At 70.9% G+C, this 57671-nt stretch carries 43 protein-coding genes, 1 tRNA gene and 1 pseudogene (1 of these 45 running past the window's edge); 34 read left to right on the top strand and 11 right to left on the bottom strand.

Annotated elements, in window-relative coordinates; genetic code table 11:
• Positions 1-1170, bottom strand: the 5' portion of a protein-coding gene (locus ACFWVC_RS24605) for a glycosyltransferase (protein WP_384290032.1). The gene continues 1152 nt to the left of window position 1, outside the view; 1170 of the gene's 2322 nt are visible here — the first part of the coding sequence; its start codon is at positions 1168-1170; its stop codon lies off the left edge, out of view.
• The gene (locus ACFWVC_RS24600) at positions 1167-2525 is read right to left on the bottom strand and encodes a hypothetical protein (RefSeq protein ID WP_384290029.1); all 1359 of its coding nucleotides are present in this window, start codon (positions 2523-2525) and stop codon (positions 1167-1169) included. Before ACFWVC_RS24600 ends, ACFWVC_RS24605 begins: the two co-directional genes overlap by 4 nt.
• A gap of 536 nt (positions 2526-3061) precedes the next feature.
• Between ACFWVC_RS24600 and ACFWVC_RS24595 the strand changes: the two genes are divergently transcribed.
• The 22 genes and pseudogenes from ACFWVC_RS24595 to ACFWVC_RS24490 all read left to right on the top strand — a co-directional run bounded on the left by ACFWVC_RS24595 (position 3062) and on the right by ACFWVC_RS24490 (position 34321).
• Positions 3062-4030 carry a glycosyltransferase family 2 protein gene (locus ACFWVC_RS24595; RefSeq protein WP_384290026.1) on the top strand — a complete coding sequence of 323 codons (969 nt, stop codon included), beginning with the start codon at positions 3062-3064 and terminating at the stop codon, positions 4028-4030.
• 2 nt (positions 4031-4032) lie between these two features.
• Entirely contained in the window at positions 4033-5406 is a 1374-nt protein-coding gene (locus tag ACFWVC_RS24590) for a polysialyltransferase family glycosyltransferase (RefSeq protein ID WP_384290023.1), read from the top strand.
• A gap of 432 nt (positions 5407-5838) precedes the next feature.
• Positions 5839-16629: a LamG-like jellyroll fold domain-containing protein gene (locus tag ACFWVC_RS24585; protein ID WP_384290021.1), complete on the top strand. Its 10791-nt coding sequence runs from the start codon at positions 5839-5841 to the stop codon at positions 16627-16629.
• A 140-nt stretch (positions 16630-16769) separates the two neighbouring features.
• Positions 16770-17267, top strand: coding sequence for a hypothetical protein (locus ACFWVC_RS24580; RefSeq protein ID WP_384290018.1), 498 nt, complete (start codon positions 16770-16772; stop codon positions 17265-17267).
• Positions 17268-17456: 189 nt separating this feature from the next.
• The gene (locus ACFWVC_RS24575) at positions 17457-18575 is read left to right on the top strand and encodes a hypothetical protein (protein ID WP_384290015.1); all 1119 of its coding nucleotides are present in this window, start codon (positions 17457-17459) and stop codon (positions 18573-18575) included.
• A gap of 215 nt (positions 18576-18790) precedes the next feature.
• Positions 18791-19624, top strand: a complete 834-nt coding sequence (locus tag ACFWVC_RS24570) for a glycoside hydrolase domain-containing protein (protein WP_384290138.1) — start codon at positions 18791-18793, stop codon at positions 19622-19624.
• Between the two features lie 13 nt (positions 19625-19637).
• Complete coding sequence (locus ACFWVC_RS24565) at positions 19638-19994, top strand: hypothetical protein (RefSeq protein WP_384290012.1); 357 nt, start codon at positions 19638-19640, stop codon at positions 19992-19994.
• Between the two features lie 28 nt (positions 19995-20022).
• On the top strand, positions 20023-20658 hold the full coding sequence (locus tag ACFWVC_RS24560) for a hypothetical protein (protein WP_384290009.1): 636 nt from the start codon (positions 20023-20025) through the stop codon (positions 20656-20658).
• A gap of 45 nt (positions 20659-20703) precedes the next feature.
• A pseudogene (locus tag ACFWVC_RS24555) lies at positions 20704-21405 on the top strand (HNH endonuclease family protein); the annotation flags it as partial.
• Positions 21406-21408: 3 nt separating this feature from the next.
• Complete coding sequence (locus ACFWVC_RS24550) at positions 21409-21618, top strand: excalibur calcium-binding domain-containing protein (protein ID WP_384290136.1); 210 nt, start codon at positions 21409-21411, stop codon at positions 21616-21618.
• 116 nt (positions 21619-21734) lie between these two features.
• Entirely contained in the window at positions 21735-22376 is a 642-nt protein-coding gene (locus tag ACFWVC_RS24545; protein ID WP_384290006.1) for a SurA N-terminal domain-containing protein, read from the top strand.
• 29 nt (positions 22377-22405) lie between these two features.
• Positions 22406-23386 carry a nucleoside triphosphate pyrophosphohydrolase gene (locus ACFWVC_RS24540; RefSeq protein ID WP_384290004.1) on the top strand — a complete coding sequence of 327 codons (981 nt, stop codon included), beginning with the start codon at positions 22406-22408 and terminating at the stop codon, positions 23384-23386.
• Between the two features lie 385 nt (positions 23387-23771).
• Positions 23772-24242 carry a DUF6479 family protein gene (locus ACFWVC_RS24535; RefSeq protein WP_384290002.1) on the top strand — a complete coding sequence of 157 codons (471 nt, stop codon included), beginning with the start codon at positions 23772-23774 and terminating at the stop codon, positions 24240-24242.
• Positions 24243-24275: 33 nt separating this feature from the next.
• Positions 24276-24977 carry an endonuclease V gene (locus ACFWVC_RS24530; protein ID WP_384289999.1) on the top strand — a complete coding sequence of 234 codons (702 nt, stop codon included), beginning with the start codon at positions 24276-24278 and terminating at the stop codon, positions 24975-24977.
• The gene (locus tag ACFWVC_RS24525) at positions 24970-26220 is read left to right on the top strand and encodes a cytochrome P450 (protein ID WP_384289996.1); all 1251 of its coding nucleotides are present in this window, start codon (positions 24970-24972) and stop codon (positions 26218-26220) included. Before ACFWVC_RS24530 ends, ACFWVC_RS24525 begins: the two co-directional genes overlap by 8 nt.
• Positions 26221-26336: 116 nt before the next feature.
• Positions 26337-27347 carry a transglycosylase family protein gene (locus ACFWVC_RS24520; RefSeq protein ID WP_384289993.1) on the top strand — a complete coding sequence of 337 codons (1011 nt, stop codon included), beginning with the start codon at positions 26337-26339 and terminating at the stop codon, positions 27345-27347.
• A 221-nt stretch (positions 27348-27568) separates the two neighbouring features.
• Positions 27569-28849: a phosphopyruvate hydratase gene (eno, locus tag ACFWVC_RS24515; protein ID WP_384289991.1), complete on the top strand. Its 1281-nt coding sequence runs from the start codon at positions 27569-27571 to the stop codon at positions 28847-28849.
• A gap of 123 nt (positions 28850-28972) precedes the next feature.
• On the top strand, positions 28973-29488 hold the full coding sequence (locus ACFWVC_RS24510) for a septum formation initiator family protein (RefSeq protein ID WP_384289989.1): 516 nt from the start codon (positions 28973-28975) through the stop codon (positions 29486-29488).
• Positions 29489-29505: 17 nt separating this feature from the next.
• Positions 29506-30051, top strand: a complete 546-nt coding sequence (locus ACFWVC_RS24505) for a DUF501 domain-containing protein (protein ID WP_384289985.1) — start codon at positions 29506-29508, stop codon at positions 30049-30051.
• On the top strand, positions 30048-30989 hold the full coding sequence (locus tag ACFWVC_RS24500; RefSeq protein ID WP_384289982.1) for an exopolyphosphatase: 942 nt from the start codon (positions 30048-30050) through the stop codon (positions 30987-30989). Before ACFWVC_RS24505 ends, ACFWVC_RS24500 begins: the two co-directional genes overlap by 4 nt.
• Positions 30990-31353: 364 nt before the next feature.
• Positions 31354-32727 carry an NAD(P)/FAD-dependent oxidoreductase gene (locus tag ACFWVC_RS24495; protein ID WP_384289980.1) on the top strand — a complete coding sequence of 458 codons (1374 nt, stop codon included), beginning with the start codon at positions 31354-31356 and terminating at the stop codon, positions 32725-32727.
• Between the two features lie 217 nt (positions 32728-32944).
• The gene (locus ACFWVC_RS24490; RefSeq protein WP_384289977.1) at positions 32945-34321 is read left to right on the top strand and encodes a class I SAM-dependent methyltransferase; all 1377 of its coding nucleotides are present in this window, start codon (positions 32945-32947) and stop codon (positions 34319-34321) included.
• An 82-nt stretch (positions 34322-34403) separates the two neighbouring features.
• On the opposite strand, the gene ACFWVC_RS24485 is transcribed toward ACFWVC_RS24490, so the two are convergent.
• Both ACFWVC_RS24485 and ACFWVC_RS24480 read right to left on the bottom strand, forming a co-directional pair.
• On the bottom strand, positions 34404-36905 hold the full coding sequence (locus ACFWVC_RS24485) for an ABC transporter permease (RefSeq protein WP_384289972.1): 2502 nt from the start codon (positions 36903-36905) through the stop codon (positions 34404-34406).
• A 41-nt stretch (positions 36906-36946) separates the two neighbouring features.
• Positions 36947-37744, bottom strand: a complete 798-nt coding sequence (locus tag ACFWVC_RS24480; protein ID WP_384289968.1) for an ABC transporter ATP-binding protein — start codon at positions 37742-37744, stop codon at positions 36947-36949.
• A gap of 367 nt (positions 37745-38111) precedes the next feature.
• Here ACFWVC_RS24480 and ACFWVC_RS24475 point away from each other — a divergent pair.
• Positions 38112-38197, top strand: a tRNA-Leu gene (locus ACFWVC_RS24475).
• Between the two features lie 53 nt (positions 38198-38250).
• On the opposite strand, the gene ACFWVC_RS24470 is transcribed toward ACFWVC_RS24475, so the two are convergent.
• Both ACFWVC_RS24470 and ACFWVC_RS24465 read right to left on the bottom strand, forming a co-directional pair.
• Positions 38251-39588 (bottom strand): hypothetical protein, encoded by a 1338-nt coding sequence (locus ACFWVC_RS24470; protein ID WP_384289965.1) that lies wholly within the window; start codon positions 39586-39588, stop codon positions 38251-38253.
• Positions 39589-39737: 149 nt separating this feature from the next.
• Positions 39738-40484, bottom strand: a complete 747-nt coding sequence (locus ACFWVC_RS24465) for a TetR/AcrR family transcriptional regulator (RefSeq protein WP_384289962.1) — start codon at positions 40482-40484, stop codon at positions 39738-39740.
• Positions 40485-40749: 265 nt separating this feature from the next.
• On the opposite strand from ACFWVC_RS24465, the gene ACFWVC_RS24460 reads away from it, so the two are divergent.
• The 7 genes from ACFWVC_RS24460 to ACFWVC_RS24430 all read left to right on the top strand — a co-directional run bounded on the left by ACFWVC_RS24460 (position 40750) and on the right by ACFWVC_RS24430 (position 49511).
• Positions 40750-41376: an ester cyclase gene (locus ACFWVC_RS24460; RefSeq protein WP_384289957.1), complete on the top strand. Its 627-nt coding sequence runs from the start codon at positions 40750-40752 to the stop codon at positions 41374-41376.
• A 102-nt stretch (positions 41377-41478) separates the two neighbouring features.
• Entirely contained in the window at positions 41479-42243 is a 765-nt protein-coding gene (locus tag ACFWVC_RS24455; protein WP_384289955.1) for an SDR family NAD(P)-dependent oxidoreductase, read from the top strand.
• 235 nt (positions 42244-42478) lie between these two features.
• Positions 42479-44179, top strand: coding sequence for an LCP family protein (locus ACFWVC_RS24450; protein WP_384289953.1), 1701 nt, complete (start codon positions 42479-42481; stop codon positions 44177-44179).
• Between the two features lie 139 nt (positions 44180-44318).
• The gene (locus tag ACFWVC_RS24445) at positions 44319-45746 is read left to right on the top strand and encodes a cytochrome ubiquinol oxidase subunit I (protein ID WP_384289951.1); all 1428 of its coding nucleotides are present in this window, start codon (positions 44319-44321) and stop codon (positions 45744-45746) included.
• Positions 45746-46771 carry a cytochrome d ubiquinol oxidase subunit II gene (locus ACFWVC_RS24440; protein WP_384289948.1) on the top strand — a complete coding sequence of 342 codons (1026 nt, stop codon included), beginning with the start codon at positions 45746-45748 and terminating at the stop codon, positions 46769-46771. The genes ACFWVC_RS24445 and ACFWVC_RS24440 overlap by 1 nt, the downstream gene beginning before the upstream one ends.
• 419 nt (positions 46772-47190) lie before the next feature.
• Positions 47191-48405 (top strand): alkaline phosphatase, encoded by a 1215-nt coding sequence (locus ACFWVC_RS24435; protein ID WP_384290134.1) that lies wholly within the window; start codon positions 47191-47193, stop codon positions 48403-48405.
• Positions 48406-48659: 254 nt separating this feature from the next.
• Entirely contained in the window at positions 48660-49511 is an 852-nt protein-coding gene (locus tag ACFWVC_RS24430; protein ID WP_384289946.1) for a Bax inhibitor-1/YccA family protein, read from the top strand.
• Positions 49512-49581: 70 nt separating this feature from the next.
• On the opposite strand, the gene ACFWVC_RS24425 is transcribed toward ACFWVC_RS24430, so the two are convergent.
• Entirely contained in the window at positions 49582-49812 is a 231-nt protein-coding gene (locus ACFWVC_RS24425; protein WP_384289941.1) for a DUF4287 domain-containing protein, read from the bottom strand.
• A gap of 129 nt (positions 49813-49941) precedes the next feature.
• Here ACFWVC_RS24425 and ACFWVC_RS24420 point away from each other — a divergent pair, with 129 nt between their 5' ends.
• The gene (locus ACFWVC_RS24420) at positions 49942-50265 is read left to right on the top strand and encodes a hypothetical protein (RefSeq protein ID WP_384289936.1); all 324 of its coding nucleotides are present in this window, start codon (positions 49942-49944) and stop codon (positions 50263-50265) included.
• Between the two features lie 64 nt (positions 50266-50329).
• Here ACFWVC_RS24420 and ACFWVC_RS24415 read toward each other — a convergent pair whose 3' ends face one another.
• Entirely contained in the window at positions 50330-51139 is an 810-nt protein-coding gene (locus ACFWVC_RS24415; protein ID WP_384290132.1) for a hypothetical protein, read from the bottom strand.
• 229 nt (positions 51140-51368) lie between these two features.
• Positions 51369-52589, bottom strand: a complete 1221-nt coding sequence (locus ACFWVC_RS24410) for an acetyl-CoA C-acetyltransferase (protein WP_384289931.1) — start codon at positions 52587-52589, stop codon at positions 51369-51371.
• Between the two features lie 149 nt (positions 52590-52738).
• Here ACFWVC_RS24410 and ACFWVC_RS24405 point away from each other — a divergent pair, with 149 nt between their 5' ends.
• Both ACFWVC_RS24405 and ACFWVC_RS24400 read left to right on the top strand, forming a co-directional pair.
• A complete protein-coding gene (locus ACFWVC_RS24405) occupies positions 52739-53158 on the top strand; it encodes a helix-turn-helix domain-containing protein (protein WP_384289926.1) in 420 nt (139 codons plus the stop codon).
• 10 nt (positions 53159-53168) lie between these two features.
• Positions 53169-53579, top strand: coding sequence for a VOC family protein (locus ACFWVC_RS24400; protein WP_384289921.1), 411 nt, complete (start codon positions 53169-53171; stop codon positions 53577-53579).
• 34 nt (positions 53580-53613) lie between these two features.
• On the opposite strand, the gene ACFWVC_RS24395 is transcribed toward ACFWVC_RS24400, so the two are convergent.
• Positions 53614-54660: an SGNH/GDSL hydrolase family protein gene (locus ACFWVC_RS24395; RefSeq protein ID WP_384290130.1), complete on the bottom strand. Its 1047-nt coding sequence runs from the start codon at positions 54658-54660 to the stop codon at positions 53614-53616.
• A 106-nt stretch (positions 54661-54766) separates the two neighbouring features.
• Positions 54767-55600, bottom strand: coding sequence for a LuxR C-terminal-related transcriptional regulator (locus ACFWVC_RS24390; RefSeq protein WP_384289917.1), 834 nt, complete (start codon positions 55598-55600; stop codon positions 54767-54769).
• Between the two features lie 201 nt (positions 55601-55801).
• Between ACFWVC_RS24390 and ACFWVC_RS24385 the strand changes: the two genes are divergently transcribed.
• A complete protein-coding gene (locus ACFWVC_RS24385; protein ID WP_384290127.1) occupies positions 55802-57187 on the top strand; it encodes a cystathionine beta-synthase in 1386 nt (461 codons plus the stop codon).
• The last annotated feature ends 484 nt before the right edge of the window (positions 57188-57671 follow it).

Here is a 57671-nt window from a genome sequence, read left to right as displayed (position 1 = left end):
GACGACGTCGGCGTTGAGGCCGGTGAGGGCGTACTGCAGGGAGCTGTCCTCGTCGCCGAGGATCCACGACATGTTCGCCAGCCGGCCGAAGACACGGGCGGAGGCGGGGGCGTGGGCACCGGCGAGCAGCAGGTGGGCCTCGGCCTCGGCGTAGCGCGAGGTGGCCATCAGGGCCGTGCCGAGCAGCTCGTGCAGGCGGGACTCCTGCGCCGGGATGCGGCTGCGGCTGAGGAGTTCCACCGTCTCCTCGTACCGGCTCTTGGCGAGGTACGCCTCGGCGACCTGGCGCAGCGGCTCGTAGTCGCCGCCCTCGTTGACGACCACGCCACGGCCGAAGTGGATCAGCAGGTCCGGGTGCTTCTCGCCGCGCAGGGCGAGGAACTCGCGGACGAAGTCGGCGTGGTTGAGCTCGTAGGCCTCCCATGCCTCCTGCGCCGTGGTGTAACCGGCCTCGCCGCCGTTCCACGGCTTGTGCCGGCCCGTGAAGTGCAGGATCGCGACGTCGTCGTCCACGGCGCGGTTGCCGGACAGGCGGCGCTTGACGAAGTTGTACTTGGCGTCGAGCTGGATGAACTTGCCGACCAGCAGCGCGTTGAGGATGCCCTGGTCGTGCTTGTCGAGCTCGTACGTGCCGGCGCGGCCGACCTCGTCGATCTGCGCGCAGAACTCGTCCGACAGGTATTCCTTCTGGATGACCAGCAGACCGCTGTTGAGCTTCGACTGGTCCAGCAGGAACTGCGGGACCGCGCCGACGCCGTGGCGCATCCGGAGCAGTTCGCTCAGGTCGCCCAGGACCACCATGTCGGTGTCGAGGGTGATGATCGTGTCGTAGTCGCGGATGCGGAAGACATCGAGAATGAAGTAGGCCTTGCGGACCAGGTAGTTCTCGGGGTCGCCCTTGACGAAGTCGTCGTACCGCTCGGGGACCACACGGCGCATGACGATGCGCGGGTGCAGCTTGCGGATCGCGGTGATCGAGGCCGGCTGCAGGTCGTCGTAGAGGACGATGAAGTCCTCGCAGATCGTCTGGTTGGTCAGGGCGAGGCTGCGCAGCAGGGTCAGGAAGCCCGGCAGGTAGTTCTCGTCGACATAGCTGGCGAAGGCGATGCGGCGCTTGCCGGTCAGCGTCTCGCTCCGCACTGCCGAAACCGGGAGAGGGGCGGCGGTCATCGGAGCGATATCCTCATTTCGGTCACTTCCTGGGCGCGGGCCATGACCCACTCCTTCTCCTCTGAATAGCCGTGCACCTTGGCGATCGGCAGCTTCATCGCTTCCTGCAGCCGGTAGGCACCGCTGTCGTAGAAGTCGAACCCGATGAGGTCGATCTTCGGGTTGACGTCCAGGAAGTCCAGCAGCCACAGCATGTTGAAACCGCTGGTGGGGATGGCCTTCCACTGGTCCTCGCCGACCTGGCCGATGTCGCGCAGCGGCCAGCGCAGCGTGCGGTCGCCGACGTAGCGCTGGGCGCCGGGGACGAGACGGCGGCGGACCGAGTTGCGCCACTGGTGGTGGCTGCCGCTGAAGATCAGCCGCGTCTCGACCTTCTTGTCCCAGTTGAAGTCGTGCATGTGGATCGTCGCGTGGATGTCGGTCTTGGTACCGGTGGCCGGCGCGTCGATCTTGAAGGAGTTGAAGCGGACGACGAGATCGTAGGAGTCGATCTCCTTGCCCATGGTGCTGTCGCCGACCCGCTGCGAGTTCGCGATCAGGCAGATGGTCTTGCCGGCGATCAGGTTGCGGAAGTCGCTGAGGCCGACGACCTGGGTGCCGGTCATCGCGGGGTCCGCGATCGGGTCGAGGTCCCGCAGGCGGCGGTCGTCGGCGTAGAGCTTGAACAGCTCGCGGGACTCGCCCGCGCGGCCCTTCTCCTGCTCCAGCCGGAAGTTGACGAGGTCGGCGACCGCGGCGCGCACCTGCGGGCCGGGGCGGTCCTGCTCGTCCATCGCGACGAGCGCGGCCACCAGGCGGGACTCCGCGCGCTCCCAGTCGCCGGCGTCCTTGAGGGCCAGGCCCTCGGACCACAGCTCGGTGTCGGCGCCGCGCAGACCCTGGGCGCCCGGGGTCTCCTTCTGCAGCAGGCGGATCGTGTCGCCCAGCCGCTCGCCGCTGTCCTTGAGCTTGCTGATCCGGCCGGCGACACCGAGGTCGTCCTTGGCGGTCAGCGCCAGGTAGCGCTCGTACGCCTCGACGGTGGCGGCGTCGTCGCCGATCGCCTCCATCGTGCGCGCGCGCAGCCGCCAGCCCGCCCGGGACTGCTTGCGGATGCCGAGCACGCAGTCCGTGATGCGCAGCGCGAGCCGCAGTTCGTCACCGCCGCGGACGTCGATGGCCTTGTGACCGACCTCCAGCAGCGCGTCGAAGAGCTCCGGGTTCGACTTGGGCCACGTGCTCTTGGAGCCCGCGATCGCCGCCGCGTTCCCCGCGTCGGTCATCGCCGCGGCGTAGACGGACAGCAGTTCCCGGATGGTCTCGCCGAGCTGGATCTTCTTGTAGTCCAGGTTCTTGACGAGCTTGCCCCCGTGCACGGCACAGGACCGGACGCATTCCGCGACGGAAACGGATGCGATCGGACCGTCCGCCCCCGCGGCACCGTCCAATCTTTTCTCGAGCCATCCAGCCCGGATCTTGACCATGCTGCTCCCAACAATGACACGGCCGCTGGGGGAGAACTGGATGGCTTTCCCGCGCGGATCTACTGGCAGCCGCCTGCGCGGACGCATGGTGAACACACGAGCGGCACGCGAGCGGAGCTGATCACGATAGGGACCGGATGTGACGTCCAAGTGAACACGGCTCTACATGGACGCGAACGGGGCTTCCCGGGCATGCATCGAACGGGACCCGGCCGCCGGTCCGGCCGGGGGTCCGGCCGCAGGTCGGGACGGGTGCCGGGGGGCGGGCAGGTCCGGATGGTGTGAGTTTGGCACCCGTATGCCGTCCGTTAACCTCTCCGCAGGGACCCCGATGCCTCGAGTGGATCTAGTCCGATAAGCTTGCCTTCCGGCGGGAAACCGGAGGGCCGGATTTCCGTGCATGGCCTCGAGATCGTCTGGATTCCCAGGTGCCCAAACTGTCGGTAATCGTACCGTTCCGCAATATTCAGGCATTCGCGCACGACATGTTGTGCGGCCTTGCCAACAACGCGGGAGCGGACACCGAGTTCCTTCTCGTCGACGATCAATCGACGGACGGGACGCCGGAGATCCTCGACCACTGGAAGCGGCGGCTGCCGCGCATGACGGTGATCCGGCACGAGCAGAACAAGGGCATCGCCCAGGCCCGCAACACCGGCATCGACGCCGCCACCGGGGACTACCTGACCTTCCTCGACGGCGACGACTGGTACGACCGCGGCTACCTGGACAAGCTGGTCGCCGGCATCGAGGGCCTCGGCTGCGACTTCGTGCGCACCGGCCACATCAAGGCCACCGGCCGCGAGCGCGTCGTCCACCGCCCCCCGGCGAAGGTCTGGGACACCGTGCTGCACCCGCGCGACGCGATCGCGCCGCCGCACGTGGAGACCATGGTCGACTACCCCTTCGTATGGGCCGGGATCTACCACCGCCGGCTCTTCGCGGACGGCGCGATGCGCTACAGCACCAGCCTGCGCACCGCCGAGGACCGCGAGTGGGTCTGGCGGCTGCACCTGACGGCCGAGTCCTTCGCCGTCATCCGCCCGATCGGCGTCTTCTACCGGCGCGGGGTGAGCAATTCGCTCACGCAGATCAGCGACGGCCGCCAGCTGGACTTCATACCCGCGCACGACGCGATCATGGACGACGTGCTGGGCGACCGGGAGGCCGAGCGCTTCCTGCCGAAGATCGTCCGCACGTACTGCGCGCTCATCGCGTTCCACATGTCCAACGCCCGCCGCTACGACTCCGAGACCAGCCGCGAGCTGAAGCGCCGCTCCGCCGCCGTCCTGGGCCGTATGCCCCAGGAGGTGCTGGACCGCACCCTCACGGAGATGGACGAGCAGCGCGCCGACCTGCTGCGCCGGCTGCGCGCCGACGCGCGGAAGGCGGCCTGACGATGGACGGCGAGCGCATGAACCACGACCGGAACCACGACCGGGTCCAGATCTTCGAGGCCTCCACCCTCTACGGCGCCGCGACGCTGGCCGCCGCGCTGGACGCCGGCCTCTTCGGCCCGCACGCCGGCACCCGCCGCATCCTGCTGGTCAGCAACAACGCCTCGGTGCCCGAGTCGGCCGTCCAGCTCTCCGAGATGTACGGCTACGAGCGCATCGCCTCCCGCTTCGACGAGGTCATCTCCTGGAACGCGGTGATCCACCCGCACCACCCGAGCGAGTGGGCGCCCGAGGAGGACGAGAGTCCCATCTGGCAGCGGCTGTTCCGGCACGCCTGGGGCCTGGGCGACGCCCCGGTCGAGCTCGCGGTGGAGTCGATCCAGGTCAACCCGGCGCAGGCGCTGGTCACGATCTTCGCCGAGAGCGTCATCCACGTGTACGCGGACGGCCTGATGAGCTACGGCCCCACCCGCGAGAAGCTGGCCGGGCCGCTCGGCAGCCGCGTCCAGCGCGTCCTGCACCTCGACCTGGTCCCCGGACTGCGCCCGCTGCTGCTCACCGAGACCGGCGCCGAGCCCGAACTCGTCCCGGACGACGCCTTCACCGCCGTGCTCAAGGAGATCGCCGTCGAGGCCGCGGACGACCCCCGGCTCACCGCGCTCGCCGACGAGCCGCCCACCGCGGTGCTCCTGGGCCAGTACCTCGCCGCCCTGCGCATCCTCTCCGCGCAGGAGGAAGAGGAACTGCACGTCACCATGTTGCGCGGCGCCATCGCCGCCGGGCACCGCTCGATCGTCTTCAAGCCGCACCCCACCGCCCCTGCCAGCTACTCGCGGGCGCTGGACGAGGTGGCCGCGGCCGAGGGCGTGCGGCTGCGCGTCCTGGACGGTCCGCTGCTCGCCGAGACGCTCTACGAGAGCTGCCGGCCGAGCCTGGTCGTCGGCTGCTTCTCCACGGCGATGCTGACCGCGCGCGCCTACTTCGGCGTGGCGATCGCCCGTACCGGCACCCGCCTGGTGCTGGACCGGCTGACGCCGTACCAGAACAGCAACCGCATGCCGCTCACCATCGTCGACCACCTCGTGCCCGACGTCGCCGTCCCCGGCGCGAAGGGCGGCGACGCCGCGGAACTGCCCGCGCTGGTGCGGACGGTGGGCTTCTGCATGCAGCCCAAGATGCACCCCGGGATGCGCGCGGAGGCGGCCGCGTGGCTGCGGGCGAACATCGGCCCGGACACCGAGTACTACTTCCGGCGCCGCCGGCTCACCTCCCTGCGCCTGCCCGGCGGGGACCCGCTCAGCACCGCCCAGCGACTGAAGGGCAACGCCACGGTGCGCCGCGTGGTGCGCGCGGCGCGACGGCGGCTGCGGGCCTGACCCGGCGGCCGGTCGCGGGCGGCCCGCCGCCGTGAACGCCCGTCAGGGCCGGTGTCCTCCCCGGTGAGGACACCGGCCCTTTTTCTTCTTCTCCCGTCCTTCACAGGTGAGTCGGCGCTGCTGGGCCGGTCCCGCGAAGCCTGATTGCGACGTCAAAATCTGTCCAAGACGGGCAAAGAATTGGACAAGGAAATAAGTGTGTACCGGTAAGCAATCGGTCAGGTTCGGTAACGGGAAGTCAAGGTCGATTCAAGATCGTTCTGCGGCTCTGTCCACAGGATGTTCACAGCGGGCAGGGTCAACCCGTTTGTGTCCCCTGACTCATGGAGTCGAGCCGTGCGCATCCGGCCTGTTCGCCGCTTCCGCTCATCACGTCGCACCTACCGGGCTCGCCGCCCCGTGGCGCTGCTCGTCCTGACGGCTCTTGCGCTCGTGCTGACGACCCAACAGGCAGTGGCCGACGGCGTGGAGTTGGGTGCCGTCTCGATGCCGAACTTCGCCTCGGTGCTGTCCTGGTTCAAGGACCCGCACTGGGGCAGGCTGCCCCAGCAGCGGTCCGGTACCGCGGCGGGGCACAAGCACCGCGTTCCGGCATCGGCCACCGCCGCGCACCGCGGCGCCGGGCACGCACCGGGCAAGGGTCGCGGCGAACTCGCCGCCTACCACCCCCATGCGAAGACGGTGAAGTCCGGCCTGAGCCGTACGGTGACGGGCTTCTCGGCCAAGACGAGCCGGCGGGACGCCGCGAAGTCCAACGAGACCTCCACCGTGTACGACAACGCGGACGGCTCGTTCACCCGCTCCGTCTCCCAGGGGCGGATCAACTACCGGGACTCCTTCGGCACCTGGCGCCCCATCGACACGGGGCTGCGCGCCGGGTCGGACGGGCGCTGGCACGAGAAGGCCAACTCCCTCACGGTGGACTTCGCACCCAGCGCCGCGGATCCCGCGCTGGCCTCCTTCGACGTGGACGGCAAGCACGGTCTGTCCTACGAACTGCGCGGCGCCGCAAAGGTTCCCGCCACGGTGAACGGTTCGAGGACGACCTACAAGAACATCCTGCCAGACACGGATGTGACACTGGCGCCGCTGACCACGGGGCTGAAGGAAGCCATCGTGCTGCACTCGGCGAAGGCCGCCAACTCCTGGGTGTTCCCCCTGAAGCTGAAGGGGCTGCGCCCGGTCGCCGCCGACGGCGGCGGGATCGACCTGGTGAACTCCGCCGGGAAGACGGTCGAGACGATCCCCCCGGCCTACGCCTACGACTCCAAGGTGGACCCCCGCTCGGGTGATCCGGCCACCACCCACGCGGTGACCTACCGCCTGTCCAAGGCCGCCGACAGGTCCGAGCTGACCGTGACGCTGGATCCGGCCTGGCTGCACTCCCCGGCCCGCGTCTTCCCGGTGACCGTGGACCCCACGATCTACCAGTGGTCGAACACCACCTACGCCGAGTCCAACAACGCGGGAGACCACTCGACCGAGCAGACGATCAAGGTCGGCTCCTACGACTCGGGCACGCACTCGGCGAACGGCTTCGAGGCCACCTGGTACAAGCCGTTCGACGGCTCCAATGTCACAGTGACCGCGGCCTCCATGTCGCTGTTCGACACCTGGGCCTCCACCTGCACCGCGGAACGATTCGATGTCGCCCAGATCACCCAGTCCTGGTCGGCCTCCGCGGTGACCACCTACCCTGGCCCGAGCTACGGGGCGTCGATCGGCAACCTGACGCCGAACGTCCCCCACGCCTGCGCCAACACCGTTGCGGACCGCACCGTCGGCGACTGGGTGACCGTGCCGCTGAGCGCGAGCGCGATCCAGAAGTGGGCCAACGGCACCCAGGCGGACTACGGCGTCGCCCTGTACGCCTCGACCACGGACAACCTGCACTGGAAGCAGTTCGGCTCGGCCAACGACTCCGGGTACGAACCATCCCTCAGTTACACCTACACCGGCAACGCCGCGCCGGAGATGATCACGCAGTACCCGAGCAACAACGCCACCGCCTCGACCCTGACCCCCGAGCTGGAGGCGGCGGCCCTCGACGACGGTGCCCCCAACGCCGCCCTGAAGTACGACTTCAAGGTCTACGACACGGCGGGGACCCTGGTCAGCGACTCGGGCCTGGTCACCTCCGCCGACTGGACGGTTCCGGCCGGCAAGCTCAAGTGGGGCCAGACCTACGAGTGGGCGGTCCAGGCCTACGACGGCGCGCTCTACTCGGACGTCGACTCCTGGTCCGCGCTCACCGTGCAGGTGCCCCAGCCCCTCATCACCTCGTCGCTGTCGCAGAACAGCAGTGACCACGGCTTCGACGCCTCGATCGGGAACTACACCACGTCGGACACCGACGCCAGCATCTCGACTGTCGGCCCGAGCCTGGACGTCGAGCGCGACTACAACTCCCGCGACCCGCGCTGGACGGGTGCCTTCGGCGCCGGCTGGTCCTCCATATTCGACGCCCGCGCGACCGAGGTGACGACCGGCTCCGCCGTGACCAGTGTCAACGTCACCTACCCGGACGGCTCCCAGGTCGGTTACGGCAAGAACAGCGACGGCACCTTCTCACCGCCGTCGGGGCGCTTCGCCACCTTCAAGACCGTCACCGGCGGCGGGTACACGCTGACGGACAAGGACGACACCACCTACACCTTCACGCAGCCCCTGGGCTCCGGCGCCTACGGCATCAACTCCGTTACCGACGCCAACGGCAGGGCGGTCACCTTCGCCTGGTCCGGCGGCCATGTCACCACGATGACCTCGGCCGTCTCCACCCGCGCCCTGCACCTGAACTGGTCCACCCCCAGCGGGGCGAGCGCCGCCCACGTGTCGACCGTCTTCACCGACCCGGTCAAGGGCACCGACCAGAACACCGACCTGACCTGGAAGTACGGCTACACCGGCGACCAGCTCATGTCGGTGTGCGCGCCGAACTCCTACACCGCCTGCACCACGTACGGCTACACCGCCGGATCGCAGTTCCAGAACGCCGCCATGGACCTGGACCCGCACTCGCTGTGGCCGCTGTCCGAGGCGTCCGGCACCACCGCGAAGGACGCGGTACTGGCCAACCGGGGCACGACGAACGCCACCTACAGCAACATCACCTACGGTCAGCCGGGTCCGCTGGCCGGCGGTTCCGCCACCGCGGCCGGGTTCAACGGCACATCCTCGTCGGTGCAGCTGCCCAGCGACCTGGCGTCCGCCGCCACCTCGGTCTCCGTCTCCCTGTGGTTCAAGACCGCGACCGCACCGGGCGTGCTGTACTCCTACTCCGACTCGTCGATGGACAACGCGACCACCTCGGGGCAGTACACGCCCTCGATGTACATCGGCTCCGACGGCAAGCTCAACGCGGAGTTCTGGTACGCGGGCGGCGTCGCCCCGATCGTCACGACGGCCTCGGTGGCCGACGGCAAGTGGCACCACGCGGTGCTCTCCGGCGCGGGCAACTCCCAGACCCTGTACCTCGACGGAGCGGCCGTCGGCAGCAAGAGCGGTTCCATCTCGGTGGGCGGCGGCTTCTCCACCTTCCTGCAGTCCCACGACTACCTGGGCGCGGGATTCCTGGGCGGCGGCTGGCCTGACGAGCCGCACGCCAGCACGACCAGCAACACCGGCTACGCGACATACCTCAACGGTTCGATCGCCGACGCCGCGGTGTACGACCAGGCGCTGGGCCTGTCGGACGTGAACGCCCTCTACAAGGCCGGCACGCGCTCCGCGAGCCTGCTCAGCTCCATCACCCGCCCGTCGGGCAAGGCGTACGCGGCCATGACGTACGACCCCGGCACCACCACCCTCACCCAGCTCACCGACGAGAACGGCGGTGTGTGGAAGCTCGGCGCCCCGACCGTCACCGGTTCGAGCCAGACCTACCGCGGTGCGGTCCTCGGTGCGGCGCCCTCCGGCTACTTCCGGCTGGGCGAGGCCGCGGGCGCCGCCACCGCCTTCGACGAGGTCCGCGGCGGCAACGGCACCTACAACGCGGTCACCCTCGGTGCCGCCGGCCCCTTCACCGACCAGAAGGCCGCCACGTTCAACGGCACCACCTCCTATGTCGAGGTGCCCGCCGGCACACTGCACGCCACCAGCAACCGCAGCATCGAACTGTGGTTCAAGACCCAGAACCAGGGCGTCCTGATCGGCGACCAGTCCGTGCCCGTAGCCGGCGCCACCGTCGCGTCAGGCAGCTGGACGCCGCTGCTGTACATCGGCACCGACAACAAGCTGCACGGCCACTTCTACGCCGGCAGCGGCTCGGGAGGCGCCGCCTTCGGTTCGACCGGAACGGTCACCAACAACGCCTGGCACCACGTCGCGCTCACCGTGTCCGGCAGTACCCAGACGCTGTACCTGGACGGCACCCAGCAGGCCACGTACACCGGCGCCCCCAACGACCAGTCCAACAGCCACCTCTACATCGGCGCCGGCTTCGCCAAGAGCTGGATCAACGCGCCCGCGGAGGTCAGCCACTTCACCGGCTCCATCGCCGACGTCGCCTTCTACCACTCCGCGCTCACCGCGCAGGACGTCAACGCCCACATGGAGGCCGCGAAGAACTCGACCGGCCTGCTGCCGGTGGAGACGGTCAAGGTGACGTCCCCGACGAAGTCGACGCTCACCTACACCTACGACGTCACCAATGGCAACCGCGCCCTCACCGAGACCGACGGGCTCGGACACAAGACCAGTTTCGGTTACGACACCAGCGGGTTCGAGCACACCGTCACCGACGCCAACGGTGTGCAAACGGTCACCGGTCACGACGTGCGCGGCAATGTGGTCTCCTCCACCACCTGCCAGGACCAGGCGGCCAACCACTGCTCGACCGAGTACTACTCCTACTACCCGGACGACACCACGGCGCAGCTGACCACCGCCGACCCGCGCAACGACCAGCTGCTCACCGAGCGGGACGGCCGCTCCTCCTCCGCCACCGACACCAGGTACCTCACGTCCTACGGGTACGACACGGCCGGCAACCAGACCACCATCACCGGCCCCGCCGTGCCCGGATTCCCCGACGGCCGCACCACCCAGACCGTCTTCAGCGACGGCACCGCCACCTACCCGTCCGCCGACGGGGGTGTGGTGCCCAAGGGCCTGCCGGTCAGGACGGTCAGCCCCGGCGGCGCGATCAACTCGGTCTCCTACTCCAAGAACGGCGACGTCGCCTCCACCACCGATGCCGCCGGCCTGGTGACCTCGTACACCTACGACGGAGTCGGCCAGGTACTCAGCCAGAAGGTCGTCTCCGACACCTACCCCGCGGGTCTGACCACCACCTACAAGTACGACGGTGACGGGCAGGTCGTGGAGGAGCACGACCCGCAGCTCACCGACCGGGTCACCGGGGCCACGCACTCCGCGGTCTCCACCACCGTCTACGACGACGACGGCAACGTCACCTCGCAGACCGTCGCCGACGGAAGCGGCGGCGACCACGCCAGGACCGAGACGCAGACCTACGACGCGTTCAACCGCGTCCTGACCCAGTCGGACGCCAACGCCGCCGAGGGCGCGCCGAACGGCAACACCACGACCTACTCGTACGACACCTCCGGCAACAAGACCAAGGAGGTGACGTCGGCGGGGATCGAGACCGACTACACGTACGACGACAACGGCAACCTGCTGACGCAGGGCGTGATGTACACCGGTGACCCGGTGAACCCGCAGACGCCCACCCTGCTCACCGAGTCCTCGCGCGCCTACGACCCGTCCGACCGGCTCGCGTCGGTGACCGACGCCATGGGCAACACGACCTCCTACACCTACACGGACGACGGTCTGACCGCCTCGGTGAAGCGCACGAGCGACGACGGCACGAGCACCTACGTCCTGGAGTCGGACTCCTACGACGCGGCCGGGAACCTGCTGTCGTCCACCACCGACAACGGCGAGACGGTCAGCAACTACGCGGTGGACGCGGCGTCCCGGACCACCTCCACCACGGTCGACCCGACCGGTGTCGACCGGGTCACCACGGTCTCGTACACCCCGGACGACGAGATCGCCTCGGAGAACGACCACGACTCCTCGGGCTGGGACCGCACCACCACCACGACCTATGACGGCATGGGCAATGTCCTCAGCGAGACGCTCTACGGGGACGCCTCGGGGCACCCGGCCGGCTGGTGGAAGCTGAACCAGACCACCGGCACCCGGATCACCGACGCCTCCGGCACCGGGAACACGGCGACCGCGGGAACGGGCGTGACCTGGTCCGACGACGCCGCCAAGTTCTCCGGCACCGGCGGGATCATCGCCACCAACGGCCCGGTCCTGGACACGACCGCCTCGTACACCGTGTCCGCCTGGGTCAACCTCACGGACACCTCCACCTTCCGGACCTTCGTCGGCCAGGGCGGCACCAACCGGGCCTCCTTCTACCTGCAGTACGACAAGACCTCGAACGTCTACCGCTTCCACGTCGCCAGTGAGGACGCCGCCTCGCCGGCCGCCTTTCACGACGCCGCCGCGACCGCGGCCCCGACGCTCAACACCTGGACGCACCTGGTCGGCGTGTTCGACGCCACCACCGGGGCGATGCGGCTGTACGTGAACGGCGCCCTCGCGGGCTCGGACACCAACCCCACGCCGTGGACGGGGAACGGCCCGCTGTCGATCGGCGGTACGAAGACCGCCGGCGGCACGATCAACGACATCGTGGCCGGCTCGGTCGGCGACGTGCAGACCTACCAGCGCGCCCTGTCCGCCACCGAGATCAACTCCCTGTACGGCAAGGGGCGCACCGGCGGCACGGTCGGCTCCTCCGACGAGCAGACCACCACCTACGCGTACGACAAGCGCGGCCTGCCGACGTCCATGACCGACGCGGAGCACCACACGACCACCTACGCCTACGACGAGGCGGGCAACCTCGCGGTCACCACCATGCCCGCCGTCCAGGCGGAGACGGCCGGCACCGAACCGGTCACCGTGCACCCGGTCACCACCAGCGGCTTCAACACCTTCGGTGAGGGCGTCGAGGAGCAGGACCCCAACGGCCTGACCACGACCACGGCGTACGACGCCGACGGCAACAAGGTCTCCGAGACCCTGCCGCCGTACACCCCGGCGGGCGCCTCCACGCCCAACGCGGGCACCACGGTGTGGACGTACGACAGCGAGGGCAACCAGACCTCTGTCGTCACCCCCGGTTTGAAGAAGACCTCGTACCTGTACGACCAGCTGGGCGACGTCGCTCAGATCACGGAGCCCGACGGCACCAGGACGCACGCCATCTACTGGCCCAACGGCGAGCAGCGCTCGGTCACCGACGGCACCGGCGCGAGCACCGAGTCGACGTACGACTTCATGGGACGGCAGGTGACCTCCACCACGCTGGAGCGCTTCCCGTCGACCAAGGCGCTGACCACGACCAACTCCTACGCCGTCACCACCGGCAACCCGTACGGCGCCCACACCGCGTCGACCACGACACCGGGCGGCGTGACCACCTCGTACGGCTACAACCGGGCGGGCGACGTCGCATCGGTCACCGACGGAGCGGGCAACACCACCCGGTTCACCTACGACTTCCAGGGCAACCAGCAGAAGACGATCCTGCCGGACAACACCTGGACCGAGACCGACTTCAACGCCTCGGGCGACCCGACCTTCTCCAAGCAGTACGACGCCAACAACGTCCTGCTGGCCCAGACGTCGCAGACCTACGACGGCGTGGGCAACGTGGTCTCGGCGACCGACGCCAACAACCACACCACCCGCTTCACCTACGACGCCGCGGGCACCGTCACGCAGCAGATCGAGCCGGTCGACACCTCGACGTCGATCACCACGACCTTCGGCTACGACGCCGCGGGCAACCGCACCCGCTTCACCGACGGCCGCGGCAACTCCTGGCGCTACACGTACACCCCGTGGGGCCAGCAGCAGTCGGTGATCGAACCGACCACCGACCGCTACACCTCGGCGGCGGACTCGACGACGACCTTCGCCTACGACGCCGACGGGCAGATGACGACGGCGAACCTGCCGGGCGGCGTCACCACGTCGATGACCTACGACGACGCCGGGCAGCTCAAGACGATGTCCGGCCAGGGCGCGGACGCGGCGACCGCCAAGCGGAGCTTCGACTACGACGCGGACGGCCGGGTGCTCTCCGCGGACACCGACGCCGCAGGCATCGCCGGCCAGGACGACCACCAGAACGCCACGCACGACGCGTTCACCTACGACGACCGCGGTGACGTGCTGACGGCGACGGGTTCGGCGGACGCGTCCAGCTTCAGCTACAACAACGACGCCGCGATGCTCTCCCGGACCGACGCGGCGGGCACGACCTCGTACGGCTACGACTCCGCAGGCCGGCTCTCCTCGCTGGACGACGCGGCGACCGGCAACCACCTGACGTACACCTACGACCAGCTGAACGCGCTGAAGACGGTCAAGTACGGGGCCACCGGTCAGACCCGGACCTTCAGCTACAACAGCGCACACCAGCTGACCAACGACGTGATGGTTCAGGGCGCCTCGACGGTCGCGAGCTTCGGCTACGGCTACGACAAGAACGGCAACCTGACCTCGAAGACGACGGCCGGTGTGTCGGGCGCGTCGGCGAACTCCTACACCTACGACTGGTCGGACCGCCTGTCCTCGTGGACCAGCGGGAGCACCATCACCCAGTACGGCTACGACGCCTCGGGCAACCGCATCCGGTCGGGCGCCGACGTCTTCACCTACGACGCGCGTGACGAACTGACCTCGGACGGCACGCACAGCTACAACTACTCCGCGCGCGGCACGATGACCTCCGAGTCCTCGACCGCAGGCGGCACGGTGTCCTACCGGACGGACGCCTTCGGCGGCCAGATCACGGCCGGTTCGCAGGCCTACCTGCTGGACGCGATGGGCCGGAACATCACCGACACGGACACCTCGATCCAGGACGTCCGCACCTTCGCCTACTCCGGCGTCGGCAACACGATCGCGTCCGACGGCGACGACACATACAGTTACGACCCGGGCGGCGGCCTGGTCGGCGTCAAGCCGGCCGCGGGCGCCGGGGCACTGGCCCTGACCGACGTGCACAACGACGTGGTCGGCACCTTCACCTCGGGCGCGACCGCGCTCGCCGGGTCGGTCTCCTACGACCCGCTGGGCAAGGTGATCTCCCCGAGCACGATCGTGGGCCACCTCGGCTTCCAGTCGGGCTGGACCGAACCGGGCACGGGCGACGTCGGCACGGCGTCCCGCTGGTACGACCCGGACACGGGCGTCTTCCTCAACAAGGACAGCGTCTCCCTGGACGCGGTGCCGAACTCGGTTGCGGCGAACCCCTTCGCCTATGTCGACGACAACCCGCTGGCGGGAACCGACGAGTCCGGCAACTGTTCCTGGTACGACGCGGTCTGCGGGGCGAAGAAGGCCGCGCACGTGGTCAAGCACACCGTCAAGCACGTGGCGCACAAGGTCTACCACGCGGCAAAGCACGTGGCGAAGAAGGTCGTCCACGCGGTCAAGCACGCGGCCCACAAGGTGGTCCACCAGGTCCGCGACGTCTACCACGCCACGGTCCGGGTCACCCGGCGCGTCTACCACTACACCGCGCGGAAGGTCAAACGGGTCTACCACGCGGCGGTCCATGCGGTGCATACGGCGTACCACAAGGCCTCACACGTGGCGCACCGCGTGGTCCACGCGGCGAAGAAGACGGTGAAGAAGGCCGCCAAGGCGGTCGCGCACGCCACACGCACCGCATACCACGCCACGGTCAAGGCGGCGAAGACGGCGACGAAGTTCGCCAAGAACCACGCTGCCGCGATCACCTCCTTCGTCGTCTCCACCGCGGTCTTCGCCGGGTGCGAGGCACTGACGGCGGGCGTTGGCTCCATCGGCTGCGCCGCGGCCGCGGGCGCCGCCGGCTCCCTGGTGGAGCAGGGCTTCGCCTGCGCCCAGCAGGGCGGCGACGCGTGCAGCGCCGGCGCCTTCGCGACCTCCGCCCTCACCGGCGCGGCCGCGGGCGCCCTGGGCGGCGTCCTCGGCAAGATCGGCGGCTCGCTGCTGGCCAAGGCCGCCCCGAAGGCGATGAAGGTCGTCGGCGGCCTGTTCGGCAAGGGCGCGACGGAGGCGGAAGAGACGGCCGCGACGGATGCGACGGAAGCCGCGACAGCGCGGGCGGAATCGGAGGGCGCGGGGTCGCGATCCGAGTCCGGAGGCAGCTGCCCGATACCCCACAGCTTCACCGGCGCGACCCGGGTCCTGATGGCTGACGGCACCACCAAGGCCATTGACCACATCAAGGTCGGCGACGTGATCGCCAACTCCGTGCCTGGAGTTGCGGGCACGGAAGCCCACCAGGTCACGGCGGTCATCGTCACCCACACCGACCACGACTTCGTCGACGTGGCGATCAAGAAGGCAGGCGCCGGCAAGGCCAAGGTCGGCGCGAAGTCCCTGGCCAAGAAGGCCGCCCGCAAGGCGGCGTTCGGCCTCGCGGCCTCGGCCGCGATCCTGGCCGCCCTCTCCGGCGGGCACGGTCAGCAATCGGCCTCGGCACCTGTCGCCGCGGTCAGCGAGGCAACGGCCGCTGGGACCGCCGAGTCCGCGCACCTGACCACCACGTTCCATCACCCCTTCTACGACCGGACCCAGTCGGCGTTCGTGGAGGCCAAGGACCTCCGCGCCGGCGACGTCCTCCAGACCCCGACCGGCACTGCCGAGGTCACCGGTGTCCGCCTCTACCAGGCGAACACCACGACGTACGACCTCACCATCGGTACCCTCCACACGTACTATGTGGAGGCCGGGGACGCGCTCGTCCTCGTCCACAACTGCAACGGGTCATCGACCGCCGACCCGACGCACTTGCAAGCTCGTGTGGATGCTGCGACCAAGAAACTTGGTGCGGGAGCGCGCTGGAAGACGGTGGGCGGGCTTCACGTGCCGGAGGGCGATGGTCTCGACCTGTTCGCGGTTGGTGCTAGAAGTGAGATCACTGATGCCCAGATAGCACTCACGGATGAGGAAGATGAAGCGATTCGCATCTACCCCCGGCTGCCCAAAAAGACGGATGCACCGCTGATCGTGGGCCATAACCACGCTGAAGGAAAACTGCTGACGGAAGCCGTCAACCTGCGGGTAACGCCGCAGTTGCTGATCGCGAGTAACGACTTCTGCGACGAGTTTTGTGCGCCGTTGATCGAGAGGCTCGGCGGCAAGATCGTGACACCAAGAATGGCTAAGTGGTAGTAGAGTGAGCGCGCGGCCTCGATTGGTTCGCGCGCTCGCCCTTGATTGATTGGCGGAAAATGGCAGGCCAAAATCCATCTCAGGATCGGGCTGTTGCGGAACGCTGGTTCTCGACGGCTGTGGCGACTCGAGTCAATTCCGTGATTTCGGTCTTCTTTGAGAGCTTCTACAAGCAAGCGGACTCGTTCGCTGCCGTGCAGGCGGTGGAATCTGCCTGGCGAGAGGTGGGAGCGGAGCCTGAAGTGGAATTTCAGTTGGAATCCATTCCTCTGGTGAGTCGCCTTGAAGAAAAGGCTACGGCTGCGGAGAAGGCCTGCAGTGGAGCCGTGCGTTCGGCTCTGGAAGCCGCCAGGTTGGTGGCCTCATACCATCGTGACTCTGATTCTCGTGTTGCCGAAGTGGTTGCGTCGGCATTCACTGTGGCGCTTGAGTTCGACCGCCATCAGATTGAACCGCCAAATGAGAGTTCCAGTTGGTTTTCCTTCGAGGGTCGAGGGCAGATCGATCTCGCCGACCGTGTTTTGTTTGGCGGTGCTCGCCTGGACCCTCCGATGCAGTACGAGTTGCGATTCAAGGCCGGTGAAGATTCAATGGCGTACCGGCGGGCCTTGAAGAAATGGATTGCCGCCGACCGGTGACGGGCGGCTCCGAAAAATCGAACGGACCGGCGCCCGGCTTACTGGATACTTCAGGCTGCACCGCCACTGTGTGCGGGATTTTTGGATTTTCGGGTCCGCATCCACCGGAGGCCTGTTGTCCGAGGCCTCTTTGATCAATCTGGCTGGGCGCCTGCCAACTTGGCTGAGCGCCTCACATCTGGACGGTTCATGAACCCTTTCATAGGTGCGGCCGGTGCTGGCCTCCTTGCCTACGCCGCCGTCACCATTCCCCGCAACGCCGGCAAGGCGCGTGCCAAGCGGGCCGAGGCGAAGGCCAGAGCGCCGCTGACGATGCATCCGGAGCGGTATGGGCTGGTGCCGGCGTCGCAGCTGGACGCGGGGCGGGCCGGGCCGGATCCGGAGGCGGACGCCGTGGTGGCGGCGGCGCTGGCGGGGGACTGGCGGCGGCCCGCCGCGTACCTGGCGGACGCGGGGCGGGACTGGGACCTGCGCTGGTACCGGCTGGGGCACATCGTGGACGCGGCCGCCGAGGACGACACGTGGCTGCGCGCCTGGCGTGCCGAGCGCCCGGGCGACTCGGACGCCGCGCTCGTGTACGCCGACACGCTCGTCGCCCTGGCCGGCAAGGCCCGCGGCGCCAAGCGAGCCAAGTACACGAGCAGCGAGCAATTCCAGGGCTTCCACCGGCTCCTGGCGGAGGCGCTGCCGGCCTGCCGTGAGGCGGCGCGGCTGGCGGCGCCGGAGGACCCGACCCCGTGGGTTGCTCAGATCGCCATCGCGTTGGGCCAGGGCTGGTCGCACGAGGACTTCCGGTTGCTGTGGACGCAGATCGTCCTGCGCGACCCGCACCACTTCGGCGCCCACGTCGCCGCCCTGCAGTACTGGTGCGCGAAGTGGCGCGGCTCGGAGGAGCTGATGTTCGGCTTCGCGGAGCAGGCGGCCGCCTCGGCGCCGTGGGGCAGCCTGCTGCCGGCGCTGCGCCTGTACGCGATCTTCGAGCACGCCCATCGGGAGCCGGAGTCGAAGATCTACGGCGAGCCCTTTGTGGCCGCTGCCGTGGACGCCACCCTCGACGCGGTGGCCCAGGTCCCGGCCGGCCACCACCGGCTGCCGACCGCACGCCATCTCCTCGCGGACACCCTGTTCCAGACGAAGCGCCACGCGGAGGCGGTCGAGCAGTTCCGGGCGGTCGGCGCTCACATCGGCAGCGTGCCGTGGTCGTATTTCGGCGATCCCGTCAAGGAGTTCGTGCACGCCCGCACCAACACGTTCGTCGCATGGGAGCGAGCCGGCCGCCCCGCGCCGCTGCCGCGCGCCCGGGCGTGAGGGCCCCGGACTTTGCCGCCGCTTGGGCGAGTCTTGTGACGGATTCGGTGCCCGCTTTCCCGATCTTGGGGCGACCGGCGGATAAGGTGCCAGGCGCCTCGCACATGGAGGCCCGCGTCCCCGCGTCACGGCGGGTCGGAGCGCGCGGCCCGTGGGGGCTCTCAACGGCTTGAGTCGGCGCACGTCGTGTGCCGTCCATCATGAATGGGGTGGGGTTGTCCGGTCACCGGATGTCGAAGAAGGGCCGTTACATCGCCTGGGCGGTCGCGGGTGTCGCCGTGCTGGCGGGGGCCGGCGTCGCCGCGGAGGCGTCGATGGCGACCACGACGACCCGTCCCCCGGCGAAGGTGTACACGGGCCGGGCGTTCGACACCTGCACCGCGCCGTCGTCGTCGGCGATGAAGACGTGGAAGGCCTCGAACTTCTACGGCGCCGCCGCCGTCTACGTGGGCGGCAAGAACCGCGGCTGCGCGCAGTCGAACCTGACCGCGTCGTGGGTGAAGACCGTGAGCGCGGCGGGCTGGAAGCTGATCCCGCTGTACGTCGGCGCGCAGCCGCCGTGCCAGACCAGCCGCAACCCGGAGAAGCTGACCGCCACTACGGCGGCCTCGCTCGGGGCCACGGACGGCGCGGACGCGGTGGCCAAGGCGTCGGCGCTCGGGATGAAGGCCGGCAGCGCGCTGTACCTGGACATGGAGTCCTACGACACCACGAACACCGCTTGCAACAACGCGGTGCTCACCTACATCCGGGCCTGGGACAAGGCCGTCCACGCCAAGAACTACTGGGCCGGCTTCTACGGCTTCAAGAGCAGCAGCGCCGCCGCCGTCGCGGGCGCCAAGGACCGTACCGATCTGCCCGACGCCCTCTGGTACGCGCTGTGGGACCAGAAGAAGACGACGACCTCCGACTGGCCGTTCTCCCCGACGCTGTGGACCGCGCACCGTCGCGGCCACCAGTACATGGTCAACAGCAAGGAGAGCCGTGGCGGTTACACCATCACCGTCGACCGCGACGACTGGGACGCCCCGGTCGCCGTCACCGGCTGACGGGCGGCAGACAGTGGACAAGGAGACCGGCCCGGACACCGGGCGGACACCGCGGCCCGGCGTGCGGCTCGCCGCCCGGGCAGGGGCCGCGGCGCTCCCGGTCGTGAGCCTGGGACTGCTGTGTCCCCTGCCCTCGTTGCTGATCGCCCTGTGCCGGGGCCGACGAGAGGACTGGACGGCCTTCGCCGTCTTCTCCCTGGGGCTGGTGGCGTGGGTGCTGGATCTCGCGCTGACGCCGGAGTCCACGCACGGGCCGGAGTTCGCGGTCGACCTCCTGCTGATCCTGCTGTCGATGGTGGTGGCCCCGGTGCATGCCTGGACGTTCTGGCCTTCGGCCGGGGCGGCGGCGGACACGCGCCGGGGTGAGTGATCGGTACTGAGGAAGCGAGCGGAGACAAGTGGCGAAGAGGGTTCGGCAGGTCGTGCCGGCACAGCGGGCGAAGGCGGCACGTGAGGCGGGCGCGGACGGGCGCCTCACCAGGCTGCGGCATGCCGTCGTGGCGTGGCTGCGCGCCCTGACGGGCCGGCGGCTCGCGTCGGCGGTCGTCGCCGTCGTTGTGGCGGCGACGGCCGCCGTGGTGTGGGTCGTGCTGTCGCGGGATGGTGCCCGCTCGTTGCCCGACACCAGGGCCCGGCATTACGAGGACGTCGACGCGTGCCTGCTCACGGGTGACAAGGGCATCGCCGCCGGGACGACCGCGGCCATCGTGTGGCAGGGCATGCAGGACGCGTCTGCCAAGACCCGGGCCCGGGTGAGCTACGCGTCCGTGACGGGCGAGCAGTCCGCGGCCAACGCGGTGCCGTACCTGAACGGCCTGCTGCAGCGTTCGTGCGACGTGGTGGTGGCCGCGGGCACGCCCGCGGTGGCAGCCGCCGAGCAGACGGCGTCCCGGTACGGCAAGGTCGGCTTCGTCCTGGTCGGCGCGGACGCCCACGGCAAGCGGCGGGCGAACGTCACCGTCACCGGTGCCGGGGACGGGCTCCGCTCCGAGGTCGCGTCAGCCGTGACGCACGCGGTGGACTCCCGGGACTGAAAGGCCCCCTGCCGGTCCCCGCCCCCCACCCCCTACAGTGCCAAGGTGGTCACTACCAGGGCGGGTTCAAGGACGGGAACGGCAGCGGCGCTGCTCGCGGTGCTCCTCGGCGTCGCGGGCTGCACGGGCGGGGGCCTCGGCGGACAGGGCAGCGACGCGGCGGCACCGGCGGGTTCGGCGCTCAAGGCGGTCGGCGACCTGACGGTCAAGGGCCGCGCGCCCAAGACCGGTTACGCGCGCGATCAGTTCGGCAGTTCCTGGGTGGACACCGACCACAACGGCTGCGACACCCGCGACGACATACTGCAGCGCGACCTGACGAGCGAGTCCTTCCGCTCGGACGACGGCGGCGACTGCGTCGTCACCTCCGGGAAGCTCGACGATCCGTACACCGGCAAGGGGATCAGCTTCACCCGCGGCCGCAGCACCATCGACATCGACCATGTCGTGGCGCTCAGCGACGCGTGGCAGAAGGGCGCCAAGTACTGGGACCGCGACAAGCGGATACAGGTCGCCAACGACCCGCTGAACCTCCTCGCCGTCGACGGGCCCGCCAACCGCGGCAAGGGCGACGCCGACGCGGCGACCTGGCTGCCGCCCAACAAGGCGTTCCGCTGCCCCTACGTCGCCCGTCAGGTGGCGGTGAAGAAGAAGTACGGCCTGTGGGTCACCGCGGCCGAGAAGGACGCCATGACCGAGGTCCTGCGCACCTGCCCGGACGAGCGGCTGCCCGGCTCCGGCAAGCCGGACGTGCCCGGCGCGGCGCCGTCAGGCAAGGACGACGGCAAGGACGACGGCACGGGCGGCGGCAGCGGGGACGACAAGCCCGGCTCCGGTGCCACCACCTACCCGAACTGCGCCGCCGCCCGGAAGGCGGGCGCCGCGCCGCTCCACCGCGGCGACCCCGGCTACTCGCGCGATCTGGACCGGGACGGCGACGGCGTCGCCTGCGACACCTGACCGGCCCCGGCATCGTTTGTGCAGAGTGCTGGATATTGCGGGTCCCCGCTCAATATCCTCGATCACTGCATCTGCCAGATCGTGCACCGTCGCCCGATCCCTTGCCGGGAGGCAAAATGCTCCGCCGCAGGACTGCGCTCTCCGCCCTCGCCACCGCCGCCGTGCTCGTCGCCGCGCCACTGCTGACCTCCTGCGGAACCCCGCACGCCGGTGCCGCGGCCGTCGTCGGCGGCCGGCAGATCACCGTGAACTCGGTGCAGGCGAGGGTCGCGGCGGTGCGCGCCGCCCAGGAGAAAGCGCCCCAGGCCGACCAGCTCATCGAGGCCAGCAGCGACCTCCAACGCAACACCGTGCACAGCCTCGTCCAGGCCCGGGTCATCGAGCGCGCCGCCGAGGACGCCGGTGTCTCCGTCACCCCGCGCGAGGTGCAGCAGGCCCGCCGTGCCGCCGAAATGCAGGCCGGCGGCAAGCAGCAGCTGGAGGCACAGGTCCTCCAGACGTACGCGATGATCCCCGCCGACATCGACGAGAGCGTCCGCACCGACCTGCTCATGCAGAAGGTCGCCGCCCACTACGGCGCGAACGTGCAGACCCCGGACGGCCAGGCCGCCCTGCTCAAGGTGCTGCGCCGCACGGCCGACCGGCTCGACATCGACGTGAACCCGCGCTACGGCAAGTGGAACGCGCAGAAGCTCACCCTCGACACCAACAAGGACCCGTGGCTGACCGAGGTGAGCGCCGCCAAGGCCGGTGCCTGACCCGCACCCGGGCGAGGTAGTTTCGTCGGGTGGACCACTTGGATGACTCCGCCCGCCCGGGCCGCCTCGTACTGCTGACCACCACCCACCGTGTGGCCCCCGGCCTGCTGTCCTGGCCCGCGTGGGAGCTGCTGCGCGGTGCCGACCGGGTCGTCTGCCCCGACCCCGGGCACCCGCAGCTGCCCTACCTGCGCGAGGCCGGCGTCACCGTGGAGCACGCCGCGCCCACCGGCCGTGACCTGGTGGACCTGACCGAGGGGGGCCGCACGGTGGTCTACCTCGCCGGCGGCGAGGGCGACGCGGCCGTCACCGACGAACTTGCCCGGCTCGGCGGCTCGGGCCGGGTGAGCATGCCCGACCTGGAGCTGCTGCCCGGCTCGTACGACCTGCCGGGCGCCCGGCTGCTCGACCTGGTCCAGGTGATGGACCGGATCCGCCGCGAATGCCCCTGGAGCAGCGTGCAGACCAGCGAGGAGCTGGTGAAGTACGGCATCGAGGAGATCTACGAGCTCGTCGAGGCGGCCGAGGAGGGCGACCGGGACGCGCTCCGCGAGGAACTCGGCGATGTGCTGCTGCAGGTGGTCTTCCACGCGCGGATCGCGCAGGACGACCCGGAGGAGCCGTTCTCCATCGACGACGTCGCCGGGACCATCGTCGACAAGCTCATCCACCGCCACCCGCACGTCTTCGGCGACGAGACCGCCGAGACGCCCGAGGAGGTCCAGGCGCACTGGCTGCGGATGAAGGAGCAGGAGAAGCAGCGCACGTCGGTCACGGAGGGCGTCCCGCTGGGCCAGCCCGCCCTGGCGCTGGCGGCCAAGCTGGGCGCTCGCGCGGACCGGGCGGGCCTCGACGTGCCGGTGCCGGACGCGGACGCGGCGGACACGGGGGAGCGGCTGCTGGCGCTGGCGCTGGCCGCGCAGGCGGCGGGGATCGATCCGGAGTCGGCACTGCGGGCTGCGGCCCGCCGGTACCGGGATGCGATTGTGGAGGCCGAGAAGTCCCGCTGAGCCCGGTGGTCCGGGTGGGTTTTCTTTCCGCCCTCCCGCCCTCCCCCAACCTTCGGCCGGGGGTGCCCCCAGCCCTGTGAAGTCACGCACCCCGGCGCGCGTGGTTCCTGGGCCGGGTTCGGGGCCTCCGGGGCTGGGCATTCTGGACAGCACATTTACGTGCGTTTCCAGCACCTGCTCATCCCGTCCCGCCCCGGATACCGCACACAAATATGCTCCACAGTCCAGAACGCCCACCCTCCCCCAGCCTTCGGCCGGGGGTGCCCCCACCACCCCCGCCCCCTCCGTTTCGTCATGCGCCTGATCCCCGGTGGGGGGAGGGAGGCACAACATGCGGCGGGTGTCGGGGAGGGGTGATTCGGGGCGAATGGGGTAAATGGGTGACATGCGAGCACTGGAGCAGATCCAGCTGGCCGTGCCGCACGACTATCTCGTCGGCATCGCCCCGCTGGTAGTGGGCATCTTCCTCGTCGGGCTGCTGATCGGCGCCGTGTCGATCGGCCTGTACGCCCGGTCCAAGGAGCCGCCCCCCGAGCAGCGGCCACAGCCCCGTGGCGGGGCGTGGCACACGCGGCAGGAGTACGGCCGCGAGACCCCGGCCGACCACGGCCCCGGGCACCAGGACGGGGAGCGGCACTCCCTGACCGAATGGCGCGACTACGACGAGTGGCCACAGGACGGCATCCGTCACCTTCCGCACTCCCTCAAGGGCTTCGGCAACTGGGGCTCCCACGGGGTCGCCACCCCACCGGAGGGCGTGTCCGCGCCCAGGGCCCACGCAGGCGGCCGGAACGGCTCTCCCGGGCGGGACCGCGGCGCGGGACCGGGGAAGGACGAGGGCGGCACCAAGACCTGACCCGGGCCGGAGCGGGCCCGTAGTCTCGCGGCCATGCGCATCGACGTTCCCCATGTGTGGCCGCGCGACGAGGCCGGGGCCCTGGCCCTGCAGGACCGGCTCCGGCCGCTGGCCGACCACCGCGGGCCCGGCCCGCAGCGGCCGCGGTACGTCGCGGGGCTGGACGTCGCGTACGGCGGGGGCCACGGTGCCGCGGACGACACCGTGGCCGCCGCCGTCGTGGTGCTCGACACGGCCACGCTCGCCCCGGTCGACCAGGCCACCGCGGTGGCCAGGGCCGGTTTCCCGTACGTGCCCGGGCTCTTCGCCTTCCGGGAGCTTCCCGTGCTGATCGAGGCCCTGCGGGGCTTGGCCGTCACGCCCGATCTGCTGCTCTGCGACGGCCAGGGGCTGGCCCACCCGCGCCGCTTCGGCCTGGCCTGCCACCTCGGGGTGGTCACGGGGCTGCCGACCGCGGGCGTGGCCAAGACCCCGTTCACGGGCACGTACGACCCGGCGGCGCTCGGCGAGGAGCGCGGGGCCTCGGCGCCGCTGGTCGACGCGGGCGAGACGGTGGGCCGCGTGCTGCGTACGCGGAGCGGGGTCAAGCCGGTGTACGTGTCGACCGGCCACGGCATCGACCTGGACACCGCGTGCCGCCATGTCCTGGCCCTGTCCCCCTCCTACCGCCTGCCGGAGACGACCCGGCTGGCCGACCGGCTCAGCCGCGAGCGGCTAACGTCATGGGGTGCATGACAGCGTGACCCCCGAGCCCCCCGAGCTGTTCACCTGGCAGTTCGCCACCGATCCCTACCCCGCGTACGCCTGGCTGCGCGAGCACTCCCCGGTGCACCGCACCACGCTCCCCAGCGGTGTGGACGCCTGGCTGGTGACCCGGTACGCGGACGCGAGGCAGGCGCTGGCCGATCCGCGGCTCAGCAAGAACCCGGTCCACCATTCCGAACGGGCCCACGCCAAGGGGAAGGTGGGCATCCCCGGTGAGCGCGGCGCCGACCTGATGACGCACCTGCTCAACATCGACCCGCCGGACCACACCCGGCTGCGCCGGCTGGTCTCCAAGGCCTTCACCCCGCGCCGCGTCGCCGAGTTCGCCCCGAGGGTGCAGGAGCTGACCGACCGCCTCATCGACGGCTTCGCCGCGAAGGGGGAGGCCGATCTCATCCATGAGTTCGCCTTCCCGCTGCCCATCTACGCGATCTGCGACCTGCTCGGCGTGCCCGCCGAGGACCAGGACGACTTCCGCGACTGGGCCGGGATGATGATCCGGCACGGCGGCGGCCCGCGCGGCGGGGTCGCCCGGTCGGTGAAGAAAATGCGCGGATATCTGCTGGAGCTGATCCACCGCAAGCGCGCGGACCTTGGCGACGACCTCATCTCCGGTCTGATCCGGGCCAGTGACCACGGCGAGCACCTCACCGAGAACGAGGCCGCCGCGATGGCGTTCATCCTGCTCTTCGCGGGATTCGAGACCACCGTCAACCTCATCGGCAACGGCATGTACACGCTGCTGCGCAACCCCGGGCCGCGCCGGCGGCTGCAGGACGCGCTCGGCCGTGACGAACGCGAGCTGCTCGGCACGGCCGTCGAGGAACTCCTGCGCTACGACGGCCCGGTGGAGCTGGCGACCTGGCGCTTCGCGACCGAACCGCTCACCGTCGGCGGCCAGGGGATCGCGACCGGCGACCCCGTCCTGGTGGTGCTCGCCGCCGCCGACCGCGACCCCGCGCGCTTCAACGAGCCGGACACCCTGGACCTTTCACGCCGTGACAATCAGCACCTCGGCTACGGTCACGGCATCCACTACTGCCTGGGCGCGCCGTTGGCGCGGCTGGAGGCGCAGTCCGCACTCGCGACGCTGCTGACCCGGCTGCCCGACCTGCGGCTCGCCGCCGATCCCGCCGAGCTGCGCTGGCGCGGCGGGCTCATCATGCGCGGCCTGCGGACGCTGCCGGTCTCCTTCGCACCGGAACGTGACTGAGTGGGCGTCATAACGTGATCTTCACGTGATCCGCGAGACATCGACTTGTGATGCATGGGCCAAGGCCACTACGGTCAGGCGCCATCGCGATATTCGAATGTGAAAGGCGATGGCGCATGCTGAAGTCCGGGAACGGCCGACACCGCAAGCCGCGGCAGGCCCCGACCGCCATGGTCGCGGTAGCCGCGACCGGGGCGGGCCTCACGCTCCCCCTCTTCGCTGCGAGCGGCGCGAGCGCCGCCGACGCCGGCACCAGTTGGAACGCCGTGGCTTCGTGCGAGAGCGGCGGAATGTGGAGCGCCAACACCGGCAACGGGTTCTACGGCGGCCTCCAGATCACCGAGGAGACCTGGCAGCAGTACGGCGGCACGGCCTACGCCGAGCGCCCCGACCTCGCCAGCCGCAACGAGCAGATATCCGTCGCGGAGAAGATCCTCGGCGAGCTCGGCCCCGGGGCGTGGTCCAACTGCGGTGAGCAGGCCGGGCTGGGCGAGGTGCTGCAGGACCTCCTGGGCGGCGGCTCCGACGGCAACGGCAACGGCAACGGCCACGGCCACGGGACGGACTCCGGCACGGACACCGGCACGGGCGACGACGACGAAGGCACCACCGGCGGCTCCGTGGACAACGGCACGGACTCCGGCACGGACGAGTCCGCCGGGTCCTCGGACGACGACGACTCCACCGCCGTCCCTGACGCCACCGCCACCCCCGACCCGCACGCCTCCACCGGCACGTCCGACAAGACCCCGGGCAAGCACCGCAAGCCGGTGGCCGGCACCATCCCCCGGGAGTCGAGCACGACGGACACCGGCAGCGGCACGCGCGGCGTGACCACGGCGCCGCCGCAGGTCGTCGAGGGCCAGGCCGCCTGGGGCAGCATCGTCCGCGACACCACCCGCAGCGCGGACCGCGGCACGGCTCGCGACACGGCGAAGGACACCTCCACCAAGACCACGAGCGGCAGCCGCTACGTGGTGCAGGAGGGCGACTCGCTGTGCGGGATCGCCATGGAGCAGGGCCTGCCGGGCGGGTGGCGCGGACTGTACGCGGCCAACAAGGACGTCATCGGCGAGGACCCGGACCAGATCGTGGCCGGCGAGACCCTGGAGCTCGGCCGCCGCTGACCCGGTGCCGCCGGTCGCGGGCGCCCCGCCGGGCGCCCGCTCCGCGGTCCGGCGCGGGCCCGTGTGCGCCGCGCGCCACGCACGTCCGTCCCCGATCGTTCTTCTCTGTGCCCCCTTCCGTTCCCGGTCCGGTGCGGACTTCCCCGGAGCGTGCCCGGACGGGGCTTTTCGGGTCGGTTAGGCTCATGCCCGAAACGAAGAGACATCAGAAGGAGACTCACGTGCCGTCGATCGACGTCGTCGTAGCCCGGGAAATCCTCGACTCGCGAGGCAACCCCACCGTGGAGGTCGAGGTCGGCCTCGACGACGGCAGCACGGGCCGTGCAGCCGTGCCCTCCGGAGCGTCCACCGGAGCGTTCGAGGCCCTTGAGCTCCGTGACGGTGACAAGAGCCGTTACCAGGGCAAGGGTGTGGAGAAGGCGGTGCTCGCCGTCATCGAGCAGATCGGCCCGGAGCTGGTCGGCTACGACGCCACCGAGCAGCGGCTGATCGACCAGGCGATGTTCGACCTGGACGCCACCCCGGACAAGTCCTCCCTCGGCGCCAACGCCATCCTGGGCGTCTCGCTGGCCGTGGCCCACGCCGCGTCCGAGGCCTCCGACCTCCCGCTCTTCCGGTACCTGGGCGGCCCGAACGCCCACGTGCTGCCGGTCCCGATGATGAACATCCTGAACGGCGGCTCGCACGCCGACTCCAACGTGGACATCCAGGAGTTCATGATCGCCCCGATCGGCGCGGAGTCCTTCTCCGAGGCCCTGCGCTGGGGCGCCGAGGTCTACCACACCCTCAAGGGGGTGCTGAAGGAGCGCGGCCTGTCCACCGGCCTGGGCGACGAGGGCGGCTTCGCCCCGAACCTGCCGAGCAACCGCGACGCCCTCGACCTGATCGTCGAGGCCATCAAGAAGGCCGGCTACCAGCCGGGCCAGGACATCGCGCTGGCGCTCGACGTGGCCGCCTCCGAGTTCTACAAGGACGGCAGCTACTCCTTCGAGGGCAAGTCCCTCTCGGCGGCCGAGATGACCGCGTACTACGCCGAGCTGGTCGCGGCGTACCCGCTGGTCTCCATCGAGGACCCGCTGAACGAGGAGGACTGGGACGGCTGGAAGACCATCACCGACCAGCTCGGTGACAAGGTCCAGCTCGTCGGCGACGACCTGTTCGTCACCAACCCCGAACGCCTGCAGCGCGGCATCGACAACGGCACCGCCAACGCCCTGCTGGTCAAGGTGAACCAGATCGGCTCGCTGACCGAGACCCTGGACGCGGTCGAGCTGGCGCAGCGCAACGGCTACAAGTGCATGATGTCGCACCGCTCCGGCGAGACCGAGGACGTCACCATCGCCGACCTCGCCGTCGCCACCAACTGCGGCCAGATCAAGACCGGCGCCCCCGCCCGCAGCGAGCGCGTCGCGAAGTACAACCAGCTCCTGCGCATCGAGGAGATCCTCGACGACGCGGCCGTGTACGCCGGCCGCTCGGCGTTCCCGCGCTTCAAGGGCTGACGCACGCCCTGCTGCCGCCCGCCGCGCCCGCGGCGGGCGGCAGCGGTTCGCCGGCGGACCGGTGAGCCCGTTCACCGGTCCTCCCGAGGCAACGACGAACGTGAATCCCCACCGGAGGTGCACGTGCCGGATCGCTTCTCCACCGCGACGCGCATCCGTGCCCTCGGGGCACAGGCGCAGGCCCGGGTCTACCGCGCCACCGGCCGCCCGCGGCGGCCCTCGCTGCCGCGCGGCCGCAACCGGCTGACCGGGCGGGCCGCGCTGCTCGCCCTCGTCGTGTGCGCGCTGGTGGTCGCCCTCGCCTACCCCACACGCCAGTACGTGGCGCAGCGCTCGCAGATCGCCGACCAGCGCAAGCAGGCCGAGCAGGCCCGCAAGCGGGTCGAGGAACTGCGCGAGGAGAAGGCGCGCTGGCAGGACCCCGAATACGTCAAGGCGCAGGCCCGCGCCCGGCTGCACTACGTCCTGCCCGGCGAGACGGCGTATACGGTGGTGAAGCCCGCGGGGGCCCCCGCGGGGGGAGACGACGCCGCCGGCCCGCGCCGCGGCGAGAGCGACAACGCCGCCCGCCGCCCCTGGTACGCCAACCTGTGGGACGGCGTCGACCACGCCGACGCCGCCGCCCGCGCCCACCGCTGAAAGAGACACACCCAGGCATGGAAACGCCCCCGCCGCCCACCGAGCACGCCCCGCCGACGGAGCGTGACATCGCCGCCATCGGCCGCCAGTTGGGCCGCGTCCCGCGCGGTCTGCGGGCCGTCGCGCACCGCTGCCCCTGCGGCAACCCGGACGTCGTCGAGACGGCGCCCCGGCTGGAGGACGGCACGCCGTTCCCGACGCTGTACTACCTGACCTGCCCGCGCGCCGCGTCCGCGATCGGCACCCTGGAGGCCGAGGGGGTCATGAAGGACATGACCGCCCGGCTCGCCGAGGACGGGGAACTGGCCGCCGGCTACCGGGCCGCGCACGAGGACTACATCGCCCGCCGCGACGCGATCGAGGTGCTGGAGGGCTTCCCCAGCGCGGGCGGCATGCCCGACCGGGTCAAGTGCCTGCACGTGCTGGTCGGCCACTCCCTCGCGGCCGGCCCCGGGGTCAACCCGCTCGGCGACGAGGCCATCGCGATGCTGCCGCAGTGGTGGCGCAAGGGGCCGTGCGTCGACCCCGACGACAGCACCGACGCGAAGGAGGACGGCGAGTGACCCGCGTCGCCGCCGTCGACTGCGGCACCAACTCGATCCGCCTGCTGGTCGCCGACGCGGACCCCGCCACCGGCGACATCAAGGACCTGGACCGCCGGATGACCATCGTCCGGCTCGGCCAGGGCGTGGACCGCACGGGCCGGCTCGCCCCCGAGGCGCTGGAGCGCACCTTCGCGGCCTGCCGTGACTACGCGGCCGTCATCGGCGAGCTGGGCGCCGACGCGATCCGCTTCGTGGCCACCTCCGCCTCCCGCGACGCCTCCAACCGAGAGGACTTCGTGCGCGGCGTGGTGGACATCCTCGGCGTGGAGCCGGAGGTGATCAGCGGCGACCAGGAGGCCGAGTTCTCCTTCACCGGCGCCACCCGGGAACTGGCCGGCCGCGCCGACCTGGAGCGCCCCTTCCTGGTCACCGACATCGGCGGCGGCTCGACGGAGTTCGTCGTCGGGGACACCGCGGTCACCGCCGCCCGCTCGGTCGACATCGGGTGCGTGCGGATGACGGAACGGCACCTGGTGCGCGACGGCGTCGCGATCGACCCGGCGACCCCCGAGGCGATCGCCGCCATGACGCGGGACATCGACGCCGCGCTGGACCTGGCTGAGGCCACCGTGCCGCTGCGCGAGGCGCGCACGCTTGTCGGCCTCGCCGGTTCCGTGACCTCCGTGGCCGCGATCGCGCTGAACCTGCCCGGGTACGACCCGGTGGCGATCCACCACGCCCGCATCCCGGTGGAGCAGGTCCGCGCCGTCACCGAGCGGCTGCTGGCGGCCACGCACGCCGAGCGCGCGGCGATCCCGGTGCTGCATCCGGGGCGGGTCGACGTGATCGGCGCGGGGGCGCTCGTGCTGCTGCGGATCATGGAGCGGACCGGTGCCCGGGAGGTCGTGGTGAGCGAGCACGACATCCTCGACGGCATCGCCTGGAGCATCGCCTGAGCAGGGCGCTTGTCAGGTGAGCGGACCCGTTCGGCGGGCCCGACACGCCTGCCGGAGAAGGTTCGTGAATTTCTTCACATGAAAGTTCCCGCCGGACGGCCCAACTGCCCGGCGCCAGGCCCCCCGGGGCCCCCAAAGGCCCCTGCCGGGCTTGTGTTTCACCCGTATTGCGGGAGCGTCAAACGGGCCCCCCGGATGCCGATCGTCGCTGGTAGGACCGGGCGCTCAACGCCTGTGGCCTGCAACGGGTTCCCCCGGGGCGCTGTGGTCCTGATCACGAAGCGGCGCAGTGTAGCAGAGGGCCCGGGAAACCTTGTGAAGGGGCTCACGAGGTACCCCCCGGGCCGTGGTGAATACTCGAAGCATGAGCACCACGGAGCGTCCCAGGATCCTCGTAGTAGGCGGTGGGTACGTCGGCCTGTACGCGGCCCGGCGCATCCTCAAGAAGATGCGCTATGCGGAGGCGACCGTCACCGTCGTCGACCCGCGTTCGTACATGACGTACCAACCCTTCCTGCCGGAGGCCGCGGCCGGCAGCATCTCCCCCCGCCATGTCGTGGTGCCGCTGCGCCGCGTGCTGCCCCAGGCGGAGGTTCTGACCGGCCGGGTCACGACCATCGACCAGGACCGCAAGGTCGCCGTCGTCGAGCCGCTCGTGGGCGAGTCCTACGAACTGCCCTTCGACTACCTGGTCGTCGCGCTCGGCGCCGTCTCCCGCACCTTCCCGATCCCCGGCCTGGCCGAGAACGGCATCGGCATGAAGGGCGTCGAGGAGGCCATCGGCCTGCGCAACCACGTGCTGGAGCAGCTCGACAAGGCCGCCTCCACCACGGACGAGGACGTCCGCCGCAAGGCGCTCACGTTCGTCTTCGTCGGCGGCGGCTTCGCCGGTGCGGAGACCATCGGCGAGGTCGAGGACATGGCCCGCGACGCGGCCAAGTACTACGCGAACGTGAAGCGCGAGGACATGCGCTTCATCCTGGTCGACGCCGCCGACAAGATCCTCCCCGAGGTCGGTCCCGAGCTCGGCACCTGGGGCCTGGAGCACCTGCGCGAGCGCGGCATCGAGGTCTACCTCGGCACGTCGATGAAGTCCTGTGTCGACAAGCACGTGGTGCTCGCCAACGGCCTGGAGGTCGACGCCTCCACCATCGTGTGGACCGCCGGCGTCAAGCCCAACCCGGTCCTGGCCAAGTACGGCCTGCCGCTCGGCCCGCGCGGCCACGTCGACACCGCCCCGACCCTCCAGGTCCAGGGCACCGACTACATCTGGTCCGCCGGCGACAACGCGCAGGTGCCCGACCTGGCCTCCGGCCCCGGCGCCTGGTGCCCGCCCAACGCCCAGCACGCGCTGCGCCAGGCCAAGGTCCTCGGCGACAACGTGATCTCCGGTATGCGGGGCTTCCCGCAGCAGGAGTACAAGCACGCCAACAAGGGCGCCGTCGCCGGCCTCGGCCTGCACAAGGGTGTCGCCCTGATCCGCTTCGGCAAGATGAAGCTGAAGTTCAAGGGCCGCCTGGCCTGGTACATGCACCGTGGCTACCACGGCATGGCCGTCCCGACCTTCAACCGCAAGATCCGGGTCCTCGCGGACTGGACGCTGGCGGCCTTCCTCAAGCGCGACGTCGTCTCGCTCGGCGCCATCGAGAACCCCCGCGAGGAGTTCTACGAGGCCGCCAAGCCCGTGCCGGCCCCCGTGGTCCCGGCCGAGGCCGCCCCGGCCAAGGCCAAGGCCTAGCCGCCGTCGGGCCGGAGGGCCCGTTCACCCGTAACAGCCGAAGGGCGTCCGCCATCCGTGGGGCGGGCGCCCTTCGGCATGCCCGTGTCCTGGCCGTGCGCACTCCAAACGTGAGATGGGTAGAAGCAGAACGACGATCCCGGGAATGTGGTTGTAGTCCACATCTGTTTTCCCTGCGCAGTGGACCCGTCTTCATGGAGGCACGGAGGTACGCGCCATGGCCGATACGGCCGGACGACTGACCGCTCTCGCCAAGCAGGCGCTCGGCGTTCCCTTCCCGCTGCGCATCCGCGCGTGGGACGGCAGTGAGACCGGGCCGCCGGACGCGCCGGCCCTGGTCGTCCGGCACCGCAGGGCGCTGCGCCGGATGCTGTTCAAGCCCGGCGAGCTGGGTCTGGTGCGCGCCTGGGTGGCCGGTGAACTCGACGTCGACGGCGACCTCTACGACGCACTGCGCCGGCTCTCCGGCGTCCTGTGGGACCGCCCCCCGGAGGACGGCGAGCCGGCCTACCGCCGTCTGCTCGCCCGGCTGAGCGACCCGGGGACCGCCCGGATCGCCCGCGAGGTGCTCTCCCTCGCCGGGCCCGGACTGCCCCCGCCCCCGCCGCCGGAGGAGGTCCGCAGGCGCGGCGGCGTGCTGCACAGCCCGATCCGCGACCGGCAGGCCATCAGCCACCACTACGACGTCGGCAACGACTTCTACGAGCTCGTCCTCGGCCCGTCCATGGTCTACTCCTGCGCCTACTGGGAGGGGCCCGACGCGACGTTGGAGGACGCCCAGGCGGCCAAGCTGGACCTGATCTGCCGCAAGCTGGACCTGAGGCCCGGACAGCGGCTGCTGGACGTCGGCTGCGGCTGGGGCTCGATGGTGATGCACGCCGCCGAGCGGTACGGGGTGCACGCCACCGGCGTCACGCTCTCCACCGAGCAGGCCGCGTACGCCCGCAAGCGGGTCGCCGACGCCGGGCTCACCGACCGCGTCGAGATCCGCGTCCAGGACTACCGGGCGGTCGACGACGGCCCCTACGACGCCATTTCGTCGATCGGCATGGCAGAGCACGTGGGCCGCGAGCGCTACCTCCAGTACGCGCGGGTCCTCCACGGGCTGCTGCGGCCCGGCGGCAGGCTGCTGAACCACCAGATCGGCCGCCGCCCGTGGGAGGACGAGGACGCCTACCACGTCGACGAGTTCATCGACCGGTACGTCTTCCCGGACGGCGAGCTGGCCCCCGTAGGCGCCACCGTCTCGCGGCTGGAGGACGCGGGCCTGGAGGTCCGCGACGTCGAGGCGATCCGGGAGCACTACGCCCTGACCCTGCGCGAGTGGGTCGCCAACCTGGAGGCCCAGTGGGGCGAGGCCGTGCGCCTCGCGGGCCCGGGACGGGCCCGGGTCTGGCGGCTGTACATGGCGGCCTCCGCGCTCGCCTTCGAGCACAACCGCATCGGGGTCAACCAGATCGTCGCGGTCCGCCCCCGGGACACCGGCGCCTCCGGGATGCCGCGCACCCGGGCCGAGTGGCTCGGCTACGGCGGGCAGGGCGGCACCCAGGCCACCCAGGCCACCCCGGCCACGCAGGGCAAGCAAGGCGCGTAAGGCCGGCACGTGACGCCGCGGGGCGGGGGTCCGATGAGGACCCCCGCCCCGCGCTCGGTGCCGCCGGCCCGCCGCCGCCCGGCTACTCGGCCTTGATGGCCTCCAGCATGTTCAGCCGGGCCGCCCGCCGGGCCGGCCACAGCGCGGCGAGCAGGCCCACCACCGCCGCGATCGACAGGAACACCCCGATCCGGTCCCAGGGCAGCGCCATCGCGTAGCTCGGCAGTTCGGGCCTGATCAGCCCGCCGACGGCCCAGGCGAGGAACACCCCGAGGCCCGTGCCGAGGACCGCGCCGAACAGCGAGATCAGCAGGGACTCCAGCCGGATCATCCGCTTGACCGCACCCCGGTCCAGGCCGATCGCCCGCAGCATGCCGATCTCGTGCTTGCGCTCGAAGACCGACATCGCCAGCGTGTTGATCACTCCCAGCACCGCGACCAGCACCGCCATCGCGAGCAGCCCGTAGAGGATGTTCAGCAGCAGGTCGATGGTGGAGCTGAGCTCCCGGGAGACGTCCGCCTTGTCCTGCACCTTGATGACCGGGTTCTCACCGAGCGCCTTCACCAGCGCGTCCCGGTTGGCCTCGTCGGCGCCGCCGGCCATCTTCACCAGCACCCGCATGTCCCCGGCCTTCGGGGTGTGCGGGGTGACCGTGGCGTTGTCCATGATCACGCCGCTGATGAGGTCGCCGCCCCGGTAGACGCCGCCGATCGTCAGCCGCCCCTTGGTGCCGTCGTCGTAGCGCACCGGCAGGCTCTGCCCGGTGTGCCAGCCGCGCCGCTTCATCGTGTCGGAGTCCACGACCATCGAGGAGCCGCGCACCGCCGCCACGGAGCCCTGCGTGAAGTCCAGCGTCAGCAGCCGCTCGATCTGGGGCGCGTCGACGCCGGTGACCCACTCGTCCTCGCCGCCGAGTTCGGTGTGCGCGTCGCGCACCGAACTGGAGACGGTGACCGAGCCGAGGCCCGCGACCCGCTCGGCCACCTCGGGGGAGAGGTTCCGCCCGGTGGCCATCGTGACCTGGTAGTCGGACTTCAGGTGGGCGGCCGCCAGCTCGTCCACGGTGGTCTTGACGGAGATGGCCACCACCGTGAGGGCGGTGATCAGGGTGAGCCCGATCATCAGCGCCGAGGCGGTGGCGGCGGTCCGCCGCGGGTTGCGCACCGAGTTCTGCCGGGCGAGCTTGCCCGTGACGCCGAAGGGACGCAGCAGCGGTCCGGCCGCGGCGACCACCGGCCGGGACAGCAGCGGGGTCAGGACGAAGACGCCGATCAGCAGCAGTGCGGCACCGCCGCCCAGCACCATGTTGCCGTTGTCCTTCATCCCCGAGCCGGCCAGCACCAGGACGACACCGGCCGCCGACAGCAGCGCACCGAGGGTGTTGCGCAGGAGCAGGCCCTTGACCGTGGCCGGGGCGTGCACGCTGTTCATCGCCGCGACCGGCGGGATCTTGGCGGCGCGGCGGGCCGGCAGCCACGCGGCGAGCATGGTGACGCCCACGCCGACCGCGAGCGCCGCTCCCGCCGTGCCCGGCTCCACGGCCAGGGCGCCGTCGGGCAGTTCCGCCCCGGCGGAGCCGAGCACCGCCCGCATCACGGCCGCGATGCCGATGCCCACCAGGAACCCGGTCACACCGGCCACCACGCCCACGACGAGGGCCTCGGCCAGCACCGACCGCGTGACCTGCCGGCGGCTGGCGCCGACCGCTCGCAGCAGTGCCAGCTCCTTGGTGCGCTGCGCGACCAGCATCGTGAAGGTGTTGGCGATGATGAAGATGCCGACGAAGAGCGCGATGCCGGCGAAGCTGAGCAGCGTGGTGTTGAAGCTGCCGAGGTCGGAGGCGATCTGCCGCGCCTCGTCGTCCGCCAGCTTCCGGCCGGTGGTCGCGGAGGCGTCCTTGGCGTAGTGCGGCAGCAGCTTCTCGATCTCGGCCCTCAGCGTGGCCTGCGCCGTGCCGGGGGCCGCCTTGACGTCGATCTCCTCGTACGTGCCCGGCTTGCCGAAGAGCTTCTGGGCGGTGGCGGTGTCGAAGAGCACCAGGCTGCCGCCCGCGGCGACGTTCCCGTCGTCGGTGGTGAAGACGCCGGTCACCTTCTGCGCCATCACCGGTCCGTCGATGGACATCCGGACGGTGTCGCCGACGGTGTAGCCCGTCCGCTCGGCGGTCCTGGAGTCCAGCGCGATCTCGGAGGAGCCGCGCGGGGCGCGGCCCTCACGTATCGGATAGCGGTCCGCTCCGGTGTAGTTGCCGCCGCGGGTGGACCAGCCGTCGCCGACCAGCCGGCCCTGCTTGTCGGCGACCGCGGTGAAGCCGGTGACGGTCGCGGTGGTGGACTCGGCGCCGGGCAGCCGGCCGATCTCGTCCACCAGCCGCTGGGGGAGCGGATGGTCGGGGTCGCCGTAGGTGACGGCGACCGACACATCGGCATAGCTCCTGGCCGAGGCCTTGCGGAGGGCGTTGCCGATGGTGTCGGTGAACACCAGGGTGCCGGAGACGAAGGACACGCCGAGCATCACGGCGAGCACGGTCATCAGCAGTCTGGCCTTGTGCGCGAGGACGTTGCGCAGGGCGGTACGGAACATGGCGGGCGTGGTCTCCCGGTGGTCTCGGTGGCGGCGGACGGTCAGCTCGTACGGGGCTTGGCGTCGCCAGGGGTGCGGTCGGAACCGCCGGGGAGGTTCCGCATACGCTCCAGCACCGTGTCCGCGGTCGGGCCGTGCAGTTCGTCGACGATGCGGCCGTCGGCCAGGAAGACGACGCGGTCGGCGTAGGAGGCCGCGACCGGGTCGTGGGTGACCATGACGACCGTCTGGCCCAGCTCCCGCACGGAGTTGCGGAGGAAGCCCAGGATCTCCGCGCCCGCGCGGGAGTCCAGGTTGCCGGTCGGCTCGTCCGCGAAGATGATCTCCGGACGGCTCGCCAGCGCCCGTGCGACCGCCACGCGCTGCTGCTGCCCGCCGGACAGCTGCGACGGCCGGTGCTTGAGCCGTCCGGCCAGGCCCACCGTCTCCACGACCCGGTCCAGCCACTCCTGGTCGGGCTTGCGGCCGGCGATGTCCATCGGCAGCGTGATGTTCTCGGCGGCGGTGAGCGTCGGCAGCAGGTTGAACGCCTGGAAGATGAAGCCGATCTTGTCCCGGCGCAGCTTGGTCAGCTGCTTGTCCTTCAGCGAGGCCAGTTCGGTGTCGCCGATCCGCGCCGAGCCCGCCGAGACCGTGTCCAGCCCCGCCATGCAGTGCATCAGCGTGGACTTGCCCGAGCCCGAGGGGCCCATGATCGCGGTGAACTCACCGCTGCGGAACTCCACGGAGACCGCGTCGAGCGCGACCACGCGGGTCTCGCCCTCGCCGTACACCTTGCTCAGATCGGTGGCCCGTGCGGCCGTGGCCGTGGCAGTCGGGGGTGCGGTGGTGGTGGTCACGGCAGGCTGCTCCTGTCGGGAAACGCTGGGGGAGTTCGGACTCCGTCCATCGTCCCGGCGCGAACGGCCGCCGTAATCCGTCCCTGACCTGGTTCCGGGGGCAGTCCCGAGAGGTACCCGGGGACCCCCGGGTCATACCAGGGGATGACGGCCACCCCGAGGTGCCGCTCTGGGGCGGAAGCTATTTCGCGTCATATGCAGGGGGCGCCGGTCACGCCGGACATCGCCCCGGGCCTGTGGTTTCGGTGCGCCGCAAGTGACATGACGATCCGTCAGGGAGCAATGGAATCAGACAACATGACGAATCCGGGGCCGCTCCCCACCCACCTTCCCGGATAGGCTCCCTCCTGCGCTCTCGCGCCGCCTTGCCCGGATGGTGGAATGCAGACACGGCGAGCTTAAACCTCGCTGCCCCTTGCGGGCGTACCGGTTCGAGTCCGGTTCCGGGCACCACTTCTCTCAGCGGTGCCGGCCTGCGGAACCGACGGGAAAGCTCCGAGTCGTGCTCACGGCGGGTGCTTGAAGAGCACCAGCAGCCCGAATCCGTACCAGCCTGCGAAGACCGCGCCGCATCCGTACAGGCATGCCTGCACGGTGCGGGGCAGCCGGGCGATGGGCCGCACGACCAGGAGCAGCAGAAGGGGCAGGAACGGCAGGAGGAAGCGGGGCTTGGACAACGGCGCGCCCGGTGTGCTGAACATCAGCTCCCAGGCCCCGGCGAGTGCCAGGACCAGGGGCCACGGCACCCGGCGGTCCAGGGCCAGCGCGAGTACACCCACGGCCACGACGAGGATCATCGTCAGCACGAGCGGGTAGCGGATGTCCGTGGCCTGATAGGTGATCAGTTCCCGCAGGAACCGCAGCGTGCCCAGGCCGAAGTCGAACTGCTGGTCCCAGGCCTTCTCCGCGAGGAACCAGCCGTCGAGGCGGCCGATTCGGCTGCCCAGGTACAGCCAGCTGAAGACGAGCCCGAGCGGCGCGACGCCGATGGCCACCCAGGGCCGCCATCCGCCCCGGCGCAGCGTCAGGGCCCTGACGGCGCCGATGGCCACCACCGCCACCAGCACGGTGGAGGTCGGCCGTACGGTCCCGGCCAGCGCGCACAGAGCGCCCGCCCACATCCAGCGGCGCGCGACGACCGCGATCAGCGTCCACATCAGGAAAGCGGTGAAGGCGGCTTCGGAGTAGGGCACCCACAGGGCGAACGCGTACGGAGAGCACGCCCACAGCCCCACACAGGCGTATCCCGCGCGGCGCCCGAACAGCGACCCGGCCAGTGTGTGCACCCCGGCCGCGGCGATTGCCGCCATGGACCAGGAGACCACCAGGCCGGCGTACGGAAAGGGCAGGAAGGTCACCAGGTGCACCGCGCGGATCAAGGCGGGCACCATCGGGAAGAACGCGAGGGCGCTGGGCTCGGGCAGCCCGTCCGGGCCGTACTCCAGGTGGCCCGGATAACCGTGCTCGGCGATGTGCAGATACCGCGCGCTGTCCCACCGCGTCAGCACTTCCGTGACGTGGTGGCCGCGGAAGTGGCTGATCGCCATCAGCAGACCGAAACCGACCAGGGCCACGGCCGTGTAGATCCCGGCCGCCGTCAGGGCCTCGCGACGGTCGAAGGACACCGTCACCGGTTCCCGCCGCAACCGGGCCGCCCAAGTCATCGGCACTGCCGCGCCGTTGGTGTCGGCCCCCGCCGAGCGGGAGCCGCCGTCACCGGCGCGGCGCCGAGGGGACGGCAGGAGGTTGACCACGGGGCACTCCGAGTCGGCGGGCGTAGGGATGTGGAAGTCCTTCACGAGAGCGCATGCGGCACCGTGGTGGTGCGGAGCGATCTCCGGCATCGGGCGCCGACACTACCCACAGGTGCGACCGGTCGTTTGTCCGGGTCGCACGCACCACGCCGTCCACCCGCCGGGCGTCGGCGTCCCGACGGCGCCGGCGGATTCGGTGCCCTTCGGGTTCCGCTTGCCGAGCGCGAACGAGCCCCTGTTCAGGAGGTGGCGGTTCGAGTGCGGTTCCGGGCATCGGCATCGGCATCCGACGCGGCTGTGGTCTCGCCGTGCGGAGGCGGGAGCAGGCCGCGAAGGACGAGACCGGAGAGCGCGTCGGCCATGGCGTCCCTGTCCTGGTTCGCGACCGGTGAGGCGGCGGGGTTCAGCCGGTCCGCGATCGGGTCCTGGGCCAGGGTCAGCGCGGGACCGGTGATGGCGAAGTACAGGATGTGCGTCGGCACACGGGGTATGCGCCCGGCCGCCATGAGGTTGTCGACCGTGGGCTCGATGCTGTCCCAGAACGGCTTGACGAACCGCTGGTGGAGGTGGTCCAGGCGGCTGGAGTCGCGAGTCGACTCGTCCGTGATCAGCCGGTTCAGCTCCGAGGCGTTCGCGGCCAGCCGGTAGAGCCGGACGACCACGTTCCTCAGCCGTTCGCCGTCGTCGCGGGACGCCGCCAGCAGCCGGTCCAGCCCGGACTGGACGTCCCGCAGCGCGAAGTCCACCACGGCGACCCAGAAGTTCCCCTTCGAGCCGTAACGGTCGTTGATGAAGTTGTGGCTGACGTCGAGCCGCCGGGCCAGTTCGCGCATCGTGGTGGCGGCGTATCCGAGTTCGGCGAAGGTGGCCAGCCCCCGTCGAAGGATCTCGTCCTCGTTCAGCAGGACGGGGCCGTACTTGCCGCGCGGCGGCCGCGGCGCCTGGGCCGTTCGCATCGGCTGCGTTGCCGGCGTTTCTTCGGTCACTGCGGCATCGCTCCTTCGGCGCCGGTCCATCGACCGGCGGCCCGGCCGTCGGTCGGCGTCCGCCAGCTGGCGCTGAGGCGGGCGGGCGGTGCGTGGTCCAGTCTTCCATGCCCATTGCGGCCCAAAACGGCCGAGTGTGTTCCTGTCCGGGAATCGCTTGACGCTTGTCAGGCTCGGATGCATGCTTGACGAGTCAAGTTCATGCTTGACACGTCAATCACATGCGATGCCGTCGATCATCGCCTCGTCCCAGCAGGAGTGCCCTGTGATCTCCCGGAAGGCCCGTACGGCCGCCTCCGCCCCCACCTCCGGTTCCACGCCGCCGGCACGCCGCAAGAGGGCGACCGGCGTCGTCACCGGTCTTGCCCTCGCCGCCACTCTGGCCGTCGTGGCCGTCCCGGCCGCGGCGCAGGGCCGGGGACCGGACGGCGCTCCGTCCGGGCACTCGTCCCCCCGTCACCACTACCTGTCGCCGCTCCAGGTCACCTCGGCGTACTACAACAGCTACAACGGCGACCTGGCCGCCGCCTTCGACCGCTACATCTCCAGGGACCTGGTGCTCCACGGCTTCAACGGACCCGAGAGCCGCGAGGACTGGATCAAGGGTGACCTCGGCATCAAGGCGGGCCTGACCGGCTTCAGGATGACCGTGCTGGACCAGATCGTGGAGGGCGACAAGGTCGTCACGCGCTGGAGCTTCGGGGGCGTCCACACCGGGACGATCTTCGGGATCCCCGCGTCGGGCCGCAGGGTCGAGCTCAGCGGCATCTCCATCGACCGGGTCATCCACGGCCAGTCCGTCGAGCACTGGTCGGAGGGCAACTTCGGCAGGTTCCTGGACGAGCTCAGCGGTAAAACCGCCGCCGGCGCCGCCACCCCCGGCGCCGAGTAGCGCCGCCCCGGCGCCCCGGCGCCATCCGCGTCACGGCCGAGTCCCCGTCAACACGCTCCAACACCCCCGTCGGAGCATCCGCAACGGAGCAGGAGAATTCCCATGGCAACGCTTGAGCAGAAGGTCGTGCTGATCACCGGCACCGGAGGAGGCATGGGCCGCGTCGCGGCGCTGATCTTCGCGAGAGAGGGCGCGAAGGTCATCGGGTGCGACATCCAGGCGGATGCCAACGACGAGACGGTCGAACTCGTCCGTCGTGCGGGCGGCGAGATGACGGGCATCGCGCCGGTCGATCTCACCGACCCGGAGCAGGTGCGGCGGTTCGTGGAGGACGCCGTCGCCGCCTATGGCGGGCTCGACGTGGTCTACAACAACGCGGCCGCGATGCGGTTCGGCTCGATGCCCGACTTCTCCGTCGGCGACTGGCGGGCCACCGTGGCCGGTGAACTCGACATCCCCTTCTTCGTGTCGAAGTTCGCCTGGCCGCACCTGGTCCGGCGCGGTGGCGGCGTCATCATCAACGTCGCGTCCATGGCCGGCATGATCGCGGGCGAGAACCCCCCGATGGTCGGGCACACCGCGGCGAACGCCGGAGTCATCGGCATGACGCGGCAGCTCGCGCTCGAAGGGGCCGCCCACGGGATCCGCGCGGTGGCGATCAGCCCCGGGCCCGTCGGGACCCCGGCCAGTGAGCGCGACCTCGCCGGCAACCAGGCCGCCCGGGACGCCATCATCGGCAAGACGCTGCTCAAGCGCTTCGCCCGGCCCGAGGAGATCGTCGAACTGGCGGCCTTCCTCGCCTCGGACCGGGCCGCGTACATCACGGGCGCCAACTACCCGGTGGACGGCGGCGCGAGCGCCTGGTGACGCCCGCGGATCTCGCCGGCGCCGCGATCGACACATCCGTGCGTGTTTGGTGATGAAATGTGCTCCGGGTGTGGGAAGTTGACCGACTTCGAGCGCAACCATGCGCGGTATGCGGATGTCTGAACGGATGTCCCGGGGCGGCCGCGGGGCCGCCCCGGGACATCCGGGGCAGGACAGACGACGATCGAGCGCCAGGGGGCGGTGCCGCAGGCGCGGACGGAGGGCCCGAACGACCGTGGACACGCAGGACGGCCGTCACATCGACCCCGCGGACCAGTGGGTCCTCGATCCGGAGACCGGTACGTACCGGCTGCGGCTGGACCCCGAGGGCCCCCCGGCCGCCACGGTGCCGCCGCAGGGCGGCCGGAGAGCGCGCCGCGAGGCGCAGCGCTCCGCGCCGGACCCGGACCCGGCCCCGTCGGCGGGAGGCCGTCGCCGCGCTGGGGCGAGACCGTCCCGGAAGGCCGGAAGGTCCACGAGGCGGAAGGTCCTGATGTGGACCGCGGGCACGCTCGGGTTCATGGTGCTCGCGGGCAGCGCCGGCGCCTACCTCCTGTACCGGCACTTCGACAGCAACATCACCACCGTGGACGTCGGCACGGCGGCCAACAAGCACGCCCCCACCAGCCATGACGCGGTGAACATCCTGGTCATCGGCACCGACAGCCGGGTGGGCCTCGCGGGGAAGTACGGGGACGCCGACAATGTCGGCCACGCCGACACCACGCTCCTGGTGCACGTGGCGAAGGACCGGTCCAACGCGACCGTCATGAGCATCCCGCGCGACATGATCGTCGGCATCCCGGACTGCCCCACCAAGCAGAAGGACGGGTCCACCAAGACGATCCCCGGCACCGCCAAGGCCAGCTTCAGCCCGCGCTTCAACGAGAGCCTCGGCCAGCAGGGCCGCGACCCGGGCTGCACGATGCGGACGGTCACGGAGATCACCGGCCTGCCGATCGACCACTTCATGATGGTCGACTTCGAGGCCGTGAAGACCCTGTCCACGGCCGTCGGCGGGGTCCCGATCTGCCTCACCCACGCCATCGACGACACCGATTCCAAGGGGCAGGGCTCCCACCTGCACCTGGACGCGGGACCGCACAAGGTCGAGGGCGAGCAGGCCCTGCAGTTCGTCAGGACCCGCCACTCGCTGAAGAGCGGCAGCGACCTGGACCGCATAAAGCTCCAGCAGCAGTTCCTGGGCTCGATGATCCGCCAGATGAAGTCGAGCGACACACTCACCGACGCGGGCAAGCTCTTCAAGCTGGCGAACGCCGCCACCAAGGCGCTCACGGTGGACACCGGCATCGGCGGCGTCTCGAAACTCACCGGAATGGCCAGGGACCTGAGCCGGGTCGACCCCAAGCACATCACCTTCACGACGCTGCCGGTCAAGGACAACCCGGCCGAGATCAAGTACCACGCGACGGTCGTTGTGGACGAGACCAGGGCGCCGCAGGTCTTCGCGGCGATCAAGAACGACGTCTCGCTGACCGGGGCGCCCAAGAAGAAGCCCGCGGCCGCCGACGCCAAGCTGCGCGGCGCGAAGGCGGATCCGTCGCAGGTCCGGGTCGCCGTCTACAACGGGGGCGGCCCGCAGGGCGCCGCGCGGACGACCGCGGAGTGGCTGGGGAGCACCAAGGGCGTCGGCCACTCCACCAACGGCGGCAACGCGCCCGACGGGAAGCAGCACGACCGGACGACCCTGGTCTACGGTCCCGACCAGGCCGGCCAGGCCCGGGCCCTGGCCGCGATGATGGGCCTGCCCGCCTCCGCACTGCGTCCCGGAACGGACGAGGCGGGCCCCGGCGCGGACATGACGCTCACCCTCGGCGCCGACTACCGGGGCGCGGGCATCCCGCTCGCCGACCCGGACAAGCCCCCGGCCGACATCCAGACGGCTCAGGCCGACAAGAAGGAGTGCGTCGGCTGAGCCCGGCGGGATCGCCGCCGGTCCCGGGAACGGCCGAATACCGGGCAACCCGGTTGCCGTCACCTATCGTGAATCACCCTATAACCGGACCAATATCCCCGGGGTGATGCATGGTGACTGTCCACCGGTGGGGTCCGTCATGACCCCCGTGCTCGACGCCGTGCGGACCCTCGCCGCCGCGGGGGATCCCGATCAGCTCCTGCCGGCCCGTCAGCAGATGGCCTTCACCCTGGGCTTCCACATCATCCTGGTGCCCTTCGGTGTCGCGCTCACCACGCTGATGCTCGTCGCCAACCACCGCGGGTTGCGCCACGGCGACCGGGACGCGCTGCTCCTGGCCCGCCGCTGGTCCAAGGTGGCCGCGGTGCTGTTCGCCGTGGGGGCGATCACCGGCACCGTGCTCTCCTTCGAACTCGGCATCCTGTGGCCCGGCTTGATGGGCCGGTACGGCGCGGCGTTCGGCTTCCCCTTCGCGATCGAGGGACTCTTCTTCTTCCTCGAGGCGATCTTCGTGTCGATCTACATCTACGGCTGGGACCGGATGCCGCCCTGGGCGCACTTCTGGACCGGCGTCCCGGTGGCGCTGTCGAGCATCGGCGGCGCGGCGGCCGTCATCGCCGCGAACAGCTGGATGAACCAGCCCGGCGGGTTCACGCTGCGGGACGGCCGGGTGGTCGCCGTCCGTCCGGCCGAGGTCTTCTTCAACGGGGCCTTCTGGTGGGAGATGCTCCACATGCTGCTCGCCGCCTACATCGTGGCCGGCTTCGGGGTGGCGAGCGTCTACGCGGTGGGCATGCTGCGCGGCCGGACCTCCCACTACCACCGGCTGGGGTTCCTCATCGGCTTCGTCACCGCGGCCGTCGTCCTGCCCTTCCAGATGATCGTCGGGGACACGATCGCCCGGTACGTCTTCGAGGCGGAACCAGCGAAGTTCGCCGCGATCGAACTCCTGCCGTCCACCGGCACCCACGTCCCCGAGACCCTCGGCGGCATCCTCGTCGACGGCGAGGTCCGCTACGGCATCCCCCTGCCCGACGTGGCCTCCCTGCTGGCGGGTTTCCGGCCCTCCACGAAGATCTCCGGGCTGGAGGCCATCCCGCCGGCCGTGCGCCCCTCCGACCAGGCCGTCAGCACCGTGCACCTGGCCTTCGACGTCATGGTCGGCCTGTCCTCCCTCCTGATGCTGCTGGTCCTGTGGTTCGCCTGGCTGTGGTGGCGGCACCGCAGCGTCGACGGCCGGCGCTGGTTCCTGCGGTGCTGCGCCGTCAGTGGCCTGGCCGCCGTGGCGTGCCTGGAGACCGGGTGGATCGTCACGGAGCTGGGCCGTCAGCCCTGGACGGTCGTCGGATACCTGCTCACCCGGGACGCGGTCACCACCCAGGGGAACATCTGGCCGTTCTTCGGCGCCGTCCTCGTCATCTACGTGGCCGTCGGGGCGAGCGCCGTGGGAGTGCTGCTGTCGATGAAGCGCCGCTGGCAGGCCGAGGGCGACGACACGGTGGACGTCCCCTACGGACCCGGCTCCGGCCCGGACCGCGCGGGCGTACGCGTCGGATCGGGGCAGTGATGCCCGAACTCGTCGCCGTCTTCCTGTTCATCGGTGTCATCGCCTACGCCCTGCTCGCCGGCGCCGACTTCGGGGCCGGCTTCTGGGACCTCACGGCGGGCGGCGCCGACCGGGGCAGGCAGCCGCGCCATCTGATCGACACCTCGCTCGGCCCGGTGTGGGAGGCCAACCACACCTGGCTCGTGTACTGCCTGGTGTTCCTCTGGTCGGGCTTCCCCACGGCTTTCACCGCCATCACCACGACCCTCTATCTGCCGCTGGGCCTCGCCGCGCTCGGCATCGTCCTGCGCGGCGCGGGGTTCGCCTTCCGCAAGGCCTCTTTGCGCACCCCCGAACAGCGCGTGTACGGGGCCGCCTTCGCCCTGTCGTCCCTGCTGGCCCCGTACTGCTTCGGCTCCATCGCCGGAGGCATCGCCTCCGGCCGGGTGCCCACCGGCGGCAACGGGAACGCGATCACGAGCTGGCTCAACCCCACCTCCGTCCTCGGCGGCGTCCTGGCCGTCCTGGTCTGCGCCTACCTGGCCGCCGTCTACCTCCACGTCGCCGCCGGGCGGCAGCACGAGCCCGGCCTGGCACGGTACTTCCGCGACCGGGCCCTGATCGCGGGTCTGCTGACCGGAGCCGTCAGCATCGCGGGGATCTTCGTGCTCCGGCACGACGCCCCCCGGCTGTTCCACCAGCTCAGCCACCTCGCACTGCCGCTGGTCCTGGCCGCCGCCCTCTGCGGCGTGGCCGGCATGGTCATGCTGCGCGGCACCAGGACCTCGGGCCTGCGGGCGCTGGCCGCCGCCGCGGTCGCCCTGATCGTCCTGGGCTGGGGCGTCGCCCAGTACCCCTATCTCCTCGGCACCCACCTGGAGATCCCCGAAGCGGCGGCGCCGCAGGCCACGCTGTGGGTGACGGTCGGTGTGGCCATCGTCGCGGGGCTGCTGATCCTTCCCTCCCTCGTACTGCTCTTCCGCCTGGCCGGCCGCGGCCGGCTCATCCCCGCCGACCACGCCTCCGGGGACCGCCCGGGCCCATGAACCGCCCCACCCCGGGTATGCGCCGGGCAACGCGGGGGCAAAGCCCCGGTGGCCGCCGCGGCCGGGGAAACCGCCCGCCCGTGCCCCTGACGCGCCCCGTGGACTGCGCGCACCCGTACGCGGTCCCGGCCGGGCAGGGGCCTGCTCCGCCCCTGCGCGGGATGTGCGGCCGGCGCGGCGCCGATTCCGCTCTCGCGTGACCTGTCCGGACAAGTAGGTGCCTGCGTCTTCACTTCTCCCTGGAGATCTCGTTGCGTACTGGTCATCTGCTCTTGGTCAACCTCCCCCCGAAGGCTCCTATGGTCGCGGTCAAGTAATGGGCAAGAACTACAACGGAGGACGTTGTGTCCCTGGATGCTCGTAGGGCTCGGCGGTTCGCCGCTCCCGCAGCCGCTGCCATAGCCGCTGCGGTCGTGACGATGGTGGTCAACCCGACGCTGGGCGCTTCCGCCTCGGCGCCGCAGACGGCGAAGGCCAAGACCCCGACCGCCAAGAACGTCATCTTCATCAACGGCGACGGCATGGGCGCGGCCATGCGCCAGGCCGCCCGCCTGCACTTCACGGGCCTGAACGGCCAGCTCGCCATGGACAAGCTCCCCGTCTCGGGCCAGCTGACCACCGAGCCGGACGACCCGAAGGCCGTCGTCACCGACTCGGCCGCCGCGGCGACCGCGTGGGCGACGGGCGAGAAGACCTACAACGGCGCGATCAGCGTCGACGTGGACGGCAACCCGCTGGCCACCCTCGGCCAGCAGGCCAAGGCGGCCGGCAAGGCCACCGGCCTGGTCACCACCGCGCAGGTCACCGACGCCTCGCCGGCGGCGTTCTTCTCGAACACCGCCAACCGTTCGGCGCAGGACGAGATCGCGCGCCAGTACATCGAGGTCAGCAAGCCCGACGTCATCCTGGGCGGTGGCGAGGACTGGTGGCTGCCCGCGGGCAACGCCGGCGCGTTCAAGGACCAGCCCGCCGAGGACCCGTCCGAGGCGAGCAAGGGCACCAAGGGCGACCTCATCAAGAAGGCCCAGAAGGCCGGTTACTCCTACGTCTCCAGCGCGGACCAGCTCAGCCGCGCCAAGGGCGGCAAGCTGCTCGGCCTCTTCGCCAACGAGGAGATGTTCCAGCAGCGTCCCGAGGGCCAGGGCGATGTGTACAGCCCGGTGGTCGGTCTCTCGACCATGACCAGCAAGGCCCTGAGCACGCTGGACAAGAGCAAGAAGGGCTTCTTCCTCATGGTCGAGGAGGAGGGCACCGACGAGTTCGCGCACTCCAACAACGCCACCCGCACCCTGCAGTCCATGCAGGAGCTGGAGAAGGCCGTGGCCGTGGCCCGTGCGTACGTCGCCACCCACTCCGACACCCTGCTGGTCATCACCGGCGACCACGAGACCGGCGGCCTGGCCGTCGAGGAGTCGGACGCCGCCGACGAGTCCGGCACCGGCATCTCCACCGAGGACGGTCCGTTCACCATCCGCGGCAGCGAGAAGAGCTTCTACATCGACTGGACCACCTCCGGTCACACCGGTGTGGACGTGCCCGTCACCGCGGCCGGCCCGCTGTCCGACCGCTTCACCGGCAAGCACGCCAACACCTACGTCTACGACGTGCTGCGCCAGGCCCTGACGCGCCGCTGAGTGACGCGCTGACGGTCTGACGCGCTGACGGCCGACACCGCCGGCACGCTGACGCCGGCAACGGAGCCCCGGGGCGATCTCGCCCCGGGGCTCCGCTGTCGTCACGGCGCGTGATTCACCCGCATGGCCCATTCCCGCAGGCGGCATCCGCGTTAAGAACGGAAGAAGATCCTCCTTGAGGACTAGACCGCCCGCTTTGCCATGCCATTACTCTGGGTGCGAAGCCGTATCGCGCGGCCATGGAGGAGTGACAGATGAGGAGCAGCAACCCGGTCTTCTCCCGGCGGGGGTTCTCCCGTGGGGAGGGCTACGCGGGCTTCGGCGGCGCCCAGCCGCAGACGCAGGGCAGCCCGTACGCGGGCGGAAATCCCTACGCCGGGACCAACCCCTACGACACGACGACCTACCAGGCCCCGCCCACCGCCCCGGCGCAGACCGGGCGGATGACGATGGACGACGTCGTCTCCAAGACGGCGATCACCCTGGGCACGGTCGTGGTCGGCGCGCTGCTGGCGTGGTTCATCCTGCCGGTCAGCCCCACCAGCTACGCCCTCGCGATCGGCGCCGGCGTGGTGGCTCTGGTCCTCTACATGATCCAGATCTTCAAGCGCCAGCCGGTCCCGGGCCTCATCCTGGGCTACGCGGCGTTCGAGGGCATCGCGCTCGGCATCATCAGCGAGATGTACAACACGGCCTGGAGCGGCGCCCCCGTGCAGGCGGTACTCGGCACCATGGCGGTCTTCGCGGGCATGCTGGTGGCGTACCGCACCCGGCTGATCCGGGTCACGCGGCGGTACTACCGCATCGGTATGGGGATCGCCATCGGCTTCTTCATCCTGATCGTCATCAACCTGATCGCCTCCGCGATCGGCGGCGGTGACGGGCTGGGCCTGCGCAGCGGCGGCCTCGGCATCGCGGTCGGCATCATCGGCGTGCTGCTCGGCGCCTTCTTCCTCTCGCTCAACTTCAAGGAGATCGAGGACGGCGTGCGCTACGGCGCCCCGGCCAACGAGGCGTGGTGGGCGGCCTTCGGCCTGACCCTCTCGCTCATCTGGATCTACCTGGAGCTGCTGCGCCTCATCGCCATCCTGCGCGGCGACGACTAGCCGAGCGGACATTCAACGGGCCCCGGAGGCAGTGCCTTTCGGGGCCCGTTCGCATGCGCGGGGGAGGTCGCTAACCGAGTCTCCGGGCGGCGCGCCTCAGGTCGTACTCGTGGACGATCGCCTTGGCGTGTCCGTAGGACAGGTCGTGCTCGCTTCGGAGCCAGCTGACTTTCTCGTCGAAGCGGAGGAAAGCGGGCCCGTCGTCGACCGTGCGAAGCCATTCGCCGATCTCGCGGCCGGTGCAATTCGGGATGTGGGAGAGCAGGTTCCGGTGGGTCTCTTCAGAGAAGGTCTGGGACATCGGCGCCTCCGGTATGCGTTCCGGTCACCCCACCGTGCCTGAGGCTTCCCCCGATGGCAACAGTGCAACGCGCTCGGTTCTGTGTACGCACCGGCTCGGTTCTGTGTACGCACCGGTAGGCTCGCGGCCGTGCTGGACTGTACGACGCTTCGTGAGGCCGCCGGAATCCTGGCCGGGCGCTACCGCTCCCTGCCCCAGAGCAGGCTGCGCGGTGAGGCGGCGACGGCGGGGCTCGCGCTGGCCCGGGAGCTGGCCGCGCGGGCGCAGCAGATCGAGTTCCCCGGGCGGGAGCCGCTGCTGGTGCCGGACGACGGCATCTTCGTCATCGGGGACCAGATCGCGGTGGCCGCCCACGAGCTGGCCGCGGCCCTGGAGCCGCACCCGGAGCTGGCCCATGTGCGCGACGAGGCCGTGTCCCGGATCCGGGACACGGCCTCGCGCAGCGGTCTGTAGGCGGGTGCGGCGCCGCGGGCTCTGATGACCTCGCCGCTTGCGCCGCTCGTGCCGCTTCCGGCGGTCAGAGGGAGGCGACCACCCGGTCGGCCAGGACGTACACCGACTCCTCGCCGAAGGTGAAGGTGAGCGCGTAGCCGCCGGCCACCGCGGAGCCGCCCAGCAGGACCGGGGACTCGCCGCGGTCCAGGGCCTCGCAGAGCCGGTCCGCGGTCTCGCGGTCGCCCGGGGTCATGCAGAGCGTGGTGCCGTCGGCGAAGACGTACACGTCCAGCGTGCCGAGCGGGCCGGGCCGTACGTCGGCCAGCGGCATCCGCAGGTCGGCGAGTTCGCCGAGGCGCTCGGCGGTCTGCTCCTGGTTGGCCACGACCGGGGCCGGGGCGGCGAAGTCCGGGTCGGAGGGGTGCCGGAAGGGCACCGGGCCGACGGGGCCGGACTCCAGGCCGGTCAGGTCCGCCTGCCGGGGCAGGAACGGGCCGTACGGCAGGACCTCGTAGTCCGCCCCCGCGGCGCCCGTGCCGAAACCGCTGCCGCCGAAGATCTGGACGTCGAGCTGGGCGTCGGCGACGGCGTCTCCCGCCTCGCCGGTGCCGTAGGCCAGGGGTGCCTCCTGCGCGGCCCAGAAGGCCCGCGCCTCGGCGAGCTCCCGCTCGCGCTCGTCGGCGAGGGCGTCCGCGACAGCGGTCCGTATGGCCTCGACGCCGGGCGTCTCCGTGGCCGTGCGCGCGGCCGGCACGGCGGCGTGTGCGGCGGTGGCCGCCGCCAGGTCCGCGCGCAGGGCGGCGACGTCACGACGAACGCCACGCGTGGCGAACAGCGCGGCGGAGCCGGCGGCCACGGCGGTTGCCGCACCCGTCAGCAGGACGAGGAACATGGCGCTCACTGGCGTACTCCCGACTGTGCTTTCCCGAGCCTGGCCCCCTGTACCCACCACTGTGCACTCAAATCCATGGCCTCTGCAGTGCGGAACGTCACGATATGGCCGGGTCCAAAGTCTCGGGCCGGCCGAGTGGTGCACCCCTGACCTGGGCAAACGACCGCCCCCGGGAGAAGGTCACATCCCGGGGGCGGTTAGATTGCGACTTAGGACACGCGCGCGGGCGTTACGACAGGCGTTCGATGACCATGGCCATGCCCTGGCCGCCGCCGACGCACATCGTCTCCAGGCCGAACTGCTTGTCGTGCCACTGCAGCGAGTTGATCAGCGTGGTGGTGATCCGGGCCCCGGTCATGCCGAAGGGGTGGCCGACCGCGATCGCGCCGCCGTTGACGTTGAGGCGGTCGATGTCGATGCCCAGGCCCTGGTAGGAGGGGATGACCTGTGCGGCGAAGGCCTCGTTGATCTCGACCAGGTCGATGTCGCCGATGGTCATCCCGGCCCGCTTCAGCGCCTGGCGGGAGGCCTCGACGGGGCCGTAGCCCATGATCTCCGGGGACAGGCCGGACACGCCGGTGGACACCACGCGGGCGAGCGGGGTGATGCCGAGCTCGCGGGCCTTGGTGTCGCTCATGACGACCAGCGCGGCCGCGCCGTCGTTCAGCGGGCAGCAGTTGCCGGCGGTGACGGTGCCGTCGGGCCGGAAGACCGGCTTCAGGCCCTGCACGCCCTCCAGGGTGACGCCGGCGCGCGGGCCGTCGTCCTTGGAGACCACGGTGCCGTCGGGCAGCGTCACGGGCGTGATCTCGCGCTCCCAGAAGCCCTTCTCGATGGCCACCTCGGCCAGGTTCTGCGAGCGCACGCCGAACTCGTCCTGCTCGGCGCGGCTGATGCCCTTCAGCGCCGCCAGGTTCTCCGCGGTCTGGCCCATCGCGATGTAGGCGTCCGGGACGAGCCCGTCCTCGCGCGGGTCGTGCCACTCGCCGCCGCCCTGCTCGGCGCGGGCCGCCGTGCGGGCCTCGGCCTCGCCGAAGAGCGGGTTGTGCGTGCCGGGCATGCCGTCGGAGCTGCCCTTGATGAAGCGGGACACCGTCTCGACACCCGCGGAGATGAAGACGTCGCCCTCGCCCGCCTTGATGGCGTGCAGCGCCATCCGGGTCGTCTGCAGCGAGGAGGAGCAGTAGCGCGTGACGGTGCAGCCCGGGAGGTGGTCCATGCCCATCTGCACGGCCACGATCCGGCCCAGGTTGTGGCCCTGCTCGCCGCCGGGCAGACCGCAGCCCAGCATCAGGTCGTCGATGTCCCGCGGGTCCAGCTGCGGGACCCTGGCCAGCGCCGCCTGGATGATGGTGGCGGTGAGGTCGTCGGGGCGCAGGTCCTTCAGGGACCCCTTCATGGCCCGGCCGATGGGGGAGCGGGCGGCAGAGACGATCACGGCTTCGGGCATCGCGACTCCTCGTCGAGGCGGCGTCGGAACGGCTGTTCTCCTGGGGAAGTTACCTGTACGTAGCGCACCCAGTCACCTCCTGTGCGCTGTGACACGGGCCTCTTTCTGAGCGCCCGCTTAGCCTGCGGCGGGCATGGGATGCTGTCCGGGTGAACTCCGAGGACCTGGTACGGCTGCGGCAGGCACGGGACGCGATGGACCGCGACTACGCGGAGCCGCTGGACGTGCCCGCGCTGGCCCGCGGGGCCCTGATGTCCACCGGTCACTTCGCGCGCAGCTTCCGGGCCGCGTTCGGCGAGACGCCGTACAGCTACCTCATGACGCGCCGCATCGAGCGCGCCAAGGCACTGCTGCGGCGCGGCGACCTGTCGGTCACCGAGGTGTGCTTCGCCGTCGGATGTACCTCGCTGGGCTCCTTCAGCTCCCGCTTCACGGAACTGGTCGGCGAGAGCCCGAGCGCGTACCGCGCCCGCGACCACGCGCACGGCGCGGCGATCCCGGCGTGCGTGGCCAAGATGTTCACCCGCCCCGTCAGGAACGGCGCGGCGGGCGGTGCCTCCCGGGCCTAGCGTGAGGCCCATGGACATCACGCTTTCACAGTGCTTCATCGCCGTCGACGACCATGACAAGGCACTCGCCTTCTACCGCGACGTCCTGGGCCTGGAGGTCCGCAACGACGTCTCCTTCGAGGGCATGCGCTGGGTCACCGTCGGCTCACCCGCGCAGCCCGGCGTCAGCATCGTGCTGGAACCGCCGCTCGCCAATCCCAACGCCTCGCCCGCCGACAAGCAGGCGATGGCGGAGCTGATGGCCAAGGGCATGCTCCGCGCCGTCATCTTCTCGACGCCCGACTGCGACGCGACCTTCGAGCGCATCAGCGCGGCGGGCGCCGAAGTCCTCCAGGAGCCGATGGACCAGCCCTACGGCGTCCGCGACTGCGCCTTCCGCGACCCCTCGGGCAACCTGCTGCGCTTCAACCAGCCCCGCTGAGCCACGCCCGGGACGCCCGCGCCCCGGGCGGACGTCAGTTCTGGGCGGCTTCGGCCGCCGCGGCGGCCTCCGCCGCCTCGGCGGCGAGCGTGGGGTCGGTGGTGTCGGGCAGCCGGCGGCGACGGCGGCGCTTGAGGAGCGCCCAGCGGCCGCGGGGGCCGGAGACGCTGCCGGAGACGGCGGCGACCTCGGTGCCGGCCTCGCCTGCCGCCTCGGCGGCGGCCTGGGCGACCGGCATGAAGCCCTCGCCACGGCGGGCGTCGGGCCGCTCGTCCTCCTCGGGCCACAGCCCGAGCGCCGAGCAGAGGGTCGGCAGCATCGCCATGGCGGCGGTCGCGTACCCCTCCGCCGAGGGGTGGTAGTTGTCCGGGCCGAACATCTCGCGCGGCCGCGACTCGAACTCGGGCCCCAGCAGGTCGCCCAGCGACACGGTACGGCCGCCCAGGCCGACCACCGCGATGGTCTGCGCGGCCGCCAGCTGCCGGCTCAGGCGGCGGGCGATCCACCGCAGCGGCTGGTAGACCGGCTCGACCGAGCCGAGGTCGGGACAGGTGCCCACGATCACCTCGACGCCCGCCTCGCGCAGCCGCCCCACCGCGTCGGACAGCATCCGCACCGAGACCGCCAGCGGCATCCGCCGCGTCACGTCGTTCGCGCCGATCATCACCACGCACAGGTCGGGCGGGGGGCCCGCGTCCGGCGCCAGCAGAAGATCGACCTGGCGGGCCAGGTCGTCGGACTTCGCACCGGGGTTGGCCACATTGACCAGCCGCACCGGCCGTTCCGCCACCGCGGCCAGACCGGACGCGAGCAGCGCCCCGACCGTCTGACTGGCCCGGTGGACGCCCTGGCCCGCCGCCGTCGAATCACCCGTGAGGGCGAGCACGATGGGCCGTTCGCTGCTGCTCAGCGCGAAGGCGGCGCCGTAGTGGCCGCCCGCCCGCGGGGGGATGGCGTCCGAGCCGCCGACGACGCGGCGGGCGAGCGCGGCCTCGGTCAGTACCAGGCCGACCGCCGCTCCGCCCAGGAGCCCGATCCCGCCTCCTCCGTACGCGGCGGCCGTCGCGATCCGCCGCGCCACCCTTGCCCTGGACAAGGTCCACCTCCCGTGCCGCGCACGGGCCCCCGTCGGCCCGCGTTCCTTACAACACCTTGTTGCCCCGTCCGATGCCCGGCGCAACCGTCGTTCAGGTCAGGCGCTGCTGCGCGACGAACCAGGCGAGCTGGGTGCGGTTGGCGGTGCCCGTCGACTCCATGAGCGACCTGATCCTGCGCTGCAGCGTGCGCAGGGATATGCCGAGCTGCGAGGCGATCGCCTTGTCGGGCAGCCCCGACATCAGCAGGGAGAGCAGCTGCTCGTCGAGCTCGGGGGAGCCGGGGAACTCCGGGTCCTCCTCCGCGTCGCCCAGCGGGGGCATCCGCAGCGGCGTGCCGCGCAGCCAGCGGTCCTCGAACAGCTCCAGCAGGGCGTCCACCAGCACCGAGGGGTGCAGCAGCAGCAGCCCGGCGGAGGAGACCACCGACCGGTCGCGGCCGCCGGACAGCGGCAGCAGGGCCCGTTCCGCGTCGACGATCATCAGCTTCATGGGCACGGTCGGCGCGGCCCGCGCCAGCTCGCCCGGCTCGACGAAGCCGGGCATGTCGGCGGCGCCCGGATAGACCAGGGCGGTCGTCTCGTACAGCGACCGGTACGCCACCCCGGAGGCCAGCCGCTCCTTCTGCACGAAGTTGCCCTCGGAGGAGACGTACGGCGGCCGCACGAAGGTCAGGACCTCCTTGCGCGCCTCGCGCTGCAGCTGTTCGATGATGTGCTGCTGCTCGGCCTCGCCGTGGACCACCTCGGCGATGCCGCCGGGCATCACCGGTTCGGCCGGTCGTGACGGACGGGCGCTGGCGAGCGCGGTGAGTCGTTCCCGCACGGAGGCGAGGCCGGACTCCACGACGGCCAGACCGCTGAGCGCGGCGGCGTAGTCGGCGGTGTCCGCGCCGGTCCCGGTGCGGTTCGGGTTCCGCTCGGTCATGGCTCACCCCCCGGTGGTACCTGCCCGGTGTCGTAGGTGCGACGTGTCGTGATCGCGCCACGATGTGACTCTACATCCGGACCTACCGGGGCGTACGTAACACCAATGTGAAGCGTGCGGCGGCCGCTTCCGCAGGGAGCGGCCCAGCGCGCGAAAACCGCTTACCCTGGCCTCACAATCTCGGAGAACCCGGAGACAATGGTGCAGTTCCACGACTCGATGATCAGCCTCGTCGGCAACACCCCGCTCGTGAGGCTCAACAGCGTGACCGCAGGGATCCAGGCCACCGTCCTGGCCAAGGTCGAGTACTTCAACCCCGGCGGCTCGGTGAAGGACCGGATCGCGCTGCGCATGATCGAGGCCGCGGAGAAGAGCGGCGAGCTCAAGCCCGGCGGCACGATCGTGGAGCCGACCTCCGGCAACACGGGTGTGGGACTGGCGATCGTGGCCCAGCAGAAGGGCTACAAGTGCGTCTTCGTCTGCCCTGACAAGGTGTCCACCGACAAGATCAACGTACTGCGCGCCTACGGGGCCGAGGTCGTGGTCTGCCCCACCGCCGTGGACCCCGAGCACCCCGACTCGTACTACAACGTCTCCGACCGCCTGGTGCGCGAGATCCCGAACGCCTGGAAGCCGGACCAGTACAGCAACCCCAACAACCCGGCCTCCCACTACCACTCCACCGGCCCCGAGCTGTGGGAGCAGACCGAGGGGCGGATCACGCACTTCGTGGCGGGCGTCGGCACCGGCGGCACCATCTCCGGCACCGGCCGCTATCTGAAGGACGCCTCCGAGGGCGGCGTCAAGGTGATCGGCGCCGACCCCGAGGGCTCCGTCTACAGCGGCGGCAGCGGCCGCCCGTACCTGATCGAGGGCGTCGGTGAGGACTTCTGGCCCACCGCCTACGACCGCACCGTCGCCGACGAGATCGTGGCCGTGTCCGACAAGGACGCCTTCCAGATGACCCGGCGCCTGGCCAAGGAGGAGGGCCTGCTGGTCGGCGGCTCCTGCGGTATGGCGGTCGTCGCCGCGCTGCGGGTGGCCGAGCGGCTCGGCCCGGACGACGTGGTCGTCGTGCTGCTGCCGGACTCCGGCCGCGGCTACCTGTCGAAGATCTTCAACGACGAGTGGATGGCCGACTACGGCTTCCTGGAGGAGGGCACCGGCCAGGCCCGCGTCGCCGACGTCCTGGACCGCAAGGACGGCGGCCTGCCGCACCTGGTGCACATGCACCCCGAGGAGACCGTCGGCCAGGCCATCGAGGTGCTGCGCGAGTACGGCGTCTCGCAGATGCCGATCGTCAAGCCGGGCGCCGGCCACCCCGACGTCATGGCCGCGGAGGTCATCGGCTCCGTCGTGGAGCGCGAGCTGCTGGACGCGCTGTTCACCCAGCGCGCGACCCTCGAGGACCCGCTGGAGCGGCACATGTGCGCGCCGCTGCCGCAGGTCGGCTCCGGTGAGCCGGTCGCCGACCTGATGGCCGTCCTCGGCACCGCCGACGCGGCCGTCGTGCTGGTCGAGGGCAAGCCCACGGGCGTCGTCAGCAGGCAGGACCTGCTCGCGTTCCTGGCCGAGAGCGCGAAGTAGGCCGAGCGGGAGCCGCCCGGGGCGCGCCACGGGGGCGCTCCACGGGGCCGGTTCACGAGGGCGGCGAGGGTTTCGCGGAAGTGGTACATCCGCGTCACGTCCGCGCAGCACGGTCTTAACACGGCTCCGGCAGATTGGTCGGTGTCAGCAGGACGGGCGGGAAGTCCCGGACCGGCCGGCTGACAGCGTGGATGTGGCGCCAAGGACCTCCGGAGCGGCTCCCGGACCTCCATGGTGACCCCAGGACGTGTGGCCAGGCCCTGACCCGGCTCGCGTCCCTCGCGGGGACCGCCGTCGTCCCGCCCCCCGGGCGACCGGGGGTGCGGCGGTCCCCGCGCAATGCGTCGAAGAGCGGCCCGCGTATCAACGCGGGCCGCGCTTATGATAAAGAGACCGCGTGGTCAACGCACAGGTGTTGGCCGCCGGCGAGGGAGCCGGAGGCGCAGTCGCCGAAGAGGGGGCGCTGACCCGCGTGGGGAGTGTG

Source organism: Streptomyces sp. NPDC058691, from assembly GCF_042714775.1.
In the GTDB taxonomy this organism is placed as follows: domain Bacteria; phylum Actinomycetota; class Actinomycetes; order Streptomycetales; family Streptomycetaceae; genus Actinacidiphila.
The sequence above is the reverse complement of the archived record's forward strand: the minus strand, read 5'-3'. Positions and strand labels throughout refer to the sequence as shown.

Excerpts from the sequence above, each read along its gene's own strand:
- ACFWVC_RS24520 (WP_384289993.1), top strand. The coding sequence starts at position 26,337 with ATGCTGAAGTCCGGGAACGGCCGACACCGCAAGCCGCGGCAGGCCCCG.
- ACFWVC_RS24470 (WP_384289965.1), bottom strand. The coding sequence starts at position 39,588 with ATGCCGGAGATCGCTCCGCACCACCACGGTGCCGCATGCGCTCTCGTG.
- ACFWVC_RS24430 (WP_384289946.1), top strand. The coding sequence starts at position 48,660 with ATGAGGAGCAGCAACCCGGTCTTCTCCCGGCGGGGGTTCTCCCGTGGG.
- ACFWVC_RS24440 (WP_384289948.1), top strand. The coding sequence starts at position 45,746 with ATGCCCGAACTCGTCGCCGTCTTCCTGTTCATCGGTGTCATCGCCTAC.
- ACFWVC_RS24410 (WP_384289931.1), bottom strand. The coding sequence starts at position 52,589 with ATGCCCGAAGCCGTGATCGTCTCTGCCGCCCGCTCCCCCATCGGCCGG.
- ACFWVC_RS24575 (WP_384290015.1), top strand. The coding sequence starts at position 17,457 with ATGAACCCTTTCATAGGTGCGGCCGGTGCTGGCCTCCTTGCCTACGCC.
- ACFWVC_RS24505 (WP_384289985.1), top strand. The coding sequence starts at position 29,506 with ATGGAAACGCCCCCGCCGCCCACCGAGCACGCCCCGCCGACGGAGCGT.
- ACFWVC_RS24455 (WP_384289955.1), top strand. The coding sequence starts at position 41,479 with ATGGCAACGCTTGAGCAGAAGGTCGTGCTGATCACCGGCACCGGAGGA.
- ACFWVC_RS24415 (WP_384290132.1), bottom strand. The coding sequence starts at position 51,139 with ATGTTCCTCGTCCTGCTGACGGGTGCGGCAACCGCCGTGGCCGCCGGC.
- ACFWVC_RS24445 (WP_384289951.1), top strand. The coding sequence starts at position 44,319 with ATGACCCCCGTGCTCGACGCCGTGCGGACCCTCGCCGCCGCGGGGGAT.
- ACFWVC_RS24390 (WP_384289917.1), bottom strand. The coding sequence starts at position 55,600 with ATGACCGAGCGGAACCCGAACCGCACCGGGACCGGCGCGGACACCGCC.
- ACFWVC_RS24425 (WP_384289941.1), bottom strand. The coding sequence starts at position 49,812 with ATGTCCCAGACCTTCTCTGAAGAGACCCACCGGAACCTGCTCTCCCAC.
- ACFWVC_RS24435 (WP_384290134.1), top strand. The coding sequence starts at position 47,191 with ATGGTGGTCAACCCGACGCTGGGCGCTTCCGCCTCGGCGCCGCAGACG.
- ACFWVC_RS24530 (WP_384289999.1), top strand. The coding sequence starts at position 24,276 with ATGCGCATCGACGTTCCCCATGTGTGGCCGCGCGACGAGGCCGGGGCC.
- ACFWVC_RS24535 (WP_384290002.1), top strand. The coding sequence starts at position 23,772 with ATGCGAGCACTGGAGCAGATCCAGCTGGCCGTGCCGCACGACTATCTC.
- ACFWVC_RS24545 (WP_384290006.1), top strand. The coding sequence starts at position 21,735 with ATGCTCCGCCGCAGGACTGCGCTCTCCGCCCTCGCCACCGCCGCCGTG.
- ACFWVC_RS24590 (WP_384290023.1), top strand. The coding sequence starts at position 4,033 with ATGGACGGCGAGCGCATGAACCACGACCGGAACCACGACCGGGTCCAG.
- ACFWVC_RS24495 (WP_384289980.1), top strand. The coding sequence starts at position 31,354 with ATGAGCACCACGGAGCGTCCCAGGATCCTCGTAGTAGGCGGTGGGTAC.
- ACFWVC_RS24485 (WP_384289972.1), bottom strand. The coding sequence starts at position 36,905 with ATGTTCCGTACCGCCCTGCGCAACGTCCTCGCGCACAAGGCCAGACTG.
- ACFWVC_RS24490 (WP_384289977.1), top strand. The coding sequence starts at position 32,945 with ATGGCCGATACGGCCGGACGACTGACCGCTCTCGCCAAGCAGGCGCTC.
- ACFWVC_RS24400 (WP_384289921.1), top strand. The coding sequence starts at position 53,169 with ATGGACATCACGCTTTCACAGTGCTTCATCGCCGTCGACGACCATGAC.